The sequence below is a fragment of the Mesorhizobium sp. M6A.T.Cr.TU.014.01.1.1 genome (genome assembly GCF_004022765.1).
Taxonomy (GTDB): Bacteria; Pseudomonadota; Alphaproteobacteria; order Rhizobiales; family Rhizobiaceae; genus Mesorhizobium; species Mesorhizobium mediterraneum.
In genome coordinates, this window is sequence record NZ_RZPG01000018.1 from 1 (window position 1) to 55,792 (window position 55,792).

General features: G+C 61.4%; 55 protein-coding genes and 1 tRNA gene (1 of these 56 cut by a window edge). 23 read left to right on the forward strand and 33 right to left on the reverse strand.

The features are described from left to right. Positions 1 to 80: 80 nt before the first annotated feature. The 5 genes from EN885_RS20280 to yidD all read right to left on the reverse strand — a co-directional run bounded on the left by EN885_RS20280 (position 81) and on the right by yidD (position 4,706). A complete protein-coding gene (locus tag EN885_RS20280; protein WP_128242729.1) occupies positions 81 to 605 on the reverse strand; it encodes an RES domain-containing protein in 525 nt (174 codons plus the stop codon). After that, a complete protein-coding gene (locus EN885_RS20285) occupies positions 602 to 988 on the reverse strand; it encodes a hypothetical protein (protein WP_095485403.1) in 387 nt (128 codons plus the stop codon). Before EN885_RS20285 ends, EN885_RS20280 begins: the two co-directional genes overlap by 4 nt. A 231-nt stretch (positions 989 to 1,219) precedes the next feature. Beyond that, positions 1,220 to 3,196 carry a threonine--tRNA ligase gene (gene thrS / locus EN885_RS20290; protein ID WP_128242728.1) on the reverse strand — a complete coding sequence of 659 codons (1,977 nt, stop codon included), beginning with the start codon at positions 3,194 to 3,196 and terminating at the stop codon, positions 1,220 to 1,222. Between the two features lie 169 nt (positions 3,197 to 3,365). Continuing rightward, positions 3,366 to 4,199: a class D beta-lactamase gene (blaOXA, locus tag EN885_RS20295; protein ID WP_128242727.1), complete on the reverse strand. Its 834-nt coding sequence runs from the start codon at positions 4,197 to 4,199 to the stop codon at positions 3,366 to 3,368. A 135-nt stretch (positions 4,200 to 4,334) separates the two neighbouring features. Continuing rightward, positions 4,335 to 4,706 (reverse strand): membrane protein insertion efficiency factor YidD, encoded by a 372-nt coding sequence (yidD, locus tag EN885_RS20300; protein ID WP_126106361.1) that lies wholly within the window; start codon positions 4,704 to 4,706, stop codon positions 4,335 to 4,337. A 342-nt stretch (positions 4,707 to 5,048) separates the two neighbouring features. Here yidD and EN885_RS20305 point away from each other — a divergent pair, with 342 nt between their 5' ends. Next, a complete protein-coding gene (locus tag EN885_RS20305; RefSeq protein WP_128242726.1) occupies positions 5,049 to 5,963 on the forward strand; it encodes a LysR substrate-binding domain-containing protein in 915 nt (304 codons plus the stop codon). Here the strand turns inward: EN885_RS20305 and EN885_RS20310 are convergent. Continuing rightward, positions 5,960 to 6,406 (reverse strand): iron-sulfur cluster assembly scaffold protein, encoded by a 447-nt coding sequence (locus tag EN885_RS20310; protein ID WP_126106359.1) that lies wholly within the window; start codon positions 6,404 to 6,406, stop codon positions 5,960 to 5,962. The genes EN885_RS20305 and EN885_RS20310 overlap by 4 nt on opposite strands. Positions 6,407 to 6,647: 241 nt before the next feature. Between EN885_RS20310 and folE the strand changes: the two genes are divergently transcribed. The 3 genes from folE to EN885_RS20325 all read left to right on the forward strand — a co-directional run bounded on the left by folE (position 6,648) and on the right by EN885_RS20325 (position 8,943). Continuing rightward, on the forward strand, positions 6,648 to 7,283 hold the full coding sequence (gene folE, locus EN885_RS20315) for a GTP cyclohydrolase I FolE (RefSeq protein ID WP_126041635.1): 636 nt from the start codon (positions 6,648 to 6,650) through the stop codon (positions 7,281 to 7,283). Positions 7,284 to 7,419: 136 nt separating this feature from the next. Then, positions 7,420 to 7,890 (forward strand): phosphoribosyl-AMP cyclohydrolase, encoded by a 471-nt coding sequence (gene hisI / locus EN885_RS20320; RefSeq protein WP_127206601.1) that lies wholly within the window; start codon positions 7,420 to 7,422, stop codon positions 7,888 to 7,890. 84 nt (positions 7,891 to 7,974) lie between these two features. After that, the gene (locus tag EN885_RS20325) at positions 7,975 to 8,943 is read left to right on the forward strand and encodes a patatin family protein (protein WP_127294836.1); all 969 of its coding nucleotides are present in this window, start codon (positions 7,975 to 7,977) and stop codon (positions 8,941 to 8,943) included. Positions 8,944 to 9,342: 399 nt separating this feature from the next. Here EN885_RS20325 and recJ read toward each other — a convergent pair whose 3' ends face one another. From recJ to EN885_RS20350, 5 genes are all read right to left on the reverse strand, one after another. Next, positions 9,343 to 11,127, reverse strand: coding sequence for a single-stranded-DNA-specific exonuclease RecJ (recJ, locus tag EN885_RS20330; protein ID WP_128242725.1), 1,785 nt, complete (start codon positions 11,125 to 11,127; stop codon positions 9,343 to 9,345). A gap of 61 nt (positions 11,128 to 11,188) precedes the next feature. Then, the gene (gene glpX, locus EN885_RS20335; RefSeq protein WP_126106357.1) at positions 11,189 to 12,172 is read right to left on the reverse strand and encodes a class II fructose-bisphosphatase; all 984 of its coding nucleotides are present in this window, start codon (positions 12,170 to 12,172) and stop codon (positions 11,189 to 11,191) included. A gap of 141 nt (positions 12,173 to 12,313) precedes the next feature. Next, complete coding sequence (locus EN885_RS20340; RefSeq protein ID WP_126106356.1) at positions 12,314 to 13,627, reverse strand: homoserine dehydrogenase; 1,314 nt, start codon at positions 13,625 to 13,627, stop codon at positions 12,314 to 12,316. A gap of 47 nt (positions 13,628 to 13,674) precedes the next feature. Continuing rightward, positions 13,675 to 14,892 (reverse strand): LL-diaminopimelate aminotransferase, encoded by a 1,218-nt coding sequence (locus EN885_RS20345; protein ID WP_095485414.1) that lies wholly within the window; start codon positions 14,890 to 14,892, stop codon positions 13,675 to 13,677. Positions 14,893 to 14,948: 56 nt separating this feature from the next. Continuing rightward, positions 14,949 to 15,341 (reverse strand): hypothetical protein, encoded by a 393-nt coding sequence (locus tag EN885_RS20350; protein WP_126106355.1) that lies wholly within the window; start codon positions 15,339 to 15,341, stop codon positions 14,949 to 14,951. Positions 15,342 to 15,439: 98 nt separating this feature from the next. On the opposite strand from EN885_RS20350, the gene phaC reads away from it, so the two are divergent. The 5 genes from phaC to EN885_RS33655 all read left to right on the forward strand — a co-directional run bounded on the left by phaC (position 15,440) and on the right by EN885_RS33655 (position 19,954). Continuing rightward, entirely contained in the window at positions 15,440 to 17,275 is a 1,836-nt protein-coding gene (gene phaC / locus EN885_RS20355) for a class I poly(R)-hydroxyalkanoic acid synthase (protein ID WP_128242724.1), read from the forward strand. Positions 17,276 to 17,613: 338 nt separating this feature from the next. Continuing rightward, positions 17,614 to 18,735 (forward strand): YcbK family protein, encoded by a 1,122-nt coding sequence (locus EN885_RS20360; protein ID WP_245493118.1) that lies wholly within the window; start codon positions 17,614 to 17,616, stop codon positions 18,733 to 18,735. Positions 18,736 to 18,922: 187 nt separating this feature from the next. Next, positions 18,923 to 18,997: transfer RNA gene (locus EN885_RS20365), tRNA-Glu, on the forward strand. A gap of 182 nt (positions 18,998 to 19,179) precedes the next feature. After that, positions 19,180 to 19,584 carry a hypothetical protein gene (locus tag EN885_RS20370; RefSeq protein ID WP_127294847.1) on the forward strand — a complete coding sequence of 135 codons (405 nt, stop codon included), beginning with the start codon at positions 19,180 to 19,182 and terminating at the stop codon, positions 19,582 to 19,584. Between the two features lie 37 nt (positions 19,585 to 19,621). After that, complete coding sequence (locus EN885_RS33655; protein WP_158302557.1) at positions 19,622 to 19,954, forward strand: hypothetical protein; 333 nt, start codon at positions 19,622 to 19,624, stop codon at positions 19,952 to 19,954. A gap of 481 nt (positions 19,955 to 20,435) precedes the next feature. On the opposite strand, the gene EN885_RS20375 is transcribed toward EN885_RS33655, so the two are convergent. Then, a complete protein-coding gene (locus EN885_RS20375) occupies positions 20,436 to 20,786 on the reverse strand; it encodes a hypothetical protein (RefSeq protein WP_128242722.1) in 351 nt (116 codons plus the stop codon). Between the two features lie 775 nt (positions 20,787 to 21,561). On the opposite strand from EN885_RS20375, the gene EN885_RS20380 reads away from it, so the two are divergent. Next, positions 21,562 to 22,008 (forward strand): hypothetical protein, encoded by a 447-nt coding sequence (locus EN885_RS20380; protein ID WP_128242721.1) that lies wholly within the window; start codon positions 21,562 to 21,564, stop codon positions 22,006 to 22,008. 28 nt (positions 22,009 to 22,036) lie between these two features. On the opposite strand, the gene EN885_RS20385 is transcribed toward EN885_RS20380, so the two are convergent. From EN885_RS20385 to EN885_RS20410, 5 genes are all read right to left on the reverse strand, one after another. Continuing rightward, a complete protein-coding gene (locus EN885_RS20385; protein WP_128242720.1) occupies positions 22,037 to 22,915 on the reverse strand; it encodes an ATP-dependent DNA ligase in 879 nt (292 codons plus the stop codon). A gap of 689 nt (positions 22,916 to 23,604) precedes the next feature. Next, positions 23,605 to 25,254: a calcium-binding protein gene (locus EN885_RS20395; RefSeq protein WP_128335210.1), complete on the reverse strand. Its 1,650-nt coding sequence runs from the start codon at positions 25,252 to 25,254 to the stop codon at positions 23,605 to 23,607. Between the two features lie 382 nt (positions 25,255 to 25,636). After that, the gene (locus EN885_RS20400; RefSeq protein ID WP_128242718.1) at positions 25,637 to 25,834 is read right to left on the reverse strand and encodes a hypothetical protein; all 198 of its coding nucleotides are present in this window, start codon (positions 25,832 to 25,834) and stop codon (positions 25,637 to 25,639) included. Between the two features lie 120 nt (positions 25,835 to 25,954). Beyond that, the gene (locus EN885_RS20405) at positions 25,955 to 26,614 is read right to left on the reverse strand and encodes a DUF2161 family putative PD-(D/E)XK-type phosphodiesterase (RefSeq protein WP_128242717.1); all 660 of its coding nucleotides are present in this window, start codon (positions 26,612 to 26,614) and stop codon (positions 25,955 to 25,957) included. A gap of 69 nt (positions 26,615 to 26,683) precedes the next feature. Next, positions 26,684 to 27,163 (reverse strand): hypothetical protein, encoded by a 480-nt coding sequence (locus EN885_RS20410; RefSeq protein WP_128242716.1) that lies wholly within the window; start codon positions 27,161 to 27,163, stop codon positions 26,684 to 26,686. 181 nt (positions 27,164 to 27,344) lie between these two features. Here EN885_RS20410 and EN885_RS20415 point away from each other — a divergent pair, with 181 nt between their 5' ends. Continuing rightward, positions 27,345 to 28,292 (forward strand): MurR/RpiR family transcriptional regulator, encoded by a 948-nt coding sequence (locus EN885_RS20415; protein ID WP_128242715.1) that lies wholly within the window; start codon positions 27,345 to 27,347, stop codon positions 28,290 to 28,292. 104 nt (positions 28,293 to 28,396) lie between these two features. Then, positions 28,397 to 29,713, forward strand: a complete 1,317-nt coding sequence (locus EN885_RS20420; RefSeq protein ID WP_128242714.1) for an ArgE/DapE family deacylase — start codon at positions 28,397 to 28,399, stop codon at positions 29,711 to 29,713. A gap of 146 nt (positions 29,714 to 29,859) precedes the next feature. Here EN885_RS20420 and EN885_RS20425 read toward each other — a convergent pair whose 3' ends face one another. From EN885_RS20425 to EN885_RS20445, 5 genes are read right to left on the reverse strand one after another with little or no spacing between them, the layout of a single operon-like run. After that, complete coding sequence (locus EN885_RS20425) at positions 29,860 to 30,864, reverse strand: branched-chain amino acid ABC transporter permease (RefSeq protein WP_128242713.1); 1,005 nt, start codon at positions 30,862 to 30,864, stop codon at positions 29,860 to 29,862. After that, complete coding sequence (locus EN885_RS20430; protein WP_095485428.1) at positions 30,861 to 31,736, reverse strand: branched-chain amino acid ABC transporter permease; 876 nt, start codon at positions 31,734 to 31,736, stop codon at positions 30,861 to 30,863. The genes EN885_RS20425 and EN885_RS20430 overlap by 4 nt, the downstream gene beginning before the upstream one ends. Positions 31,737 to 31,761: 25 nt before the next feature. After that, complete coding sequence (locus tag EN885_RS20435) at positions 31,762 to 32,481, reverse strand: ABC transporter ATP-binding protein (RefSeq protein ID WP_128242712.1); 720 nt, start codon at positions 32,479 to 32,481, stop codon at positions 31,762 to 31,764. Then, positions 32,478 to 33,215, reverse strand: a complete 738-nt coding sequence (locus EN885_RS20440; RefSeq protein ID WP_128242711.1) for an ATP-binding cassette domain-containing protein — start codon at positions 33,213 to 33,215, stop codon at positions 32,478 to 32,480. The genes EN885_RS20435 and EN885_RS20440 overlap by 4 nt, the downstream gene beginning before the upstream one ends. Positions 33,216 to 33,219: 4 nt before the next feature. Next, positions 33,220 to 34,467, reverse strand: a complete 1,248-nt coding sequence (locus EN885_RS20445) for an ABC transporter substrate-binding protein (protein ID WP_128242710.1) — start codon at positions 34,465 to 34,467, stop codon at positions 33,220 to 33,222. A gap of 172 nt (positions 34,468 to 34,639) precedes the next feature. On the opposite strand from EN885_RS20445, the gene EN885_RS20450 reads away from it, so the two are divergent. Continuing rightward, entirely contained in the window at positions 34,640 to 35,464 is an 825-nt protein-coding gene (locus EN885_RS20450) for an alpha/beta hydrolase (RefSeq protein WP_128242709.1), read from the forward strand. A 100-nt stretch (positions 35,465 to 35,564) separates the two neighbouring features. Here the strand turns inward: EN885_RS20450 and EN885_RS20455 are convergent, their stop codons facing one another. Continuing rightward, the gene (locus EN885_RS20455; RefSeq protein ID WP_128242708.1) at positions 35,565 to 35,861 is read right to left on the reverse strand and encodes a DUF982 domain-containing protein; all 297 of its coding nucleotides are present in this window, start codon (positions 35,859 to 35,861) and stop codon (positions 35,565 to 35,567) included. 281 nt (positions 35,862 to 36,142) lie between these two features. Between EN885_RS20455 and map the strand changes: the two genes are divergently transcribed. Next, positions 36,143 to 36,970 (forward strand): type I methionyl aminopeptidase, encoded by an 828-nt coding sequence (map, locus tag EN885_RS20460; RefSeq protein WP_128242707.1) that lies wholly within the window; start codon positions 36,143 to 36,145, stop codon positions 36,968 to 36,970. Positions 36,971 to 37,022: 52 nt separating this feature from the next. After that, the gene (gene radC / locus EN885_RS20465) at positions 37,023 to 37,778 is read left to right on the forward strand and encodes a DNA repair protein RadC (RefSeq protein WP_128242706.1); all 756 of its coding nucleotides are present in this window, start codon (positions 37,023 to 37,025) and stop codon (positions 37,776 to 37,778) included. A 255-nt stretch (positions 37,779 to 38,033) separates the two neighbouring features. Here radC and EN885_RS20470 read toward each other — a convergent pair whose 3' ends face one another. The 6 genes from EN885_RS20470 to EN885_RS20495 form a co-directional block, all read right to left on the reverse strand. After that, a complete protein-coding gene (locus tag EN885_RS20470; RefSeq protein ID WP_128242705.1) occupies positions 38,034 to 38,513 on the reverse strand; it encodes a nuclear transport factor 2 family protein in 480 nt (159 codons plus the stop codon). A 30-nt stretch (positions 38,514 to 38,543) separates the two neighbouring features. Next, entirely contained in the window at positions 38,544 to 39,773 is a 1,230-nt protein-coding gene (locus EN885_RS20475) for a PQQ-dependent sugar dehydrogenase (RefSeq protein WP_128242704.1), read from the reverse strand. Positions 39,774 to 39,820: 47 nt separating this feature from the next. Continuing rightward, on the reverse strand, positions 39,821 to 40,255 hold the full coding sequence (locus EN885_RS20480; protein ID WP_127204883.1) for a DoxX family protein: 435 nt from the start codon (positions 40,253 to 40,255) through the stop codon (positions 39,821 to 39,823). Positions 40,256 to 40,323: 68 nt separating this feature from the next. After that, positions 40,324 to 42,438: a xanthine dehydrogenase family protein molybdopterin-binding subunit gene (locus EN885_RS20485; protein ID WP_128242703.1), complete on the reverse strand. Its 2,115-nt coding sequence runs from the start codon at positions 42,436 to 42,438 to the stop codon at positions 40,324 to 40,326. Next, the gene (locus tag EN885_RS20490) at positions 42,438 to 43,454 is read right to left on the reverse strand and encodes a xanthine dehydrogenase family protein subunit M (RefSeq protein WP_128242702.1); all 1,017 of its coding nucleotides are present in this window, start codon (positions 43,452 to 43,454) and stop codon (positions 42,438 to 42,440) included. The genes EN885_RS20485 and EN885_RS20490 overlap by 1 nt, the downstream gene beginning before the upstream one ends. Positions 43,455 to 43,457: 3 nt before the next feature. Further along, entirely contained in the window at positions 43,458 to 44,078 is a 621-nt protein-coding gene (locus EN885_RS20495; RefSeq protein WP_128242701.1) for a (2Fe-2S)-binding protein, read from the reverse strand. Positions 44,079 to 44,292: 214 nt separating this feature from the next. On the opposite strand from EN885_RS20495, the gene EN885_RS20500 reads away from it, so the two are divergent. After that, on the forward strand, positions 44,293 to 44,865 hold the full coding sequence (locus EN885_RS20500) for a TetR/AcrR family transcriptional regulator (RefSeq protein WP_126106243.1): 573 nt from the start codon (positions 44,293 to 44,295) through the stop codon (positions 44,863 to 44,865). 145 nt (positions 44,866 to 45,010) lie between these two features. Here EN885_RS20500 and EN885_RS20505 read toward each other — a convergent pair whose 3' ends face one another. Next, positions 45,011 to 46,456 carry an MFS transporter gene (locus EN885_RS20505; RefSeq protein WP_128242700.1) on the reverse strand — a complete coding sequence of 482 codons (1,446 nt, stop codon included), beginning with the start codon at positions 46,454 to 46,456 and terminating at the stop codon, positions 45,011 to 45,013. Between the two features lie 141 nt (positions 46,457 to 46,597). On the opposite strand from EN885_RS20505, the gene EN885_RS20510 reads away from it, so the two are divergent. After that, positions 46,598 to 47,506 (forward strand): LysR family transcriptional regulator, encoded by a 909-nt coding sequence (locus tag EN885_RS20510; protein WP_128335211.1) that lies wholly within the window; start codon positions 46,598 to 46,600, stop codon positions 47,504 to 47,506. Between the two features lie 27 nt (positions 47,507 to 47,533). On the opposite strand, the gene EN885_RS20515 is transcribed toward EN885_RS20510, so the two are convergent. Further along, on the reverse strand, positions 47,534 to 48,058 hold the full coding sequence (locus EN885_RS20515; RefSeq protein ID WP_095485589.1) for a hypothetical protein: 525 nt from the start codon (positions 48,056 to 48,058) through the stop codon (positions 47,534 to 47,536). Positions 48,059 to 48,510: 452 nt separating this feature from the next. Between EN885_RS20515 and coxB the strand changes: the two genes are divergently transcribed. From coxB to EN885_RS20545, 6 genes are all read left to right on the forward strand, one after another. Beyond that, positions 48,511 to 49,326, forward strand: coding sequence for a cytochrome c oxidase subunit II (coxB, locus tag EN885_RS20520; protein ID WP_095485445.1), 816 nt, complete (start codon positions 48,511 to 48,513; stop codon positions 49,324 to 49,326). Positions 49,327 to 49,413: 87 nt separating this feature from the next. Then, positions 49,414 to 51,183 (forward strand): cytochrome c oxidase subunit I, encoded by a 1,770-nt coding sequence (ctaD, locus tag EN885_RS20525; RefSeq protein ID WP_127294104.1) that lies wholly within the window; start codon positions 49,414 to 49,416, stop codon positions 51,181 to 51,183. After that, complete coding sequence (locus EN885_RS20530) at positions 51,180 to 51,884, forward strand: cytochrome c oxidase subunit 3 (RefSeq protein WP_128242698.1); 705 nt, start codon at positions 51,180 to 51,182, stop codon at positions 51,882 to 51,884. The genes ctaD and EN885_RS20530 overlap by 4 nt, the downstream gene beginning before the upstream one ends. A 13-nt stretch (positions 51,885 to 51,897) precedes the next feature. Then, a complete protein-coding gene (locus tag EN885_RS20535; RefSeq protein ID WP_126106237.1) occupies positions 51,898 to 52,620 on the forward strand; it encodes a heme-copper oxidase subunit III family protein in 723 nt (240 codons plus the stop codon). Between the two features lie 31 nt (positions 52,621 to 52,651). Further along, the gene (locus EN885_RS20540; RefSeq protein WP_095485449.1) at positions 52,652 to 53,056 is read left to right on the forward strand and encodes a cytochrome C oxidase subunit IV family protein; all 405 of its coding nucleotides are present in this window, start codon (positions 52,652 to 52,654) and stop codon (positions 53,054 to 53,056) included. 191 nt (positions 53,057 to 53,247) lie between these two features. Then, positions 53,248 to 53,721 (forward strand): aminoacyl-tRNA deacylase, encoded by a 474-nt coding sequence (locus EN885_RS20545; protein WP_095485450.1) that lies wholly within the window; start codon positions 53,248 to 53,250, stop codon positions 53,719 to 53,721. A 53-nt stretch (positions 53,722 to 53,774) separates the two neighbouring features. On the opposite strand, the gene EN885_RS20550 is transcribed toward EN885_RS20545, so the two are convergent. Further along, on the reverse strand, positions 53,775 to 54,593 hold the full coding sequence (locus tag EN885_RS20550) for a DUF2189 domain-containing protein (RefSeq protein ID WP_095485451.1): 819 nt from the start codon (positions 54,591 to 54,593) through the stop codon (positions 53,775 to 53,777). Between the two features lie 407 nt (positions 54,594 to 55,000). Next, on the reverse strand, positions 55,001 to 55,792 hold the 3' portion of the coding sequence (locus tag EN885_RS20555) for a heme o synthase (protein WP_128242697.1). 156 nt of this gene lie beyond the right edge of the window; only the last 792 of its 948 coding nucleotides appear in the window; its start codon lies off the right edge, out of view; it ends in the stop codon at positions 55,001 to 55,003.

Consider the following 55,792-nt stretch of genomic DNA (forward strand, 5'->3'; position numbering starts at 1 on the left):
GTTACAAGGCTGGCGTGACAAGCATGTGAAATGGCGGGCATGTGAAAATGGCGGGGGTTCGCCCAACCGCCATGAAGCCATCATTGCCACGACGACTGATCGCGCGGCAACCGACCATCTGGATCATGCACATCTACCTTGTCGTCGGCCGTCAGATTGGCGCTGAATATGACGAGATTGGTGCCTCCCGCATGCTGAAGCGAAGGAAAAAGCAGGCCGCGGCAACCGGCCGTGATCAGTATGTCGGAGAGTTTCCACGATGGCGGCGTCTTCTTGTCGATACGCGCGATAAGACGCCATTTACAATCCCATTCCGCCCATTCGGGACCCCAGATGAGGGGATCATACCCCGTCGACAAATCTACAACCTGATCCAACGTGACCTTGTAGGCCGCTAGTGTCGCTGGCGGAGTAATTGAAGCTCCCTGGCGATATTCATCGAGAGCCGTCTGCGGCGCGCGCGAGAGATAAAGCGCTTCGATCCCGGGTCGATTGAACCGACCTCCGTCAATCGCCGCACCGGCGCCGCTTACCGGAACATATGCCCATCTCGGCGTCAGGTAGCGATGGAAGACCTCGTCCGGCGCAATGCGGACGAGATTCATCCGCGCGCGCCGTTTTCCAAGTCGCGGAGATAGCTCAACACTGCTTCAAAATGCCCTTCGGCCACCAATTCGGCTGCGGTCTTGTGATCGTATTCGGCGATCGGCTCGTTTCGATACCAGTAAATTGCTTTGCTAATATCTCCGGTGAGCGTCGCCGCGGCCGTGATCGCCTTGATCATTTCGCGCATCCGGCTTTGCAGTCGCTCAGAGGCCGGATTGCGAAGCGTGTTTCGGTGAACACCCGTCAGATCGGCCAGGTTCGTCACCTGGACACCAAGCGCTTTTGAAAAGCGTTTTGGTGAAATGTAAGGTGTGCGAGGTTCCTGAAGGCTCTCCACGAAGCCCGACACCATGGCGGCCTGCGTATTCTGAGCGATTGTCATCGGTCTTCTCCGGCGCTTGTGATGACACTTGTCTGCACAATATGTGCACATCTCTTTGCATATCAAGTGCCGATTGCCTCGGTCAGCGCTCAGATCAAAGAAAGTAGCCATCAACGGCGACGGAATTCTCGCCTTCTCGAAATGCCAAATACGAAGCGTCTGCTACGTCAACCCTGTCGGCGTGAGCTTCGCCAGCTCACTACCGACAGGGATGCGCCATTAGAGCCAGGTCTAGGCCGCCCGTTTGCGCTTGCGGTCGGGCGTCACCGCCTCTTCGGCAAGCATTGCCACCGCCTGCCCAAGGCCAAGCGATTCCTGGTCGCGCGAGCCGAGCCGGCGGATGTTGACCGTCTCCTCCTCCGCCTCGCGCTTGCCGCAGACGAGGATAACCGGAACCTTGGCCAGGCTGTGCTCGCGGACCTTGTAGTTGATCTTTTCGTTGCGAAGATCGGCTTCCGCCAACAGTCCGGCCGCCTTCAGCTGCGCGACGACCTTTTGCGCGTAATCGTCGGCATCTGAGGTGATCGTCGCCACCACCACCTGCAGCGGCGCGAACCACAGCGGGAAATGACCCGAATAATTCTCGATCAGGATGCCGAGGAAGCGCTCCATCGAGCCGCAGATGGCGCGATGCACCATCACCGGCTGCTTCTTTTCCGAATCGGACCCGATGTAAAAGGCGCCGAACCGTTCCGGCAGGTTGAAATCAACCTGCGTGGTGCCGCATTGCCAGTCGCGGCCGATGGCGTCCTTCAGCACATATTCGAACTTCGGCCCGTAGAACGTGCCCTCGCCCGGATTGACGCCCGTCTTGATCCGGTTGCCCGACCGCGCCGCGATCTTGTCGAGCACGTCCTGCAGCACGCCCTCGGCATGATCCCACATCGCGTCGGTGCCGACCCGTTTTTCGGGGCGGGTCGCCAGCTTGACGGTGATTTCGTCGAAGCCGAAATCGGCATAGGTCGACAGGATCAGGTCGTTGATCTTGATGCACTCGTCGGCGAGCTGTTCCTCGGTGCAGAAGATGTGGGCATCGTCCTGGGTAAAGCCGCGCACGCGCATCAGCCCGTGCAGCGCCCCGGACGGCTCATAGCGATGCACATTGCCGAATTCCGCAAGCTTTACCGGCAGATCGCGGTAGGACTTCAGCCCGTGCTTGAAGATTTGGACGTGGCCGGGGCAGTTCATCGGCTTCAGCGCAAACACCCGGTCGTCGTCGGTGTCGTCGCCGGCAACCGTCACCTTGAACATATTGTCCCGGTACCAGCCCCAGTGGCCCGACGTCTCCCACAGGCTCTTGTCGAGAACCTGCGGCGCGTTGACCTCCTGATAGCCCTGCTCGTCGAGGCGGCGGCGCATGTAGTTGACCAGGTTCTGGAACATCCTCCAGCCCTTGGCGTGCCAGAAGACGACGCCCGGCCCCTCTTCCTGGAAATGGAACAGGTCCATCTCGCGGCCGAGCTTCCGGTGATCGCGCTTTTCGGCTTCCTCCAGCATGGTCTGATAGGCGTCGAGCTGCGCCTGATCGGCCCAGGCCGTGCCGTAGATGCGCGTCAGCATCGGGTTGTTGCTATCGCCGCGCCAGTACGCGCCGGCCACCTTCATCAGCTTGAAGGCGTTGCCGATCTGGCCGGTCGAGGCCATATGCGGGCCGCGACACAGATCGAACCAGTCGCCCTGCGCATAGATCTTGAGATCCTGATCGTCGGGGATGGCGTCGATCAGCTCGAGCTTGTAGCGCTCGCCCTTGTCGGCAAAGATTTTTTTCGCCTTCTCGCGCGACCACACCTCTTTGGTGAACGGCTTGTTGCGCGCGATGATCTCGCGCATCTTCTTCTCGATCACCGGGAAATCGTCGGGCGTGAACGGCTCGTTGCGGGCAAAGTCGTAGTAGAACCCGTTCTCGATCACCGGACCGATGGTCACCTGCGTGCCCGGCCACAATTCCTGCACGGCCTCGGCCAGCACGTGTGCTGCGTCGTGGCGGATAAGCTCCAGCGCGCGCGGGTCTTCGCGGGTGATGATCTCGATCTTGCCGGACTTGCCGAGCGGATCGGAAAGATCGCGCACGACGCCATCGATCGAGTAGGCCACGGCCTTCTTGGCCAGCGACTTCGAGATCGATTCCGCCAGGCCGGCGCCGGTCATCGCCGCTTCATAGTCGCGGACGGAGCCATCGGGAAATGTCAGGGAAACGGAATTCAGCATAGAGTTCTCCTATCCAGTCCCGCAAACGAGCGCGGGTGGTGAAATGCATGTCGCCCAAAAGTGCGTAGCGGTTTTGGGGCGACCACATGCATAAAGTAAAAGCCGGATGCGTCCGGCGGCAGTCTTTTATGGGCAGATTCCCGTGCCGTAAAGGCGAATGGCCGATCACTTACTCTTGTTTGATGAGATTCGGCAGGTCTTTCAGGAACATCGCCCGCGTCTTGAGGCCCTTGGGCGTGTCCGATCGTTTCGCATCGACCGCCAGGCGGGCAAAGACGATCTTGCGGCCATCCTTTTGCGCCCAGCCGACAAACCAGCCAAGCGAGCGATTGTCCACGATCTTGTCGGCGTCGTTGCGAAGCCTAGTGGTCCCGGTCTTGCCCTGAACCGTCCAGCCACCTGCCTGGAAGGTCGGCAAGATCGCCTTGGTCATCGCGTAGGCCTTGTCCGAAACCGGCAGCTTGCGGTCAAGCAGCCGGCGCAGGAAATTCACCTGTTCGACCGGCGATATCTTGAGGGAAGAATTCACCCAGGACCGGGTGAGGCTATCATTTTTACCGGCATTGCCAGAAACATCCGTGTTGCCGTAGTCGAATTTCGACACGTAGCCGGCAAAGCGCTCGCTGCCGAGCCGGCGGGTGATTTCCCGCGAAAACCACAGCACCGAGTCCTTCTCCCAGATCGTCGGGTCGACGGTTTTCTGGTCCCGCTTCACCGCATTGAACTCCGGCCTGTAGTCCCATGCCGGCGTGTGCTCGTCGATTAGGATTCCCGCATCATAGCCGATCAGCGACAATGGGACCTTGAAAGTCGAGGCGGGACTGAAGCGCTGGTCGCAAACCCCTTGCCGATACAGCGTTTCGCCGCTTGCAGCATCCAGGATCAGCGTGCATTCAACGTCGTTCTGCGGCTCGGATTGAGCGCGGATCGGAAAGCCCAAAAACCAGGCCAGAAGATAGAGAACCAAGGCGAAGACGAATGGACGGCGGTCTATCTGGCGCATTTGGCAATCTCTCCTGAGGCAGGTCAGGAGCGGCTTAGCGAGGCGTCTTGTCTCGATTTTGTCTTAAATGCGCAAGATGCGGTCAAGCTTAGCAAATCGTAAAGATCTGCCCGATTGCCCACGCCCCTACCGCCATCAGTCTTCCGGGTCACGCTTTTTTCCGATCCGCCAATACCGCCAGGGCGTGAACCAGACATAACGGTCTTCCAGCACTTCCGGCACCCGGTCGATACCATGCGTGCCGAACGGTCCGCAGCGCAGCACCCTGAAAAGCCCCATCCAGCCACCCGCCCACAGGCCGTGGCGGGCGATCGCTTCATGCGCGTATTCGGAGCAGGTTGGCAGGTGCCGGCACGAATTGCCGACAAAACCGGACAGCGTCAGTTGGTAAAAGCGCACGAGCGATGTGCCCAGCAGGCGGCCGGGCGTCTTGCGCCACGGGCCGGGCCAGTTGCGCCCGCGCTGGAGCGACCTGGCGACATGCGCATGCCCATGTTGGTCGCGCACCGCATTCTCCGCATCGCGTTTCCTTGCACGATAGATGTGGACTTCGACCAGAGAACGCAATCCCCTTCTGATCACCGCCCTGTTGTCCGCCTCAGGCGCTTGGACGGCGGGCGGGATACCGATCGGCCAAGATATGCAGCGAGCAGCCGCGCTCTCTTCGCAGCGTCCGGCATATGGCGGCCTCGCGCCACGCGCTTGAAATGTCGCGACCCGGATGACATCGCCAAAAATGCTCAGAAACTGGATCATGGCCGCATCTCCTTTGAGTGTCAGTTTGACCCCTGCTGGCCTTCATCCTCAAACGAGTATAGTTTCCACCTCGGATAACTTGAGATTATGCAAATGAAGCGCGGGCGCCTTCCCCTGACAGCATTGAGGAGTTTCGAAGCCGCCGGCAGGCAGCTGAGCTTCAGCCGGGCGGCCGACGAGCTCTTTGTCTCCCAAGCGGCGATCAGCCGTCAGATCCGCGAACTCGAGCTGTTCCTGCGCCAGCCCTTGTTCGTGCGCCACCATCGCCGCGTCGAACTTACCGACACCGGCCGGCGCTTGCTCGATCAACTCGTCAGAAGTTTCGACGCAATCGATGGGCTGCTTTCGGAAATGATGGCGACGCCGGCCCAATCCGTGGTCTGCGTCAGCGTCGAGCCTTCGCTTGCCGCATCCTGGCTTGTGCCGCGGCTCAATCGATTTCGCGAGCTGCGGCCGGATATCGACATTTCCCTCGACGTCGACCCGCGCCTGATCGAGTTCCGCAGCGATCAGGCCGAACTCGCTCTGCGCTTCAGCGCCCACAGCACGTCATGGCCGCGCAGCGAGGCGGAATGCCTTGCTTCGGTCATCTATTCGCCTGTGCTGTCGCCGGCTCTTTCCGCGGCCGGTCCGGCACTGGAAAGCCCGGCCGACCTGCGGCGCTACACCTTGCTGCATGAAGAAAATCGGCAGAGCTGGGCTCGCTGGTTCGAGGCAGCAGGCGTAGCCGCGGATGAGATGCCGGAGCGTGGCCCGTTGCTGGCGGACGCGTCGCTGTCGAAGCAGGCCGCCGTGCTGGGGCACGGCGTTGCGCTGGCTGACCTTCTGCTGGCCAAGGAGGAACTGGCGACCGGTGCGTTGATCAAGCCGTTCGGCACCGACATAGTTTGCGGCGCCTATTGGCTGGTTGCCAGGAGCCTACGCAACCTATCCGAACCGGCTGCGGCGTTCGCCGAATGGGTCCGGGTCGAATTTGCCGAAAGCAGGCGTTCTCTGGAGGGTATTTAGGCTGCCTGTTCGGCGCGCTTCTTCTCGATCTGGCCGATCGCGTCGACCACGGCATCGAAGGTAAGCATGGTCGAGGCATGGCGGGCCTTATAGTCGCGCACCGGTTCGAGATATCTCAGGTCGGCGAAGCGGCCTTCCGGCGGCGCGCCGTTTTCCTTCAGCATCTTCAGCATCGTCTCGCGAACGCTGCGCAATTCATCCGCGCTGGCGCCGACGACATGCTGCGCCATGATCGAGGACGACGCCTGGCCAAGCGCGCAGGCTTTAACGTCATGGGCGAAATCGGTGACGACGCCGTCATCCATCTTCAGATCGACGGTCACGGTCGAGCCGCACAGCTTGGAATGCGCGCGCGCGGTTGCGTCGGGATGGTCGAGCCGGCCGATCCGCGCGATATTCCCGGCAAATCCCAGAATTTTCGCATTGTAGACATCGTCGATCATATTTTTCCAATCCGTCGCCGCCGAGCGAACAGCGATTGCCGCTGACGGTCTTCCTTTCGCTCGGCACGATCATATATAATGCTGGTAGTCGGGTATGGACAAGGCAACCAACAACCTCGTCCGTGCTCAAATCAAGTTCACGCCGCTTACGGGCTGGAAACAGGGCACGTTTCTAACACCCGAAAGGTCGTGGTCCGTTCAACTCGTTCCTCCTGAGAGAGGAACTACGGGAGACGCCTTTATGGATGCCGTCATCAAGAAATTCATGCCCCCCTCCGCCTATCTGGAAAAGCCGGTCACCGACCGGCCGAGCGAAGCCGAAGCCGAGGCCGCGGTTCGCACGCTGTTGCGCTGGGCCGGCGACAATCCGGACCGGGAGGGCCTCGTCGACACGCCAAAGCGTGTGGTGAAGGCCTATCGCGAAATGTTCGGCGGCTACGACAAGTGCCCGGCCGAGGAACTCGGCCGCACCTTCGAGGAAGTCGCCGGCTATGACGACCTTGTCCTCGTCAAGGATATAACGTTCCATTCGCATTGCGAGCACCACATGGTGCCGATCATCGGCAAGGCGCATGTCGGCTATTTGCCGGACGGCAAGGTTGTCGGCCTGTCCAAGATCGCGCGCGTCGTCGATATCTTCGCCCAGCGCCTGCAGACCCAGGAAGCCATGACCGCACAGATCGCCGGCGTCATCCAGGATGTGCTCAATCCGCGCGGCGTCGCCGTCATGCTCGAAGCCGAGCATATGTGCATGGCCATGCGCGGCATCCGCAAGGAGGGCTCCACTACGCTGACCTCGACCTTCACCGGTGTCTTCAAGGACACGCCCGAGGAACAGGTCCGTTTCGTCACCATGGTGCGTGGCGGCAGGGGCTGAAGACCCCCGCGGTCGCTAGCCATGATACCGAAAAGTGGGAACCGGTTCTCGGACAGGATCATGGCCAAACAACAAGACAGAGCCTCGCCCATTCCGATCCTATCGGAATGGGCGAGGCTCTGAACAAGGACCGGCGATGTCGGCAGTGGAATTTCCGAAAGCTCCATCAGACAAGAAGGCACTGGAAGAAAGCACGGTCTTTTCGCCGCGCTTCGATGCCAGCGGCCTCGTCACCGTCGTCGTTACGGATGCCGAAGACGGAATGCTGCTGATGGTCGCGCATATGAACACCGAAGCGCTGGCGCTGACGCTGGAAACCGGCATCGCTCATTACTGGTCGCGCGCGCGCAGCGCTCTGTGGAAGAAGGGCGAAACGTCCGGGAACGTCCAGACCGTCGTCGAGATGCTCACGGATTGTGACCAGGATGCCATATGGTTGCGCGTCAAAGTGATGGGCCACGACGCAACCTGCCACACCGGCCGGCGTTCTTGCTTCTATCGGACGGTGGGACTGATCGACGGCAAGGGGACGCTTGCCAGCGACGGCAGCAAGCCGCTGTTCGACGCGGAAGAAATGTATCGAAAGCCCCGTGAACCATCCAAATGAACCATTCGCCGAATTGCAACCACGTATATTCATGATTTCGATACTGCCAGCCTCTATGTTGGCAGTCGGACAAGGGAGATTGTGATGCTCGAATGGGCGTCATCGCGCAACCGACTGGACGTTCGAGAGGCCAATGGCCTGTCATCGTCCGCCGGCGCATCCGAAACGAACCCCGCCAAGAAAACAGGCATTTCGCTGGCATTGGGCGGCGGCTGCGCGCGCGGCTGGGCTCATATCGGCGTGCTGCGCGCGCTTGACGAAGCCGGCATCGAAGTGTCGATGATCGCCGGCACCTCGATCGGCGCGCTGGTCGGCGGCTGCTATCTTGCCGGCAAGCTGGATGAGCTGGAAGAATTCGCCAGAAGCCTGACCAAGCGGCGCATTTTTGGTCTTCTCGATCTCAATCTGCGCGGCAGCGGCCTGTTCGGCGGCATGAAGCTCGACGCACGGCTGCGCGAGCATATGGCCGGCATCCGGTTCGAGGATCTGCCCAAGCCTTTCGTCTGCGTCACCTCGGAGATCCGCACCGGCCATGAAATCTGGCTGTCGGGCGGCTCGCTGATCACCGCCATGCGCGCCTCCTATGCACTGCCCGGTGTGTTCGAACCGGTCACTTGCAACGGCCGCGTGCTGGTCGACGGCGCGCTGGTCAATCCGGTTCCGGTCTCGGTCTGCCGCGCCTACGAGCAGCCGCTCGTGGTCGCGGTGAACCTTCACTACGATCTGTTCGGCCGCGCCGCCGTCATCAAGCATAGCGCCGGCGAACTGGTCGTCGAAAAGGATGCGCCAAGGCCCGGCCTGTTTGACGCAGCGCACCAGTACCAAACACGGCTCGGCATCACCGGCGTCATGGTCGAGGCCTTCAACATCATCCAGGACCGCATTTCGCGTGCACGACTTGCCGGCGACCCGCCCGATATGTCGCTGCAGCCTAAGCTCAGCCATATCGGCCTGACCGAATTCCACCGCGCCGACGAGGCGATCCGCATCGGCTATCAGGTTACGATGGCACAGATCAGCGAGTTGACCCGGCTGCAGACGGTTCTGGCCTAGCTCGTCGGCATAGGTGTTTGGCAGGTTGCAGGCTGTTGGCAGGCAGGATTTTCGCCGTTCGTCTGGGTCGACTATCGCCGACATTGGAGATTGGCCGAAGCCTTCCCAACTTCGTCATCCCAGGGCGAAGCAGGAGCGAAGCTCCGTCGCGGAGACCCTGGGATCCATGCCGTAACGCTAGTCAAAGAGTACAGCGGAGCAGAATTCTGCGCAGTGGCGGCGTTCCAATGTCATGGCATGGATCCTGGGGTCTGCGCCGCGTCGCTTCGCTCCTTGCTCCGCCCCAGGATGACGAAGCGATGGGCGTTTCGGCTAATCTCCAAGGCATGCGATCGCCAATACAAGCACGTCCGGCCTGTCAAAACTTCTGCGCTAAGGACCTAAGTCGGCTCACAACGCTCAGGCGCGTGCGGCATCGACGATGCGGAACTGCACCGTGCGGTTGCCGTTCCAGTGATTGCCCGACAGCGAACCGGCGACATGCACTGGCTTGCCCCTGTTCTTGAACAAGAATTCGCCGAGCGCCGTATCGACGGCGCGAAAGGCGATCGCCTGGATGCGGCCGCCGCTTTCCGACTGCAACTCGGCGCGGATGTGATTGGTGCCGACCGGCCTTGCATCGGCAAGGCGATGGCGCGGCAGCGCGAAGATCGGCGCGACATGCCCGGCGCCGAACGGGCCGGCTTTCTCCAATGCATCGAGCAGGCCGAGCGTTGCACCCTCGGCGGCCAGCGCACCGTCGATCGCCAGGCTTTCCTCACCTTGCAGCCGGAACACGTCGGCCGCCGCTCGTTCCTCGAAGAAGGCCCGGAGCGCGCCAAGTTTCGCCCGCTCCACCGTGATGCCGGCTGCCATGCCATGGCCGCCGCCTTTGACGATCAGCCCGGCAATGGCCGCCTCGCGCACCAACCGGCCAAGGTCGAAACCCGACACCGAACGGCCTGAACCCGTGCCGACGCCGTTGGCGTTGAAGGCGATGGCGAAGGCGGGCCGGCGCGCATGGTCCTTGAGCCGCGAGGCCAGCAGGCCGACGATGCCCGGATGCCAATTGGAGCTGGCGGTGACGACGATGGCCGGCCCATTGCCGCCGGCAAGCTCGGCATCGGCCTCCACGCGTGCCGCGGCCAGCATTTCCAGCTCCATCTGCTGCCGTTCCTGATTGAGCCGGTCCAGCGTCTCCGCAATGGTGCGGGCCTCGACGGGATCGTCGGTGGCGAGCAGGCGGCTGCCGAGCGCTGCATCGCCGATGCGCCCGCCGGCATTGATGCGCGGGCCGATCAGATAGGCCAGATGGAAGGTGCTGACCGGCTCGCCGATGCGCGAGATCCGCGCCAGCGCCGCCAGTCCTTCGTTCCTCTGCTGGCGCGCCATCTGCAGCCCTTTGACCACGAAAGCGCGGTTGACGCCGGTCAGCGGCACCACGTCGCAAACGGTCGCCAGCGCCACGAGGTCGAGCAAGCCAAGCAGATCCGGCGGTGCGGCATCCGGCAGCCGGTCGCGCAGGATCTTCGCCGTCTGCACCAGAGCCAGGAAGACGACGCCGGCGGCACAAAGATGGCCCTGCCCCGAAAGGTCGTCCTCGCGATTGGGATTGACAACCGCTACCGCCGCCGGCAACGGGCCGCCTAGCTGGTGATGGTCGAGCACTACGACATCGGCGCCGGCAGCCTTCGCCGCGTCGATGGAAACGGCGCTATTGGTGCCGCAATCGACGGTGACGATCAGCGTCGCGCCGCGCGAGACGAGCTCGCGCATGGCTTCCGGATTGGGGCCGTACCCCTCGAAGATGCGGTCCGGGATGTAGATCTCCGATGGCACGGAGAAATGCGCGAGAAACCGCTTGAGCAGCGCCGATGAGGCCGCGCCATCGACATCGTAATCGCCGAAGATCGCCACCTTTTCCCCGGCAACGATTGCCGCGGCGATGCGGGCAGCGGCCTTGTCCATGTCGGTCAGCGACGCCGGGTTCGGCAAAAGGTCGCGGATGGTCGGATCAAGGAACCGCTCGGTCTGCTCGGCGGTCACGCCGCGTCCGGCAAGGACGCGCGCGACGATGTCCGGCACGCCATAGCCTTGCGCTATGGCAAGCGCGGTCATGTCCTGCCGCTCGGTCAGCCGGTGTTCCCAGGAAACACCAGTGGCCGACTGCCTTACATCGAGGAAGATACGGTTTTCGCCCGTCATGCGACGCGCCGTCTGCGGATTGTCATTTCTCACAATATGCGACGGCTAGCCGAGTCGGGAATCAAAACTTTTCCAGATCCTGGTGCCTTGCTTTGATCTCGCGCACGGTTCGTGACGACGAGCGCAGCACGATCGTATGCGTGGTGATGGAATTGCGGCCGAACTTGACGCCGGCCAGCATGTTGCCGTCGGTCACGCCGGTTGCGGCGAACAGCACATCGCCGCGCGCCATGTCTTGTGTGCGATAAACCCGCTTCGGGTCGGAAATGCCCATCTTGGCCGCGCGCTCCACCTTTTGCGGCGTGTCGAGGATCAGCCTTCCCAGAATCTGGCCGCCGGTGCAGCGCAACGCTGCCGCTGCCAGAACGCCCTCCGGCGCGCCGCCGGTGCCGAGATAGATGTCGATGCCGGTTTCATCCGGATCGGTGGTATGGATGACGCCGGCGACGTCACCATCGCCGATCAGCCGGATCGCAGCGCCCGTGGCGCGCACCGCTTCGATCAGCGCGCCATGGCGCGGCCGGTCGAGGATGCAGGCGGTGATCTCCGACACCGCCACGGCCTTGGCCCTGGCCAGGCTCGCGATGTTTTCGGCCGGCGAGGCATCGATGTCGATGACACCGTCCGCATATCCCGGGCCAACGGCGATCTTGTCCATATAGACGTCGGGCGCGAACAGGAGGCTGCCCTTTTCCGCAATGGCAATGACGGCCAGCGCATTGGGCAGGTTCTTGGCGCAGATCGTCGTGCCTTCGAGCGGATCCAGCGCGATATCGACCGCCGGGCCTTTGCCGGAGCCGACCTCTTCGCCGATGTAGAGCATCGGGGCCTCGTCGCGCTCGCCCTCGCCGATCACCACCGTGCCGTTGATGGCGAGACGGTTGAGCTCCTCGCGCATCGCGTCGACTGCGGCCTGGTCGGCGGCCTTTTCGTCGCCGCGTCCGCGCAGCCTGGCCGCCGCAACCGCGGCGCGTTCGGTGACACGCACCAGTTCCATGGTGAGTATCCGGTCAAGGCCGGCGACGATGTTCTGGGCAACGTTCATCGGTGGACAATCCTCGTTGGTGCATTGCCTCCCGCCAGAGGCGCGCTGGTTGTGTCAAAGCTCCATGACAACAGCAAGACCTGAGCGGGTCTTTTTTGAAAACACAACGATATCAATCGATTGAAAGGAAAGCGTAAATCTCTACTCTGCCCGCTCGATGCGAATGACTTGAGGCTTGTCGGTCAGATGGTCGTCCTTAGTTATGCCTTCGACGGCCTTGCGCACCGCAGCTTCTGTCGTCTCGTGGGTGACGAGGATGACCGTCTTCTGCAAAGCGGTATCCGGCCCGGCGGCGTGCTGCACGATCGATTCCAGCGAAATGTCGTTGTCGGCCATGCGCTTGGCGATGGCGGCAAAGACGCCGATGCGGTCATGCACGGTCAGCCGGATGAAATAGCCGCCGGCATGGCTGCGCATCTGCGCCTTCTTGTAAGGTCGCAATTCCTTCGCCGGCAGGCCGAAGACCGGACCGTGCTGGAAACCGGGCCGGCTCTTGGCGATGTCGGCAATGTCGCCGACCACTGCCGATGCGGTGGCATTGCCGCCGGCACCGGGACCGGAGAGCAAAAGCTCGCCAAGGATGTCGGTTTCGATGGCCACCGCATTGGTGACGCCGTGCACCTGCGCGATGACCGAGGCTGTCGGCACCATGGTCGGGTGCACGCGCTGTTCGATACCGCTTTCCGTGCGCTGGGCGACGCCGAGCAGTTTTATCCGGTAGCCGAGATCGCCGGCCGCTCGGATGTCGGCCTGGCTGATGTTGGAAATGCCTTCCATGTAGATGTCGTTGGCGGCAATCCTCGTGCCGAAGGCAAGGCTGGTCAGGATCGACAGCTTGTGCGCGGTGTCGTGGCCCTCGATGTCGAAGGTCGGGTCGGCCTCGGCATAGCCCAGCCGTTGCGCGTCCTTCAGGCAGGCGTCGAACGACAGGCCCTCGGCTTCCATGCGGGTCAGGATATAGTTGCAGGTGCCGTTGAGGATGCCGAAGACACGGGTTACCGAATTGCCGGCCATCGCCTCGCGCATCGTCTTGATGACCGGAATGCCGCCCGCCACCGCCGCCTCGTAATTGAGCAGCACGCCCTTCTTCTCAGCGATCTCGGCCAGCGCCACGCCATGCTTGGCGAGCAGCGCCTTATTGGCGGTGACGACGTGGCGGCCGGCTTCAAGCGCCGCTTTCACGGAAGAGCGCGACGGCCCCTCGTCGCCGCCGATCAGCTCGACGAGGACATCGATGTCGGCGGTCTGCGCCATTCCTACCGGATCGTCGAACCACTTGGCCGCGCCAAGATCGACGCCGCGGTCGCGTTTGCGATCACGGGCCGAAACGGCTGCCACAACGACCTCGCGGCCGCATTGCCGCGTCAGTTCCGCCGCCTTGTCGCGCAGCACACGCGCCACCGACGCGCCGACGGTGCCGAGACCGGCAATTCCAACACGCAACGCTTCAGCCATGTCCGGCGACGCCCCTCAAGGATTTGGTCGATGTGATATCGGGCAACTCAACGATGCGCGGCGAGCGGCACCACATTGTTGGGCTGCTTGGCGCTGGACGCCAGGAAACGCTTGATGTTGCGCGCCGCCTGCCGGATCCGGTGCTCGTTCTCGACCAGCGCGATGCGCACATGGTCGTCGCCGTGCTCGCCGAAGCCGACGCCCGGCGCCACCGCCACGTCGGCGTGCTCGATCAGAAGCTTGGAGAACTCGAGCGAGCCAAGATGCTTGAACGGCTCCGGTATCGGCGCCCAGGCAAACATCGACGCCGCCGGCGCGGGAACAGTCCAGCCGGCGCGGCTGAAGGCGTCGACCATCACGTCGCGGCGCTTATGGTAGATGTCGCGCACTTCGGCGATGTCGGCGCCATCGCCGTTGAGCGCGTGCGCGGCCGCCACCTGGATCGGCGTGAAGGCGCCATAGTCGAGGTAGGACTTGACCCTGGTCAGCGCCGAGATCAGCCGCTCGTTGCCCACGGCAAAACCCATGCGCCAGCCCGGCATGGAAAAGGTCTTCGACATCGAGGTGAACTCGACCGCCACGTCGATCGCACCCGGCACCTGCAGCACCGAGGGCGGCGGATTGCCGTCGAAATAGATTTCCGAATAGGCAAGGTCCGACAGGATGATGATGTCGTTCTTCTTGGCGAAGGCCACCACGTCCTTGTAGAAATCGAGCGAGGCGACCTGCGCCGTCGGGTTCGACGGGTAATTGAGGATCAACGCCAGCGGCTTCGGGATCGAATGGCGGATGCCGCGCTCCAGCGCCGGAATGAAGCCATCGTCCGGCTCCACTTGCAACGAGCGGATGACGCCGCCCGACATGATGAAACCGAAAGCGTGGATCGGATAGGTCGGGTTGGGGCACAGGATCACGTCGCCGGGCGCGGTTATCGCCTGCGCCATGTTGGCAAAACCTTCCTTCGAGCCCAGCGTCGCCACCACTTGCGTGTCCGGATCGAGCTTCACACCGAAACGGCGGGCATAGTAACTGGCCTGGGCGCGGCGCAGGCCCGGAATGCCGCGCGACGACGAATAGCGATGCGTGCGCGGATCGCGCACGACCTCGCACAATTTGTCGACGATGGCCTTGGGCGTCGGCAGGTCCGGATTGCCCATGCCAAGGTCGATGATGTCGGCGCCGCGCGAGCGGGCACTGGCCTTCAGCCGGTTGACCTGCTCGAAGACATAGGGCGGAAGCCGGCGGACCTTGTGAAATTCTTCCATATCAATTCCAGAGGTGGGTCAATTCCAGAGGTGGTTTTCGGTCGCGCGATATAACCCTATTTGCAGGTAGGGTCGAGGGCGGGATCGCATTTGGCTTCGATCTGCTTCAGTGCATCGGCGCCGTGCTGCTTTGCCAGCGCGTTTAGCGTCGCCGGGTTCGTCACCCTGACAGCGCCGCCTTTCGAGCCTTGGGTCTGCTCGTCGGCCTTCAACTGGGCGAGCTTGGCGTTCTTTTCCGCGTCGGTGAACTGCTCCGCCGCCACCTTCGGCGGAATATTCAGGTTCGGATAGGTGCCGGTATCCTTCGGCCCGTCGGTAGCCGAGACCGGCGTGGCGCCTTCGATGTTGGTGCTCGAACAGCCGGCGATCGCCAGCAAAACGACCGCCGCGCCCATGCGGCAAAAACGACCAGTGCCAGAAAAACCGGTTTCGCCAATATTAATCGTCATATTGTTTCCTTAGGCAGCCGAGGTAGAGCGCATTGGACCCTGTCGGATGTCCCATGATAATATGTCAAGAAAACGCTTCGGGAGGAACCCCGCGAACCATGTCCAAAACACCCGATTCGGGCAAAGCGGAAGATGACCAGCCTTCGACCGTCGAGCAATATCTGGTGAAGGACCCGGAACGCTTCGCCTTGAACATGGCGCGCATGATCGAGCAGGCCGGCAAGGCGGCTTCCGCATGGGCCGAGCCGCGGGAAAAAGGCGACGTGCGCGATCATGTCGCCGAGCCGTTCGTCGACATGGTGAAAACCTTCTCCAAGCTCAGCGAATACTGGCTTTCCGACCCGCAGCGCGCGCTGGAGGCGCAGACGCGGCTGTTCTCCGGCTATATGACCGTCTGGGCCAACTCCATCCAGCGCATCAGCGCCGGCAGCGAAGATGCCGACGACGCGGTCAAGCCCGAGCGCGGCGACAAGCGTTTCCAAGACCCCGAATGGGGCCGCAACGCTTTCTTCGATTTTCTCAAGCAGGCTTATCTCGTCACCTCGCGCTGGGCGTCCGAGCTGGTCGAGCACGCCGATGGCCTGGACGAGCACACCCGCCACAAGGCCAGCTTCTACGTCAAGCAGGTGTCCAACGCCATCTCGCCGTCGAATTTCATCTTGACCAACCCGGAACTGTTTCGCGAGACCATCGCCTCGAATGGCGAAAACCTGGTCCGCGGCATGAAGATGCTGGCCGAGGACATTGCAGCCGGCAAGGGCGACCTGAAACTGAGGCAGGCCGATTATTCGCCCTTCGAGATCGGCAAGAACCTGGCCACGACACCCGGCAAGGTGGTGGGCCGCAGCGACGTCGCCGAGATCCTGCAATACGATCCGGCGACCGAGACCGTGCTCAAGCGGCCGCTGCTGATCTGCCCGCCATGGATCAACAAATTCTACATTCTCGATCTCAACCCGCAAAAATCCTTCATCCGCTGGGCGGTCGAGCAAGGCCACACCGTTTTCGTCATATCCTGGATCAATCCGGACGAGCGGCACGGCACCAAGAGCTGGGAGGCCTATATCCGAGAGGGCCTGCAATACGGTCTGGACACGATCGAGAAGGCCACCGGTGAAAAGGACGTCAACGCCGTCGGCTACTGCGTCGGCGGCACGCTTATGGCGGCGGCCCTGGCGCTGATGGCGCAGGAAGGCGACCACCGCATCAAATCGGCCACCTTCTTCACCACCCAGGTCGATTTCACCTATGCCGGCGACCTGAAAGTGTTCGTCGACGAGGAGCAGGTCGCGGCCGTCGAAAAGGCGATGAACGAGAAGGGCTATCTCGACGGCACCAAGATGGCGACGGCTTTCAACATGCTGCGCTCGGGCGACCTGATCTGGCCCTATGTCGTCAACAACTACATGCGCGGCAAGGATCCGCTGCCCTTCGACCTGCTCTACTGGAACGCCGATTCGACCCGCATGGGCGCGGCCAACCATTCCTTCTACCTGCGCAATTGCTATCTCGAGAACAGACTTTCGCAAGGCATGATGGAGCTGGCGGGCCGCGTTGTATCGCTGAAGGACGTCACCATCCCGGTCTATAACCTCGCCTCGAAGGAAGATCACATCGCGCCGGCGCTTTCGGTTTTCCTCGGCTCGAAATATTTCGGCGGAGAGGTCGACTACGTCATGGCCGGCTCCGGCCACATCGCCGGCGTCGTCAATCCGCCGGCGGCGCAGAAGTACCACTACTGGACCGGCGGCAAGCCGGCGGGCGACTTCGACCAGTGGATCGCCAACGCCACCGACCATCCCGGCTCCTGGTGGCCGCACTGGCAACGCTGGATCGAGGCCAGGGACAATACCCGCGTGCCGGCCCGCAAACCCGGCAAGCGCATGAAAACTCTGGGCGATGCGCCAGGCACCTATGTCAAGGTGCGTGTGTAACCTTCTGTAATGTGTGGTGAGTTGACGCGCCGGTAAAAGAGGACGAAATGGTGTCGTCAACCCTTAACTAGCCCCGATTCCTCTCTAGCCGTCGAAATACTCTGGGGCTTGCGGATTTGACACAGGTCTCGTTTCCGTTCGGGGACAAGGAATTATTTCGGCGAGACGTTGCGACGCCGCGCCAATGCCGTACCGGCCGGACATCGAGGGGGAATTTTGTTTTGAAATCAGCAGGATCGCGCCTCGCGAAGGGAGAACGCCGCGCCATTGCCGCCGCGCTTTTCTCCGTGCTCCTGGCGTCCTGCACCTCAGCCGGCGACCCGTCTCTGTCGGTCGGCATGCCGGGGTACAACGCCTCCGCTACGGACATCAGCACCGCCCCCGGCACCCAACAGGTCGCCGCCGATTCGTCGTCGCAGATCACGACTTCACAGATGACGATGACCGCCGAGGGCGATGCAAGCCTTCCCGAGCAGGTCGCTTATGTGCCGATGGCGAAGCCGGGCACCCAGGAGGGCGCCAAGTCCGATGCCGGCTTCCCGGTCACGGCTCCTGCGGGTGCCGAAGCGACTGCGGGCCAGACGCCGCAGCCACAGGAACAGTCCGCGAAGACGGTTGAGCAGGCCGATGCTGCTGCGCAGAAGACACAAACAGCCGATGCCGGCACGAAGTCCAAGGCCGAGGCCGCCGCGCCGGCGGTGAGCAATCCGGTCTATGTGACCGCCGGAGAGCCGCAACCGCAGGCCTATGCGCCGAAGAAGAAGGGGTTCCTCGCCTCTTTGTTCAGCGCCACACCCGCCTCGGCGGCACCTGCTCCGCAGGCCAACAACAGGTCGGGCGAGCAACCGGCGGCCACTCAGGCCAAGACGGAGGCGGCAAAGCCGACCATCACTTTGGCCTCGGCCAAATCGGCTGAAAAGCCGGTGCAACTGGCCTCGATCGGCGATACCAGCCATTTCACCGACGACGCGCTGCCCGGCGTGCGCAAGACCGCGCTCTTCGAGATCAAGCGCAAATCCGGCCTCGACGACGAGAGCGACGTCGATCTCAACGAGGATGAAGGCGGCGCCTATCAAGTGGCATCTGCTGCCGGCCTTGCCCGGCTGGCACCCAACGGCCTTTTGAAGCAAACCGAGAATGTCGACGTTGCCTGCCTGAAGCCTTCGCTGGTCCGCGTGCTGAAGACGATCGAGGGGCACTACGGCAAGAAGATGATCGTCACCTCCGGCTACCGCGACCCGGCCCGCAACCGCCGCGCCAACGGCGCCAAGAATTCGCTGCACATGTATTGCGCCGCCGCCGACATCCAGGTTCCAGGCGTCTCGAAAGCGCAACTGGCTAGCTATGTCCGCAACATGCCCGGGCGCGGCGGCGTCGGCACCTACTGCCATACCGAATCCGTTCACATCGACGTCGGCCCCGAGCGCGACTGGAACTGGCGCTGCCGCCGCCGGCGGTAAGCTGGTTCTTCCTCTCGTTTATGCAACATCCGCAGTGTCCGTCCGAGGACGGCATGCGATGGTGCGTGGAACCGGGCTAAATCGCCGAAAATGCGTGGTTTTGCGGCCACTGAAAAAAGTTGTCGCAGGCGGCGGCAGACGGGTTGCCGGTTTGGTGCAACGCAACTATAAGCGCTCACATCTGAGCGCGCCCATCGTCTAGCGGTCAGGACACCGCCCTTTCACGGCGGTAACAGGGGTTCGATTCCCCTTGGGCGTACCAGACAAATCAAGCACTTTAAGCCTCTTCGGCCCGATTTCATCGAATATCCACCGAATAAACCCCCGCGAATTTCAGCGAACAGATTCGGCGTGAGCCGGAATCCGCCTTGTTGCTTTCCAAGGGTTCCCTGCCACTATCGGCAGGTCCGCGCGACATGGCCGCGACATGGGAGGGGCACTCGAATGGCCGACTACCGGGAGATTTCGCAGGAGTATGCGAAGAGCGCTATCGGCGCAGCGATGTTGATCAATGCCGGCGCGTCGGTCGCCGTTCTAAGCCAAGTGGCCGAGCTCTATAAGCTTGACCTGCTGAGTTCCGTTGTCTGGTCAGTCATGGCTTGGACCGTCGGCGTGGTCCTGGCAGCCCTCGCCTGGCCGACCGCCTTTCTGTCTTCGAGATTTGTGGACAAAAGCGAGAGAGACCAAGGCATGGAGCGAGCTTACCTAGAGGTATCAAATCGGTGGATGGCCGTTGGCCTAATCTTGGTCTTTGCCTCTATTCTTTGCTTCGCAGGAGGTGCGGCCTACATGGTGGCCCAATCTTCGTTTATATCGGAACATCCGCCGATTCCGGCCGCCTCGCCGTGAAAAAAGCCCGCGACCGTGAGGAAGCGCAAGCGCGCCGATGACAACCCGACCCGCCAACAGAAGATGGCCACAGGATATCGGTTTTTTCTTTTCGATAGCCTGCTTTTCGGCCGGCGTGGTGTGTACCTTTGTCCTCCGGAATCATGACGAGCCTTCTGACTCAAGCGTGGTTTGCACGATATTCCTGCTCATCATGGTCTTTTTTACCCGCTACGGTCGGGCCAAATTCGAGGACCATTTCAGGGGTTTCAAAGAGGCCGGCTGGACGGAGGAGATGATCATCCAGGTTGGGCGCGCTCAAGCAGCGATCGCTGGAATTGTTTCACTGGTCTGCTTGATGACCATAGTCAAAAATTACCTCGTTCAGTAAGGCTTCTTCGGCCCGGCCTCTCGGAACTCGAATGCTGCTGGACCCATGGCAATGGGTTTTCCGTAGAGATTGGAAAGAATTTCCTGCCTGGCACATATTTGAAAAGCCCGCCACCTGAGGCAGCGGGCATTCCGATCAGACTTCGCGGAATAATGGTGGACCTGAGACGTTGTCGATAGAGAACACCCTACCAAAGGAGGTTATCGATATGCGCCTTTTCGTCCTGTTTTCGGTATTACTTTTGACTGCCTGCATGACAGCACCACGCGGCGCGGCTCCACCCGCACCGCCAACCGCGTCTACATCGAGCGGGAGCAATAGTGGCAGTGCCGGCGGTACTGGCGGTGGCGGCTACTAAAGACGCGAGCGACACTCAGTTTTGGAAATCGCAGAGAACGTTAATCGCGACGAACTGACCGCCCCAGCAAAAAAAGCCCGCCACCACCGGAGGCAGCGGGCTGTGGCCCTCATTTGAGCGTGATTAGATCCAGCGGTCCCGGCGCTGGCCGCCAGCCAGAAGAATAAGGCCCAACAGCAAGCCTACAGCCGCGCCCAGCATGAAGGCTGACGATACCGTGCCAGGATTTTCTTGAACGACACCGGAAGCAGTAGACGCCCTATTGCGAAGTGCTTGCGTTGTCCGAGACACGCTATCGGCCGCGCCCTCATACCAACCAGTGGCTTCCTCGACCACCTCTTCAGCGCGCTCCGCGAGCGTCCGATTGATCTTGTTGATCTCGCGCTTCAGCTGCGCAACTTGCTTCTCCAAGGCTTCCTGAGCTTCGCGCTGCGTCTCCGTCGGTGTTGCGGCTTCGTTTGGGTCGTCGGCCATTGTGATCTCCCCTTTTGGTGGGGCTCAACGGACGCCGCGGCGTAAGGTTCCCCATCGAAAAAAACCCGCCACCGTGAGACAGCGGGCTAAATCTTCTGCAAATTTGCGATAGATCAAATTATCTGGGGATCGTCCCATGTCGCATGCCGCGGATGGCGCCGCGGTTCATCGAACACACGGCCAAGGATGCGGAAGCAGGATTTATCTCTGTTCATTATTCTGTGTGAAGTCGCCATCCCGCCTATAAGCAACTTCTCGTCTTCGCTCCCTTTGGTCACAAAACGAATCTCGGCCGGCGTTGGGGGTATATCAGCTCATTGCATGAGGATTGCCGCTCGCCCACATCGCGACGACAATGCAGCCGAGGAAAGCGAAACAGACGGCAGCGCGTAGGTCTTCCGCGATCACGGAAGTTACATGAGTCGCCAAGGTCGGTACTTTCCAATGGCGGACCCCAATCCGCCCGGCCGGCGCCCTACAGGCAATCTACCCCAACGCCCCCCACAGTGGCGCCGGCCACTTTCAGCCCCTCGTTCGAGAGTTGGCTTCCAATCGCGATTGCGCGCCCGCTGCTGGCCTTCGTAAATTCATGTGAAGAACACCTGCCGGCGGTCACGGCCGGCAGCCTTGCAGTTTGAGCAGACAAAGAGCCCGGCTAGGTCGTCATGCATCGAGCCCTGGTCACGGCCGAGCCTGTCAATCAGCGCCTGGATGTCGAAGCGCTATGATTAGCTCTCACTAATATGCTATACGCAAATGGTGAGGGGCTAGTTCCATGAGACAGCTAGGACACATTGCATTGGCGTGGCTTGTGTTGCCCGGCGATGCAGATGCCCATGATTGGTATACGGGCAAGATTGATCCCGTTCTTTACTATGACTGCTGCGGAAACAAGGATTGCCACCCGATCGATTCCAACGACGTCAGGATGACTAAAGACGGCTATTTCGTCAGGCTGCCGCGCCCCGCTTACTTGAATGAAACCCAGGAAGCGGAGTTGTTTATCCCCAGAGAGCGTGTCCAGACCTCGCCTGATGATCGATACCATATATGCGAACGACTAATGACGTTCTATCGAACGATCATTCCCCGTATGGAGTTCGAGGCCTATCGCAGATTCAGATGGACGTGCTTCTTCGCGCCCAGGGGCACAAGTTCAATCCCGCCGGATGAGATCTACTCCCGGCTTTTGGATTTCAAACTTACCCACGACCCATATTAGAGATGGCTTGAATTTTGTGCTAGCAGGATCATGAATTCCGGCATTTGTCATCGTCCCAGAAATCCTGCAGCGAAGCGTGCCTTAGGTCTTCCTCGCCGCGCAAGTGCTTCACCCGGGCTTTGATCCCCGGCTTAACCCACTGTGTTGCCGGCCGCTTTGGCATATCTTTGGGCGGTGGCCCGGCATGTTCCTGGACGCGCTGCCACAGCCGCTCCCGCATCTCGCGATTGACGCTGACAGAGGCGCTGCCGACATATTTCCGGGTGCCTGGCTCGGCCATCAGGGCGAATGCCGGCTTTCCAGCCTCACGCTCGACGCCGAGCAGCTCGAATTCCCCGACGGTGTAGCATTTTGTCTTCAGCCAGTTGGTCGAAGGGCCGCTGCGATACTTGCTGTCTCGACGCTTGGACACCATTCCCTCAAGGCCGGCCTGGTCGATCAGGTGATAGATCGCATTGGCGTCGCCCGGAAGCGCCTGGCTGAACTGGATGTGGATGTTTGGCGGGATGATGCCGGCAAGGATGTCGCGGCGCTCTTGCAACGCCATGTCGCGCAGGTCGTGCCCGTTGAGGTGCAGCAGATCAAAGGCAACAAAATAAAGATTGTGCTGGCGCCGCGTGATGGCCTTGCGCAAAGCTGCGAAGTCCGACAGGCCGGCATCATTGAGCACGATGATCTCACCGTCGATGATGGCGCTGTCCGCATCGAGCGACTTCGATGCGGCGGCCAGGTCGTGGTATTTCGCCGTCCAGTCCAAGCCACGGCGAGTGAAAATGCGCGTTCCGCTTTCGTCAATGATCATTTGCGACCGGTAGCCGTCGAACTTGAGCTCATGTAGCCACACGCCGCTTTCGGGAGGCTTCTCCACCAAAGTCGGCATTAGTGGCGGGACAAACATCAAACGCATGCATTGACTCGCAAAGCTGCGATTCAATTAGCATGCGCTTAATTAGTTCCCATTTTAACGAATCGTTGACCGCGCCGTCCCAGAATAGGACGGCGCGGTCAAACCCAACCGGATTGCGCAGGCGGCTCCGGCAATTCAGCACCCCGCCTCACTGTCGGAGCCGCTTCCACACTCCTCTAAATACCAGCAACGGTTGAATCAACTGTTACCGCACGTGCTTTCCAGTGCGCTTTCCCAGTCGTTAGACTTTGATGGAACAGGGCCTCGCCTTCACGGTTGACGCTGAGACAGTCCATCTCTGCGAAGGAAGCATGAACGGCCAAGATAACATCTGCAACGCCCGGGCCGCCCTCAAACTGGTCCGTATGGCGATTGAACAGACCTGCCCCGCTGGCGTGTTGCCTAGCGAGGAAGCTGTTATGGTCCCGAGCCGATCCACGAGGGCGAAGCGCTTGCCAAAGCCTCATTGAGACGGTCGAGAGACCAACCCGATGAATGCGCACATGATCGAGAAGACACCATGTCTCATGAGTTGCAGAGTACTTGCCCGCTACGCCAGCATACCCTGTATTTCGCCGCTGGATGTCCGGGAGTTGCTCGATGGCCGGCACGAGAGCGGCCCGGCCAATGTTCTTCGAGGTGAACAAAGGCCGGGCCTGGTCTAATTTACGGTGCGTAGCTCCGTCAGATCACAGCGAATGATGCTGCCATGGGAAATGGCTGGCGAGCTGCGTTTGAGCTGCGTCTCCCGTCCCGTCGCTGTCCAAGGAGAGCGACCCGGTTGAACTGTCGTAGCTGACATGGTCGGAACGCTCATGCGCAGCCGTGCCGGCAGACAGAGCGTCGGATGAAACCCCTCCCGACTTGAGCCCGTCAAAGAAGGCCTGGTCGAAGTGAGGCTTGTCCTGCAGCTTCTCCTGGAGCTTTTCCTGAAGCCAGCTGAAGTCGAAGGCGTCGTGGCCTCCGCGGCCGGACATGATCTCGGCGGCGCCACCCTTGCTGGCGTTGGCGCCGACATTTTCATCGCCCTGGACAGTGTGGGCGAACCCGTTGCCGGCCGTTTTGTCGTGTGAACCGGCGAGAGACTCCGAACCGCCAGAAAGGGCGGCCAACACCCGATCGACACTGCTGCCTGCCTTGTCGCCGGCGACATGGGAGGTGTCGTTGCCGTCATCGCCGGTGGTGACGTCGGAAGGGACAGCCGCAGTGGAGCTGCTGTCGCTCGTGGTGGTGTCGGAAGCGGCGGTCACAGTAGAGCTGTCGTCGCTGATGGTGGCGTCGGAAGCGGCGGCCGCAGTGGAGCTGTCGTCGCTGATGGTGGCGTCGGAAGCGGCGGCCGCAGTGGAGCTGTCGTCGCTGATGGTGGCGTCGGAAGTAGAGCTGCTGTCGCTGGTATGGGAGTCAGAAGGGACAGCCGCAGTGGAGCTGCCGTCGCTCGTGGTGGTGTCGGAAGCGGCGGCCGCAGTAGAGCCGTCGCTCGTGGTGGCGTCGGAAGCGGCGGCCGCAATAGTGCTGTCGTCGCTGATGGTGGCGTCGGCAGGGACAGTCACGGTAGAGCTGTCGCCGCTCGTGGTGGCGTCGGAAGCGGCGGTACCAGTGGTGCTGAGATTGTGTTCCCGGAAAACAGCCTGCAGCTCCGGTGAGCTCTCGAGCGCGGTATCGCCTTCCTGTGAACCCCAGGCGTAGGCAAAGTCAAAGGCGGGATTGGGAACCAGCTTGCCCCAGTGGTCCATCATCGTCTCCAGCTGATCCGCCGTGGGCATGACGTATTTGCCGTCGGTATCGGTCATGTAGTTGCCGCCGCCAAACGTCTGGTAGACCGGAACGATCTGGCTGGTCGGGATGCCCGACTCCACTGCTGCAGCCACGGTTCTGTCGATCATGTCGTAGTCGACCGTGTCTGTGCCCGTGCGCACCGGATAAGGATCTATTCCGAACAGATCGATATGCGTGTTGTCATAGTTGTAGGTGTTGGAAAAATCCGGCTCGGCAGACGATCCCATGTTCATCGCGGTGATGAAGGTCTTGGCTTCTGGCATACGAGAGTGGATCCAGTCGGATTCGGCTTTCAGATCCTCAGCGTCTACCTGTGTGTGGTATTGGCCGGTGGGATCCGGCTCGTCGACGAGAAAAAACCCGAAAACCTTCGGATTGCCAAGGAAGGGGGTGACTTTGTCGATAAAGGACTGGGTCACGCCCTCGCCCTCGTTGAGCCAGACCATAGCCTTCGTGCCATCCGGCAGCTCGTTGACCTGGTCAAGGTATTGAACGTCGACCAGATTGAAACCGGCGCTTGCGACTTCTGTGGCGGACCCACCTGCTGCGAAATGAAGTGCCATTTATAATCCTTTTTTTCTTAGCGCCCCGCGGTGCCTGCCTACTAGACGGCATATATTAGCGCCAAATCAAATACCCGCACCCCTCTGATAGAATTTTTGAGATTTTTGATATTGCATCGAGTGTCGCAGGCCGGATTTCACCGCGCAAAGTGCGCGCTCCTGCCAAAAGTCGATTTCCTGGAAACAATCCGTAGACAGTCTTGATAAACTACAAAAATATTCCTTTTTTGTTCCTAGGCGGTACCGATCCGTTCGACGCGCTTGGTAACGCAAATATCAACATTTGTTGTTTCTGACTGCTGCAATCACTGTCTCCTGCTGCCGCATCTGCTCGATTTTTGCGCTCTGGCAGGCAGTCACAATGAGGCGACGCTGGCCGCCCTCATAGCCAGGTTGGACTATTTGTTTGAACAATCTTGCCCGGGGCGATCGCAGTTTGCGATATCTCGCTGGCGACGGTGCCCATTGCCGCGTTTGAGTTCGACGCACTCATCTTGTCGTATTTCGCGGCATCAACGGGTGTGGTGTGCACAAGGGCGATGCGCAACCCGGAGGAGGCTGTCACGTTACGCAGGTGCAACAATGCCTTCCACGGCCAGCGACAAACCGTTCCAGCCCACGCCGAATCTGATCGTTGCCAAGTCGGGACAGGTTTCCCCCTGCCCGCGGCAAGCCGCTCAAACGACTCGGCGCCGCCTCGTCATGGAGCTGGTTGGGGCCAGCGCTGCAACGCAGCACGGCCAACGTCCGTAAGCGCATACACCCCGCGCTCGGCCCTGGCGAACCAGCCATAGACATTGTGAAGCAGGATATTGGCGGCGCGCGGTGAAATGGGTTTCAGGTCGCGCGGGCGCTTCGGGCCGTCGACCATGGCAGCGGCGCAGGCCAGCGCATCCTGCCGATAAGCGGTCATTATCGGCGTTCGAGAGCCGCCGCCGACCACAGGGTCGCCGCGTCGGCGGCGATGCTCGTCCACCAGGCGCGATCTTCGCCTCGGATCTCGCCTGGGCGGCAAGGCGGCCGGGCTGAGCAGCAATTCAACGTTGCCGGCGGAACCAACCCCCAGAAGGCCGAAACCGAGCCGCCGGCAGAGTGCGCGGAACCGGCGATCGTGCTCGCGGCCTTTGCCTCGACTTGACATGCGCGCCGCGAGCCAAACCTCGTCGCATGACGCGGCACGGTCGACACCTTGAAGTATGAGCTCGAGGTTGAATTGCAGTTTCAATTCACAGATGACGACCACGGGCGGCTCGCCGTCACGCAGTCCCACGACATCGCAGCCGCCAACTTCGCCTTTGACGGTGAATTCCAGACTCTCAAGAAACCGCTTCACCGGGATATAAAGAGACGTCTCCTGCATGCCGGAGCCATAGCCGATTCGGGCGGGGCTGGCACAGGGCGCCCTAACGCCAGCACCGCCCCGGCCTATTTATGATTTCGATGGCCGTAGCACACGGGGGCTGATTGCGTCGAATACCTGCTGGGCGTCGAAGGCGCTGATGTTGTTCGGACCAGTCAAATTGCCGACCTTGATCATCACGTCCTGACCAGGCTTGATGACCTGATATGTGGCGCCGGGTGTGGAGGTCGAATAAGCAGTGTTGCCGATGACGTTCGTTTGCATCATCCCCGGAGTCTGACCGAACTCCTGCCGACTGGCGTCTTGGCCGCCTAGGATGACAAAATGCGTGTGGCCGCTCTGCAGTGTGGTCTCAGCGGCCTTCAGAAGGACGTAGTCCTGCACAGCGGTAGAATCGGTATAACCGTTCCCGCGCGCGGAAATTCGATACACATCTCCGCCGATCGGAGCGGCACTGACGCCGCCTGTAAATCCCATTTCCTGATAAGGCGTCTGGCAACCCGCCAGCGCCAGCGCGAGCGCGCCAGCGATCAAAAATCGGTACTTCATCCCCCGAGCCCCTCCCCAAGGCCTTACCCCAATAGCGATCTAACGATCATTCTCGGCAATTCACAAGCCTACCCGTTTTGGAGGCTCTCAACCTTTGTAGAAACCATTCCAAAAATTGACATCGAAACCAGAATTTGTAATTTCTCTATCATCGGCTGAACACGGGAAAGGGAGAGGTCCGGTGTCGATCCGCGAAGAGTTGGCGCATACCACCCTGGCCCTCACATCCGCCGAAGCCAAGATCGTGCAGGTCCTCCTTGCCGACTATCCGATGTCCGGCCTCGGGACTGCCTCGCGCCTGGCAAAGGCAGCAGGTGTCAGCGACCCGACGGTCATGCGCCTCATGGTCAAGCTGGGCTATGGCGGCTTTGCCGCCTTCCAGGCCAAGCTTCTGGCGGAAATCGAATCCCGCCTGCACTCTCCTCTGCTGATGATGGAGGCGAAGCGGCCCGCCAATTCGAGCGAAGGCACTGTCAACGACTACTTCCATTCGGTTTCCGACAGCCTGGAGCGAACGCGCACGGCGGTTCCTTCGCAGAGCTACGGCCGCGCCGCCAGGATGCTGCTCGACTGCAAGGGCCAGGTCGTGCTGCTCGGCGGACGCTTCAGCCGCCACATCGCCTCGATGCTCGCCGGCTATCTCGTGCAGTTCCGCCCCGGCGTGCACGATATCGGCGCGCTGGCGCCAACGGATTTCGACCTGCTGATCGATCTCGGCAAGCGCGACCTGCTCGTCGTTTTCGACTATCGCCGCTACCAGTCGGACGTGGTGAGCTTCGCCCGCCAGGCGCGCGAGCGGGGCATGGGCATCCTGCTCTTCACCGATCCATGGCTGTCGCCGGTCTCCGAACACGCCGACCTGACGCTGATCGCGGCGATAGAGGCCAACTCGCCGTTCGACACGCTGGCGACCGCCGTCGTCCAGATGGAGACCGTGTTTGCCCATGCGCTGGAGAGCGAAGGCCAGACGGTGCGCAAGCGCATAGAGGACATCGAAGGGATCCGCCGCGCCAACGGCGTGACGCTCGACGCCTCGGATTTCACCGGCCCAGGTGACCGCAGGACAGCCGCCGGGGACCCGGCAAAGTGGGCAGCGCCGTTCGTCAGGGGCAAACCCAAATCGACATGACCAGGGCCGGCATTATCGGCGCAGCATTGGGCGGCTGATTGGTCCGCTACCCGCAACGCCAAGAGACAATCACGAACGCCGCAGAGGCACGAAAGGACATCGATATGCTGGACAGGGATGCGGCCGTCGCCGCCGCGCAAGCCGAGATCGACAAGGATCGCGACTGGGTGATCGGACTGGCCAGCGACATGGTGCGGATTCCTTCGGTGAATCCCAAATTCGAGGCCAAACAAGGCCTGAACCGCGAGGCCGACGTGCAGGCGCTGCTGGAGCCAATCCTCAAGGCGGACGGTTTTGCGACCGAACAATGGGACGCGTTGCCGGGGCGGCCCAATCTGGTCGGCGAATGGGCCGGCGACGAGGAACGCAGCCTGATCCTGTGCGGCCATATCGATGTCGTACCGGTCGGTGAAATGAAGAACTGGTCTGTCGATCCATTTGGCGGCGATATCACCGACGGGCGTCTCTATGGCCGCGGCGCTGTCGACATGAAGGGCGGCGTGGCGGCTTGCATTGCGGCCGCGCACGCCATCCGCAAGGCCGGCATCAGGCTGCAGGGCCGGCTGGCGATCCACACTGTGGTCGACGAGGAGGCCGGCGGCTTCGGCGCCATGGACGCGGTCGCTAGGGGCAAGCTCGCCAAGGCGGTGCTGGTCGCCGAACCGACCTGGGGCGATGTCCTGCCGGTCGAGGGCGGGCTCGAATGGGCGCGGGTGACGATCCGCGGCCGCAACGCGCATTCGGCGCTCCGCTACAATGAAATCTATCCGCAGCGCCACAACAAGGATCGGCTGGAGCCCGGCGTCAACGCCATCGAGATCGCGGCGCGTTTCATCGCCGCCGTGCGCCAATACGAGCTCGACCGCACGCGGGCCAGATCGCATCCGCTGCTGCCGCTCGGCATGAACACGATCAACATCGGGGTGATGCAGGGCGGCACCGGACTTGGCGAGAACGGCCTGCCGACGGTGATGACCAACCCGGCGATCATTCCGGACGTCGCGGTTCTCGATCTCGATATGAAATTCCTGCCTGATGAGAATTCAGCCGATTATCGCCGCGATTTCGAGACTTTCGTGCATCATTTCGCCGCCACCGACGCCTGGCTGCGTGAAAACCCGCCGACCATCCAGTGGGAGCTAGGCGGCCTGTACTTCCCGCCGATGAACACCTCGCCGGATCATCCGCTGGTCCGGTCGCTCGTCGCCAACAAGGCGCGCATCGGCAAAAAGCCTGAGGTGAAGGGCTTCGTCGCCGTATGCGACGCCGCGCACTATGCCGGCGCCGGCGTCGACGGCGTCATCTTCGGTCCGTCCGGCGACGGTTTTCATGGCGCCGACGAATATGTCGAGATCGACTCGGTGGTGGAGACCGCCAAGGTCATCGCCGCCTCCGTCATCGACTGGTGCGGCGTCCGCTAGACTCGAGCTGGTTAAGGTGTGTTGAGATTCAGGTCAGGCCGAGTCGAAAATGGTGGGTTCCGAGAACCGGAGCGCAGCGTACTTTTGGGTACGTGAGCACCGGAAGCGCAGGAAGCCGCCATTTGCAGGCCGGCCTCACCTGAATATCAGCGCATCTTGATGCGGTCGGCCACCACCGTCCATGCGGCGCGGATCATGCCGACCAGGCCGCTTGGGTAGACCAGCATGATGACGATGATGAGCAGCGCCGAGATCATCAGCCGCCATGCGCCGAAATCGGCCATCGCCTCGGAAAAGACGGTGAGCACGAAGGACGCGATGATCGCTCCGTAGATCGTGCTCGTTCCGCCGAGCAGCACCATCGACAGGATGATGGTCGCCAGGCTCATGCCGAACACGTCGATCGACGCATTGCGCTGGTAGGCGGCATAGAAGGCCCCGGCAATTCCGGTGAAGAAGGCGCTTGCCGCCAGCGTCACCATGCGCTGCCGGACCAGCGAGACGCCGCGGCTGATGGCGTATTCCTCATTGTCGCGCAGCGCCACGATGCTGGCGCCGGCGCGAGAGCGCACGAACAGCCGCAAAAACAGCGTGCTGAGCACCAGAAGTGTCAGCGCAATGTAGAAATAGCCGATCTTGCCGTCGCGGATCATGTTGTGGTCGAAAAGATAGAGGCCGGGCACCCGCACCAGACCTTGCGTGCCGCCCGTCAGGTCCGACTGACTGATGATGACCTGCATGACGAGCTGTGCGAAGCCGAAGGTGACCAGGATGATATAGATGCCCTTGAGCCGCAGGATCGGAATGGTCACCAGCACGGCCGCCACGGTGGCGATCACGCCGCTCGCCACAAGCGCGATCCACGGATCGATGCCGGCCTGCTTGGCGAGCAGGCTGTAGGCATAGACGCCGATGCCAAACAATGCCAGGTGGCCGAAATTGAAGACGCCGCCATAGCCGAGGCTGAGGTCCCAGTTCGAGGCGACGATGGCGTAGATGAAGATCATGATCAGCACATGCCGGCTGTAGCTGTCGCCGAAGACGAGCGGCAACAGGGCAAGCAGCAGGAACCCCGCCACGAAGCCGATCGCCTCGCGGTTCCAGGTCACACGGCCGGGAGCAGACGGGATGGCGATGTCGAGGAGCGTCATGCGAGCCCCCTGGAACGGCTGGCGAAAATACCCTCCGGGCGCACCATGAGCGTCGCGATGAGCACGAGGAAAAGCAGTGCCGGCGTCCAGTAGAGGCCGAAATAGTAGTTGCTCGCCGCCTCGAAGAATCCGATCAGGTAGGCAGCGAAGATCGGTCCTGAAATGCTTGAAATACCGCCGAAAACCACCACGATCAGCGCCTTGAGCAGCGGGTCGGCACCCATCGACGGGTTCATGAAGCGGTAGCCGCCCATGAAGATCCCGGCCAGCCCGGCCAGCGAAGCGGCGATGGCGAAGGCAAGGCCGTAAAGCGCCGTGACGTTGAGGCCGACGAGCTGGCTCGCATCCTCGTTCTGCGCGACCGCCCTGAGCGCTAGGCCGAGCCGGGTGCGGTTGAGGAACGACCACAGCGCCGCAAGGATCAGCGGCGTGATGACAATGATCGCGATCTGGTGCAGCGACACACCGACACCGGCGATGGTGGTGTTGCCCTCGATCAGGCTCGGAAGCTGCTTGGAGCGCGGACCCCAGACCGTCAGTGCGCCGTTCTCCATCAGCGAGCCGGCGGCCAGTGTGGTGATGACGACGACCAGCACGATGTTGGGACGGCCGATCAGCGGCCGCACCACCGAGGCCTGCAGGATCCAGCCGGCGCCAGCCATGACGATGACGGCGAGCGGGAAGGCGATCACCACCGGCAGGCCGAAGGCGACGAGCTGCCAGGCAAAATAGGCGCCCAGCATCATGAACACGCCATGGCTGAAGTTGAACACACCGATCGTCGTCCAGACGAGGGCCAGCCCGACCGCCATCATCGCGTAGAGCGAGCCCTGGAACAGGCCGCCAAAGAAGATATCCGAAAACATGCTCATGCCCGAACCCTGTCCGATCCTGCCTTCAATGCCCGAAATACATCGCCATGATTTCGCTGTGCTCGATGCTCTCGCCCGGCCGGATCTCGGTCTTGACCGCTCCGTGATCGACGAGGAAGAGCTGCCGGCTGAGTTCGAGCAGGAACTCGATGTCCTGCTCCACGACGACGAGCGGCACGCCGCCCTTCGAGATATCCATGACGGCGGTGCAGAGCTCGTCCTTGATCTTCGGCGCCAGTCCAAGCGTCGGCTCGTCGAGGATCAGCAGACGCGGATGGCTCATCAGCGCCGTGCCGATCGACACCATCTGGCGCTCGCCGCCGGAAAGCGTGCGCACCCTTTGCCGCCACCGTTCGGCGAGCTTCGGGAACAGCTTCACCACCTTTTCGCGGTTCTCGGCCTCGTGCGGCCGTGCGCGCGGCGAATAGGCGCCAAGCGCCATGCAGTCGCCGATCGTCAGATCCGGGAACAGCTTGTTGCCCTGCGGCACGTGGATGAGACCGGTGCCGACGATGGCGCGCGCGCTCAAGCCAGTGATGTCCTTGCCATCGAAGACGACGCGGCCGCGTTTCGGCGCGACCAGGCCGGAAATGGTCCTGAGCAGCGTCGTCTTGCCGTGACCGTTCGGCCCGAACAGACCGACATTACCGAACCGGCCAGCCTCGAGCGTGATCTCATGCAGAACGGTCACACGGCCATAGCCGGCGGTCACCGCCTCGACACTCAAGATCGGACTTTCGCTCACGCCGCCGATCTCCTTGTGCCGAGATAGGCCTCTACCACGCGATGGTCGGCGATCACGCTCTTGGGGTCGCCCGCGGCAAGCACACGGCCCTGGTTCAGCACGAGCAGATGTTGCGACAGGCTCATCAGGAAGGTCAGCACATGCTCGATCAGCACCACGGTGATGCCGCGCGCGGCGGTGCGCCTGATCAAACCGATCGACGTCTCGATCTCCGGCTTGGTCAGGCTCGATGCCGGCTCGTCGAGCAAAAGCATGCGTGGTTCCGTGGCGATTGCCGTTGCGAGCATCAGGCACTTGCGGTCGAACACCGACAATTCGCCGGCGAGCCGTCCGAACGTGGCCGACGAAAGGCCGACGAACTCCAGCGCCTCGGCGGCGCGGGTTCGCGCCTCGGCCGCCCCTCGCCCGGGCTTGCCATAGCTCGCGCCGATCAGCGCATTCTCGAAGACGGTCAGCCCGTCGAAGCTGGTCTCGCGCTGGAAGGTCCTGAGAAGGCCGAGCTGTGCAATGGCATTGCCTGTCTTGCCCTGGATCTCCATGCCGTCGAACCGTATCCGGCCCTTGTCGGGACCGAACGGGATCCCAGTGATGACGTTGAACAGCGTGCTCTTGCCACTGCCGTTCGGCCCGGCGACGCCGAAGATTTCTCCGGCCTGGACGGCGAATGAAACATCATCGACCGCCTTGAGCGAGCCGAACGCCTTCGATACGCCCTCGACTTCAAGCAGCGGCATGCCGCTATTTCATCCAGGGCTGCGGCTGGAACTCGCCGGTCGCGTATTTGGCGGGCGAGATCAGGGCGCGCTTGCCGTCCCAGATCTGGAAGAAGGTAATCGGGATGTAGTCGTCGCCCTGCATGGCAAGATGCGTCGCCGGATCGAATTTCAGGCGGCCCTCGGCGACCTGCTTGTCGGTCTCGGACAGCGCCTTCATGATCGCGGCATGGTCGCTCGGGTCGCCGGCCTTTTTCAGCGCGTCGAAATAGACATTGACCATCTCGTAGAGACCGACGCCGTATGTGCCGCTCTCGACGCCGTATTTGGCCTTGAACTTGCCGGCCACTTCGTCGGCACGCGGGTTCTTAGGCGTGGTCAGCGCACCGCCAAGAAGGTTATAGATCACGCCGTTCGACTTTTCCTTCGTCAGCTCGACGAATTCCGGAACGCTCGGCGCATATTGCAGGAACACCAGACTCTTGGTCGGCTGCTCCAGGAACTGGTTGAGGAACGAGGCCGAATTGCCGGGCAGATAGTCGGTGTTGATGACCACGTCCGGCACGTCCTCGCGCACCTTGGCCAGGATCGAACGCCAATCGGTCACCTCGCCGAAGGGCACGAGCTCATCGACGGTGATGGTCCAGCCCTTCTCCTTGAAGGTCTTCTTCATGCCTTCGGAGATGGTCTTCGAATAGGCATTGTCGGACGAGATGATGGCGACCTTCTTGGTCGGCAGCGTGATCTTGCCTTCGGCCGCCAGCTTCTCGACAAAAACCGTGACGTCGGTGTTGTAGGCGTCGAAGGACGGGGTCAGCGACCAGCAGCAGGCATATTTCTCCGGATCGGGCGCGATGATGTCCTTGGTCTGCTGCGATGTGGCCGCAAGCATGTAAGGCATCTCCGCCTCGGCCATGTTGTCGATCTCGAAATTGGTCAGGCTGGCATAGCCGGTCAGCATGAAATGCACATCCTGGTCGCCGAGCAGGCGCTCGACCGCGCTGGTGACGTTCGCCGCCGACTGGTCCTTCACATCACCCACGACCAGTTCGAACGTATGGCCGCCGACGCCACCCGCGCTGTTTGCCTCGTCGATCGCCATCTGCGCGCCACGCTGGAATTCCTGGCCGTCGGCCGCCGCCGGGCCGGTCAGCGGCGCCAGCAGGCCGATCTTGACGACATCGGCGAATGCCGGTGCTGTGGCGAGCATCACGCCGAGCGACGTTCCGATCAGCATATGCCTGAAATGGCGTTTCATCGACTTGGTCATCATTGATCCTGTTCCCCTGTTATTATCGTGACGATGGTTGGATGATTGACAAATTATGCACAGGCGGGTCAATTTGAAAAGATATTTTCATGCGTAGGCGGACAAATTTGCCTGCTAAGCAGTTCGCGGAACTGCAGCGGCCAAGCGAATCGAGACAGGGCGAATGGAGACAGGGATGGCGACCACGATAAAGACGATCGAAACCAGTCACGGCATGCTAGCCGTGCGCGAAAGCGCCGGCACCGGCATGCCGGTGCTGATGATCCACGGCAATTCGTCGTCGGGCGCCGTCTTCCGCAATCAGTTCGACGGCAGGATCGGCGCAACCTACCATCTGATCGCGGTCGATCTTCCCGGTCATGGCGAGTCCTGCGACGCGGTCGATCCGGATCGCAGCTACTCAATGCCGGGTTACGCCGACGCCATGACCGAGGTGATGAACGGGCTTGGCGTCGAAAAAGCAGCGGTCTTCGGCTGGTCGCTGGGCGGTCATATCGGGTTGGAGATGATCGACCGCTATCCCGGCATGCTCGGTCTGATGATCACCGGCACGCCGCCGGTCGCCGGCGCCGATCTCGACAATGGCTTCAAGCCCAGCCCGCATATGGGCCTGGCCGGCAAGGAGACCCTCACCGAAGAAGATATCGACGCTTATGCGCATTCAACCTGCGGCGAGCCCTATGACCAGCTGCTCCGCAATGCCGTCGCGCGCACCGATGGCCGCGCGCGCAGACTGATGCTCGGCAAATTCGCGGCTGGCGAAGGCAAGGACCAGAGCGCGATCGTCGCCGGCAAGACACCGCCGATCGCGGTCCTCAATGGCGCCGACGAACCGTTCGTCAACACCGACTTCGTCGATACGATTGCCTTCTCCAACCTCTGGGAAGGCAAGAAACACCTGATCAGCAATTCCGGCCACGCGCCGTTCTGGGATTCGCCGGACCGGTTCGACCCGATCTTCGAACGGTTCCTCAAGAACCTGGAGCCCAGCTGGCGCTAATGCATGTCGCGCAAAAATGCGCAGCGGTTTTGCGATAACGACATGCATAAAAACAAGAGCTTAAAGCGCGTCGCATGAGCCCGTTCGAACGCGACGCGCTTTAAGCCCTCAGCCCCCTCGCCTCGCCAGAACGCTTGCCCGGAACCATCATATCCCTGGCCAGGAGGCGGCTCACCCGGCAGAACGTCATGAACGCCCGGCAAGCCTCCTCGGTGTCGACGAGGTCGACCGTGGCGCCGAAGCAGGCATTGAACGCAGCCTGATAGACCGGGCCCTGCCGGCGAACCGGCCAGCCTTGCAGGAAATCCAGCGCCTGTTCGACGCTGTATATTTCCTCGACCGGCAGGCCAGGCGCGGTCGTGATGCGCACCGGCACCTCGAATTGCAATCTGTCCATTCGTGTCTCTCCCGAGCAGCGTTCCCGCAGCAACGCCGCTCGTTGCAAAAAGGTTGCCTTGACCGGCTTCTTGCTCGGGCCACGCTTCTTGCTCAGAAATATGTCGTCAGTGCGGACGAACACCCTGGACAGGCACAAGGTGAAGCCGCAACGCATGAATTTCGCCGGCTTGTGCCCGTCGTCGGCAGTTCGTCCTTGAACCTGGCGCCGTCCGGTGCCAAATCTGAGAGACTTTTCTCACAGGCTCATTAGAAGCCCTTTCTTCCGGCAAGACGGACACAATGGTCACCTATCTCGACGCCGCCACGGCACCGCTCAGAAACACCGGCCAGATCCGCCTCTATGGCGAAGAAGGCTTTGCCGGCATGCGCAAGGCCTGCGACCTCACCGCGCGCTGCCTCGACGAGCTGGTGTCGATCGTCGCGCCGGGCATCACCACCGAAACCATCGACCGCTTCGTCTTCGAGTTCGGCATGGATCACGGCGCATTGCCGGCGACGCTCAACTATCGCGGCTACACGAAGTCGTCCTGCACCTCGATCAACCACGTCGTCTGCCATGGCATTCCCGACAACAAGCCGTTGAAGGACGGCGACATCGTCAACATCGATGTCACCTACATCCTCGACGGCTGGCATGGCGATTCCTCGCGCATGTATCCGGTGGGCACGATCAAGCGCGCCGCCGAGCGCCTGCTCGAGGTCACGCATGAATGCCTGATGCGCGGCATCACCGCGATCAAGCCCGGCGCCCGCACCGGCGCCATCGGCGCCGCCATCCAAACCTATGCCGAAGGCGAGCGCTGCTCGGTGGTGCGCGATTTCTGCGGCCACGGCGTCGGCCAGCTCTTTCACGATGCCCCGAACATCCTGCACTATGGCAACGCCAGCGAGGGCGTCGAGATGCGGCCGGGCATGATCTTCACCGTCGAACCAATGATCAATCTCGGCCGGCCGCACGTAAAAGTGCTGTCGGACGGCTGGACGGCGGTGACGCGCGACCGCTCGCTGTCGGCGCAGTACGAGCACACGATCGGCGTCACCGAGACCGGATGCGAGATCTTCACGCTGTCGCCAAAAAACCTCGACCGCCCGGGCTTGCCAGCATAGTGTCAAGTCGGGCGGGGCATCTGCCCGGCAAAAATGCTGGATACGGGCGGCTATGGGGAAAACCAGCGACGACGACGAGCGGGGTTTCTTTCCCGAGAGACCGACAAAATCGCTCGCGAAAGCCAGGTCGGTCGAAAAGCCGCATTATCTCGGTCATCGCGACCGCTTGCGCCAACGGTTCGCGGCCGCGGGTTCCGACGCCCTCCCCGACTACGAATTGCTGGAACTCCTGCTCTTTCGCCTGATCCCCCGCGCCGACACCAAGCCCGTCGCCAAGGCGCTGCTGGCGCGCTTCGGCACGCTGGCCGAGGTGCTTGGCGCGCCTGTCGCGCGACTTGAGGAGGTCGGGGGCATCGGCCCGGCGGTGGCACTCGACCTAAAGGTCGTTGCCGCGACCGCCCAACGCGCGGCACGTAGCGAGATCAAAGGCCGCGAGGTCTTGTCGTCCTGGACGCAGGTTCTCGGATACTGCCGGTCAGTCATGGCCTTCGAGGAGCGCGAGCAGTTCCGAATCCTGTTTCTCGACAAGAAGAACGCGCTGATCGCCGACGAGGTGCAGCAGGTCGGCACCGTCGACCACACGCCGGTCTATCCGCGTGAAGTGGTCAAACGCGCGCTCGAACTCTCCGCCACGGCAATCATTCTGGCGCATAATCATCCGTCAGGCGACCCGACGCCGTCGCGCGCCGACATCGAGATGACCAAGCTGGTCATCGAGACGGCCAAACCGCTCGGCATCGCCGTTCATGATCACATCATCATCGGCAAGAAGGGTCATGCCAGCATGAAGGGCCTGCTGCTGATCTGACACCCGATTTGAAATATGCATCGGCTTCTCGTCGGAAGCGTCCGGCGCTGGCTTCACCATGTTCGCGCCTGCCATGATGGCGAACCAGCGGAAGAGCTCGCCAGCCCGCGACTCGACAGCTCGACAGCTCGACCTAGGCGGCGCCCGATAACCTCGGCAATCCGCTTGAAGAGAACGCTTCCATCAGAAACCGACCGCCGACGCGCCATAGCTGCACGCTTCCCGCCAGCCATCTTGAATCGGAAGACATTTCGATCAATCGGCCCTGCCGATTTCGGTCGCTTGATGCGCCACATTCCTCCATTGCCCATTTTCATGAACGTATACGCGAAGGTGCCGGGCTCTCTTCACTACGGAAGATCCCCCGCTTGTTCTGTACGCATTGTGATAACGTCCAACGACAACGGCGACATTGCAGTAGATCATCGCTTTGTTTTCGTCGATGACGAAGGTGGAAAACAGCGCGCGTTCACCCCTACGGCCTGCGATGAATTGCGATTTGTTGCGAGCGCCACCAGAGCTTTCGACATGAGAATAGTCGTCGGCAGTGATCTCTTCCAGAAACTCCACGTCGTTGCGAAGCAATGCGTCGATGCGCATGGAATCTAGCTCGAGGACTTCCCTCTCGGCTACCTCGCTGTTCACGCATTGCTGACTCACCGGCTGGGCGAGTGCGAGCGATATTGGCAGGGATAGCGAAGCGATGGCCGCTAAGGAAAGAAGGTTCCGAGCCAATTGACATCTCCCTCTTATGTTTGCCGAGGTTCATGGGACTGTTGCGGGAACTCCACCCCGGCCACCGGCAGCCGAAACGCGTGAGCATTCGGACGCGGCCACGCGCCCGAGCGAGACCGAAAGAACCTGCCCACCGGGGTCGCCACGTCGCCCGTTCGTCAGGAACCACAGGTTGCCGTCGCTTCCCTCGAATACATGACGAACACGCCCAAACTCGCCGGCGTAGTGGGCCGTTGCTTCGGGATTGCCCGCGGCGTCGATTGTCACCGACCACAGCCGCTGCCCTGTCAGACCTGCAACGAAGAAGGTGCCGTCAACGTAGGCGAGCCCGCTTGGACCCATTTCCTGCGTATGCCACTGCATGACAGGGTCTATGTAAGCAGGGTTGCCTCCCCTGCCTTCGATGACCGGCCACCCGTAATTTCCTCCCGGCTCAACGCGGTTGAGTTCGTCCCATCCATCATCCCCAAAATCGGTCGCCCACAGCTGTCCCCTGTGATCCCACGCCAGTCCTTGAGAATTGCGGTGTCCAAGGGAGTAGACGAGAGAGCCTCTCACAGGGTTATCCGTTGGGACGCCGCCGGTAGGCGTCATGCGGAGGATCTTGCCAGCAAGTGAGTTTGGATCCTGCGAGAGATTGGGATTTCTCGTCTCGCCCACCGTGGCATAGAGCATCCCGTCAGGACCAAACTCGATGCGCCCGCCGTTGTGACCGCGCCCTCCTGGCAATCCGTCAAGGACGGGTTGCACTTCACCGAGCGCGCCTTCGCTGTACGCCATCCGCACGATGCGATTGCCCGAGGTCGTGCTGTGGTAAGCGTAGAGCCAGACGTTCGTGCCCTCTGTGAGCACCGCAAGTCCAAGCATCCCGCCATCGCCTCGGGCTACGACGTCAGGCACGGTGCCGACCGACCGTAGCGTTTCGCCAAGCCGAAACGCCACGATCTCCCCAGTACCACGCTGACTGACGAGCACCTCGCTGCCGACGCGCACGGCGGACCAGGGTATATTGAGCCCCGAAGCAATCTCGACGGGGGTGGCCGCGGGCATTACGCACGATGTCGGCGAGCCCACTGAGCGAGACGACTGGGCGTGAACACCGGAGGAGATCAGCAGCGATATGGAGCCGAGCATGGTGAATGCGAGAGCGATCATCGAGGCCCGAACCACTGCGATTTCTACACCGCGCCCGTCCGTTCCCGGCACCTCATCGAGGATGTGGCCAGCACTGGCTCTTCGATCGAAATCTCGACTCTCCATAGACGCTCTCCATTGAATGGCTGTAGGCCGACCGCGCGCCAATCACATCACGTCGCCGTCTCCAGGCGGGACGAAGTTGTTCCAGCCTTGCGCTCCCGGAGCGCATCCAAGCTCCAGACACCCGGCCCGGCGGCGGAAATGTAGAGAAACAGGAAGCAATACAGCATCGCTGCTTCGCCGTGATTGAGTACCGGGAAGAAACCATTCGAGCTGTGCGCGATGAAGTATGCGAAGGCCATGGATCCCGAAAGCAGGAAGGCAACCGGGCGGGCGAAGAGGCCAAATACCAATAGAAGGCCGCCAACCACTTCGAGAACTCCGGCCGCGGACAGCAACGGGTTGAGAGGATATTCAAAGGGTGCAGGCCAGCTGAAAAGCTTCATGGTGCCATGGGTGAAGAATGATCCTGCTGCAAAAATGCGCAAGACACTCAGAATATGAGGTGCAAAGTTTCGGATGTAGGGTATCTGCAAAGCGGGCATATTTGCCTCCAAGGTAACTAGACGGATTGCAAGTTGGGTTAAAACAAGTGCTCGACGGCTCTCCTTCGTCAGAGCACGTCGTTTATGCGTATCGGCAGTTTTCGTAAGCGTTTGCCTGTTGCGTGATAGATGGCATTAGCGATCGCAGGCGCTGTTCCGAGCATCACCAACTCGCCCATTCCTTTCACACCGACCGAGTTGATCCTGGGATCAGGCTTATCTATCAGCCCGACATCCACCTCACCGATATCGGCGTTCACCGCCATCACGTAGTCGGCGAGATCGTCATTGAGGTAACCGGCAAAGCGCGGATCGACTTCCGACTCTTCCCGAAGCGCTGTGCTGAACCCCCAGACGACACCGCCGTACATCTGGCCCTTCGCGGTCCTCGGGCTTACGACCCGCCCCACGTCCGCGATGCTGACCGCGCGCGGCATGCGGATCCGCCGGGTCGTCGCGTCGATGTGAATCTCCACGAACTGCGCGATATAGCTCATGGACGTGAAGCCGGGGTAATCGGGCCCTGCGCCTGCACGGCCGCCGGTGCGGTAGGCCTCGATGGCCGACGCGTCTTGACCTGGCGCCAGCTCTGAAACCTTGACCTCGATATAGGGGCGCTTCAGGCGCGCGAGCTGTTGGTGCAAATTGCCGGCTGGCGGATTGGCCCCGGCGAGTTCGGCAAACCTGGCGCGTAGAGCCTCCACCGCCTTTGCGGCCGTTGGGACACAGCTGGCCGTCCCGCGCTCGCCGACCGTGGCGAGCTGTGGGCCCAACGTAGTGTCGCCGAGCAGGACTTCCAGACGATCGGGGTTGATGTCGAGACCCTGGATGATGACATTAGCGATCGCAGTCAGTATTCCTTGGCCCATCTCATGTCCGGAGCTGATCATGCGTGTTGTGCCATCGGCCCTGACCCTGAGGGTTGCCTCGCTCGCAGACATCGACGCACCGAAGATGCCGCACGCCACTCCAAGGCCGACCAACGTCCCGTCGGCCAGTCGCATAGATCCCGGTTCAGGAAGACGCCTGCTCCAGCCGAAGCGGCTGGCCCCCTCTCTCAGGCAGTCGTTCAGAAAGTGCGGCGATAGAGGTTGGCCAGCGATGATGTCGTTCTTAGCCTCGTGTTCAAGACGAAGCTCAACGGGGTCCTTGCCAAGCTTGTAGGCCATCTCATCGATCACGCTTTCCAATGCAAAGCCGGCAGGAAAGGGATGCGTGCCCCTTGTGTGGCGCGGCATCTGACGGTCGATGTGGATGTCACCTGCAGTCGCCCGAAAGTTCTCGATCGCATACAAGCGGGCGATATCTTCATGGTAGCCGGTCGAGCGAAAGCCGCCGTCCGGAATGTTTTCTTGCACCACGTCGTAAATGATGGCCTGCAGACGCCCTTCCGCGCTGGCAGCAAGACGGATGGTGTGGACACTGCGCGGCCGATAGTTGGCTATATGGAAGAGTTGCCCGCGAGGCGTCACCAGCTTTACCGGGCGCCGTATCAACCGTGCCGCGTGTGCGACCAGGAACGTCTGCATTTTTGGAGGAGATTTTTGCCCGAACCCACCGCCGACTTGTTCTGATTTCACGGCGATCTGATCGGGTGAAAGCTCGAATGCTTTCATTAGCGCCGCCTTGACGGCGTCAAGATTTTGACATCCCTCGTATACCGTCAGTCGTCCATCAGTCCATTCCGCAACGGTGCCAAACAACTCCATGGCATTGTGATGCTGGGTTGGCGTCTCGAAGATGCCCTCGACGATTGTCGCTGCGTTTTGGAATGCCCGATCGACGTCGCCTGCGTTGAATCCCTCGGCATCTACGCGTTGCGCACCAGGGCTTGTCATCAACGGAATATAGGGCGCCGTCTCGTAAACCGCCGTCACCGCTTCGGCGCCTTCGATCGCCGCTTCGACGGTCTCGGCAACTACCAGCGCAATGGGCTGGCCCCGATACGATATCTCTGCACGAAGTGCCGGGAAATCTCCTATGCCCAGCACTTGGACAACACCGGGCGTTTCCATGGCAGGCGCTACATCGAGGGCACTTACCTTGCCTTTCGCAATAGTCGCAGGCACCAGCATGGCATATAGCATTCCGGGCTTCTTAACGTCGGCACCGTACTGCGCCCGGCCGAGAACTTTGTCTCTCGCATCGACACGTGCAATTTCCGGGAAGGCTTGCGTAGGCATTACGCCCTCCTTTCAGCGGCGATGATCAGCGCATCGGCGATAACTCTCGCGCCGAGTTCGATCTTGAATGCATTGTGCTGACCGCCTCGGGCGTCGGCGAAAGCCGCCCTTCCGGCCCGAAGAGCAAGTTCAGGTGTGAGTGGTGAACCAGCAACAATCGCTTCGGCGGCGCGGGATCGCCAAGGTGTGGTCGCGACACCGCCGAGCGCAATGCGGGCGGTGCGGACGGTGGCGCCATCCATCTCGAGTGCCACCGCAGCGGAGGCCAATGCGAAGGCATAACTCTCGCGGTCGCGGATTTTATGATAGGTCGATGCACGGCCGGCAGGCGTTTTCCGGACGGTGATCGCCGTCACCAGTTCGCCCGGATGAAGATTGAACTCGCGGTGGGGCGTATCACCTGGGAGACGGTAGAATTCAGCAATCGGAAGGTTACGCGGACCCTCAGGCCCGAGCATCTCGATCGTCGCGTCCATCGCCATCAGTGCGACCGGCCAGTCGCCAGGCGCCACCGCGGTGCAAGCCTCACTTGTGCCAAGAACGGCATGAGTGCGATCGAGCCCGCCGATGGCCGAGCAACCGGAGCCAGGCTCGCGCTTGTTGCAAGGATAAACGCCAACCATCGAGGTCGATCCCGCACCGTTGCGAAAGTACACGCAGCGGGTGCGTTGCAGAAGGTTGCCGCCCACCGTGGCCATGTTCCGCAACTGCTGTGACGCAGCCTTGAGCAGACTTTCAGAAAGCACGGGATACTGGTCGCGCACGACCGGCGTGTAGGCTACATCGGTCATCAGAGCGCGGCCACCGAAGCGCAGAATGTCGCCGTCTGTTTCGATCGCGTCCATGCCGTCGATTCGGCTGACGTCGATCAGATGAGCCGGGTGCTCAATCCCGAGCTTCATCAGGTCGTACAGGTTGGTGCCACCGGCGATATATCGCGCCGATCCTTGGGCCGCCGCAAAACGTGCCACGGCGGCTTCGGCAGAGGGGGCAACGGTGTAGCTCAATGCCCTCATCTTTCAGTCCTCCATGACCTTGGCTGCTTGCTGGATGGCCGCGAGAATCCCGACATAGGCGCCGCATCGACAGATGTTCCCACTCATGAACTCGCGGATTGCATCTGGACTGGTCGCATGCCCTCCAGTCACGCAGGCGACCGCGGACATGATCTGTCCCGGCGTGCAATACCCACATTGAAGCGCATCATTGTCTATGAAGGCCTGCTGCATTGGGTGAAGGTCCGCGCCTTCGGCGAGGCCCTCGATCGTGGTGACCTGCCGTCCATCGATCTTGGCCGCCAGCGTGAGACAGGACGAGACAGGCCGGCCATCCAGATGAACCGTGCAAGCCCCACACTGTCCGTGATCGCAGCCCTTCTTGGTCCCGGTCAGCTCTCGCCGCTCACGCAGCAAATCGAGGAGAGAAGCGCGGGCATCGATCTCAAGGACCACCGGCCGGCCGTTCACGTTCGCCGAGACTTGAACCGTTTGGCCGGTTTCGGCACGCGCGAACTGCTGTTGTGCTTGGGTTCGTTGCTCGAGTGGCAAGATGCTCGCAGCGGCAGCCCCAGCTCCGCTAGCGAGCACAACGCGACGCGTGACGCCGCAGGTTTGTGTAGTCTCGGACCGTTCGTCTTCCATTATCGGGCATCCCTCTTCGCGCTTCCAAGTTGGAGCCGTGATTGTGCTTGCGAACTTTGCGCCGAAGGTCGGACCATTGTGCGTGTTCGCCGCCGCATTGACCAAGCGTACGAGCCCTAGCACTCGTGCCACATTGGCAGGCTCTGACAATCTTTAGCATCATTGTCAGATCCTGACAATTGTCGTATGTTCACAAAACTGAGAAGGGTTTGGAATGGTCAAGAGGGCAGAAAATGCGCGCGAGCGGTTCGAGGCCGCCGCATATAGTCTTTTCAGGCAACAGGGCTACGCTGCAACGACTGTTCCAGAGATTGCTGCGGAAGCCGGGCTAACGGAGCGGACGTTCTACCGCTACTTCACCGACAAGCGAGAAGTCATGTTCTGGCGAGCCGGTGATCACCAGGTCACGATAGCAAACGAAATAGCGAGAGCCCGCGCCGGCGTGCATCCACTGACAATGGTGGCTCGCGCCTTTGAATCGGTCGCTCCCTTCATCGACGGCCACCGCGCTATCGTAAAGCTGCGCCAGCGTCTGATATTCACGCATGGCGACCTGCAGGAGCGGGAACTGATGAAGCTGCATAAGCTCGCTTCCGCAATCGATCTGGCTCTACAGCAGCGGGGTATCCGGCCCTCGTTTTCGCGCGCCGTAGCAGAGATAGGCGCGGCCATCTGGAAAGTTGCGCTGGAGAACTGGCACGCCGACGAAACAGAGAAGCCCTTTTCAAGTCACGTGCAGGCGGCTCTTACCGAGTTTCAGGCAGGCCTGCACCAAGTCGCAGGCTAGGACGCAGATTTGCCGGACGATCCAAGCGGCTTTGACGAGTAAGAACAATTGTAATGACGGGAAGGGCCTGCTGCTGATCTGACGCCCGATCTGAACATGCACCGGCATCTCGTCGAAGCATCCGGTTTGCGTTCGGACTACGGTGTCATGACACGCCAGACATCGAAGCGCGTGCCGCTAGAGCACGGCTTCCAACCGCGATGGCGAGCGCGACGACGATCAGTATCGTCGCGACCGCGAACGTGATCCGCATACCGGCGGCAACGGCCTCCGGGCGCGCCGTCGTGATGTCGGACGTCACTGAGGCAAATGCGAACACGGCGCCCATGACTGATGCGCCGGTAATGAGCCCGAGGTTGCGCGACAAATTGAGCAATCCGGAAATGACGCCCCGCTGGTCCGGGCGGATATCCGACATGACGGCGGTGTTGTTGGCCGTTTGGAACAGCGCATAGCCTGATGTGATGATTGCAATCGGGGCGATGTAGCCAGGGAGCGTTGCCGGCATCATGGACAGAATGAAGCAACCGGCCGCTATCGCGATGAGCCCAATGATGGTCATGCGCGCAGCGCCAAAACGGTCCGCTATACGGCCAGCTGGCACACCGGTCAGCGCGGCGACAAGCGGACCGACCGACATGATGATCCCAACAAGAGCCGCGTCGAGCCCGAGCGCACGAGACAGATAGAACGGCCCGACCACCAGCGTCGCCATCATCACCGTCGCAACGAGCGCGCTCATGGCGAGGCTCGCACTCAGCATCGCATCGCCGAATGCGGCCAATCGGATCAAAGGCGACGCCACTCTTGCCTCCACAAGCACAAAGAAGCCGGCTCCGAAAACGGCTGCCACCAATAGGGCCATGTTGAGCGGACCAAAACTGCCACGCCCGACCGTCATCGCGAGCGCATAGGCGCCAAGCGCTAGGGCAAGCAGCAGCGTGCCCACAACGTCGAAGCCGGTCCGATCAGTCTTCGGCCCCCGGCGATCAGCCGGCAGATAGCGATAGGCGAGAACAAAAGCCAGCAAACCCAGCGGCACGTTGACCAGGAAGATCGCCCGCCAACCGGCTCCGGCAATCAGAAGGCCGCCGAGCGATGGACCGAGAGCGGTGCCGATCGCCGACATCGTTCCGAGCAGCCCCATGGCGCTGCCGGTCTTGGCCTTCGGAACCGTCTCACCGACAAAAGCCATGGTCAGGGTCATCATGATGGCCGCCCCTACTCCCTGCGACGCCCGGGCGGCAATCAGCAGCCAGAGCGTCGGCGCGACGCCACACAGGACCGAGGCCACTGTGAACAGGAAGAGCCCGGCCAGCAGCAGCCGCCGGCCGCCGATGAGGTCGCCGAGCCGTCCGACGCTGACGATCGTGGTGGTGATGGCGAGGAGATACGCCAGCACGATCCACTGGACTTCCTGGAACGAAGCGTTGAACGCCTGCGCCAAGGTCGGCAAGGCAACGTTGGCGATGCTGATGCCGAGTGAGGACAGCAACATGGACAGCGAGAGGCTGGCGAGCGCCCACCGAACCGAAGGTCCCCGTTCCGTATCTCCGGCGACTGCCCGTCCTGCATCGATTGGCTTCAACATGAGCTCCGTTTTCTGGCTACTCCCGAAACGGAGCTGGCAGACACGTAGTCCTTTGCTAGACATGGCGGAAGATGCATCATTCGCACTTAATCATTGCGTTTCACGCTATGTTATATCGTGCCGGGCTGCTACGATCCGTTGATGTCGCATCCCGATCTCAATCTGCTTGTCACCCTTGATGTGCTGCTGACGGAAGGCAGCGTTGCGCGCGCCGCCAAGAGGTTGCGGCTGAGTCCGTCGGCGATGAGCCGGGCGCTGGCGCGATTGCGTGAGACGACCGGCGATCCGCTGTTGGTCAGGGCTGGACGCGGCCTCGTTCCCACGCCCCGGGCCATCGAGCTCCGCGAGCGCGTCGGTCAAATTGTGCAGGACGCCGAAGCCGTTCTGCGTCCTGTTGCGACGCTCGACCTGAAACGGCTCGTGCGAACCTTCACCCTTAGAAACAGGGATGGCTTTGTCGAGAATTTCGGACCGGATCTCATTGCGCGCGTAGGCGAACAAGCACCGGGCGTGCGGCTGCGTTTTGTGCTGAAGCCTGACAAGGACAGCACGCCCCTGCGCGACGGCAGCGTAGACCTCGAAACCGGCGTCGTCGGAAAGGCCACGGGACCGGAGGTGCGCGCGCAAGCGCTGTTCCGTGATCGTTTCGTCGGTGTCGTGCGGGTGGGGCATCCATTGTGCGAGATCACGATCACCCCTGCCCGCTATGCAGCCGGCCGGCACATCCTCGTCTCCCGCCGCGGGCTCGACAGGGGACCGATCGACGATGCCCTTGAGCCGTTAGGGTTGAAACGGGAGATCGTGACGGTCGTCGGCGGCTTTTCGGAAGCTCTGGCCCTGGCGCGTGCCTCGGACCTGATCGCCAGCGTTCCCGAACGCTATTCGGGAAACCTGCGCGACGGAATGTTCTGTTTCCCTCTGCCGGTTCCCTTGCCGGAAATCGCGGTTTCACTTTTGTGGCACCCGCGGCTCGATGCCGATCCGGCGCACCGCTGGCTGCGCGGGTGCGTTCGAGACGTTTGCGCTGGAATAACTCACTGGATCTCTTAGCGGTCAAGGCGAGCGCTGCTGATCCGATCACGGCAACTCGGTGTTGCAGGTGCCGGCGATCTGGCCGACGGCCTCGCTGAACCCGGCAAGGTCGAAATCGGCCTCGCCTCGCCCCGACAGCAGCCCGAACCGCCAGGACAGCAGGAGTCGGTCTGCGGAAACCAAACGCCTGATACCGTCGGCACCATCCCGAACCAGCGTGCGGCCCCGCGGGCCGACCGACCAGCTTTCGTTGACCTTGCTGGCCTTGTCGACGGTAACCGACACGGTGATGGTCCGGCTGGCGGAAACGGCGTCGTTCAACTGCAGCCATTCGCTCCAGCGCGGTTCGCCATTCGCCCGGCAGGCAATGGTCAGGACCGGGCTGTAGCTCAAGGCACCGCCGCCGGTGATGAGCTTGTTGGTGGCATGCAGCGAGGCCGTGACCAGACCACCGCTGCCGGTGTCGAACCGCCAGTTGTCAAGAACGCTGTCGGCCTGGGCGATGCCGCAGACCGAGACGAGGAGGAACGCTGTGGCGACCGCGCCTCCAATACCGACGAATAGCTTCAACGATGCCTCCAACCCTGCACTTTGCAACACAGCGCAGATAATGATCAAAACCTCGTATCGCCAGCCGCCACCACTGGTTGGGCGCGAATCTGTCGCTACCGCATCCGCCCGAAAATCGGAATCGATTCTCGGACAACAGGATGCGTAGAAATAAGAGTTCAGAGTGTACTTTGTGCGTCCAAGTGGCCGCACGTCGCTCTAAGATCACAACGAAAAAGGCCGCATTGAGGGCGTCCTTTCACAATTCGGCGGAATGCCGTGTTGTTCGGCGCTCTCAGCAGGTTTTTTCTTCGCCGCAGCCCTCTTCTTCTTAGGTTTATCCACATCATCGCCATTGCCTTTTCGGCTGACCGGAAGACCGCACTAGAATTTCGACCGGAAATCGAGCTATGATGCACTCGGCATTTCCTGGGACGGCTTCGCGCCCTTGGAGTGCCGGGAGGAAACGGGATATGGCCATCGCGCTTGTACTCGTTTTGGTAGTTGTGGGCTCAGTGTTGTTCCACTTCCTGAGCCCATGGTGGTGGACGCCGATTGCCTCGAACTGGGACTATATCGACAACACCATCATCATCACCTTTTGGATCACCGGCGTCGTCTTCGCCGCCGTCGTCCTATTCATGGCCTATTGCGTCTTCCGCTTCCGTCATCGGGAAGGCAATCAGGCGGCATACAAACCCGAGGACAAGCGGCTCGAATGGTGGCTGACGATCGTCACCGCAATCGGGGTCACGGCCATGCTGGTTCCGGGCCTGTTCGTCTGGAACCAGTTCGTCAACGTCCCAAGCGACGCAACCGAGGTCGAAGTCGTCGGCCAACAATGGCAATGGAGTTTTCGCCTGCCCGGCAAGGACGGCAAGCTCGGCACATCCGACACCCGCAACGTCAGCGCTGAAAATCCGCTGGGCGTCATCGCCAGCGACCCCAATGGCCAAGACGATGTCGTGGTCGAAGCTGCCGATCTGCATCTGCCGGTTGGCAAGCCGGTCAAGATGCTGCTTCGCTCGATCGACGTGCTCCACGATTTCTATGTCCCTGAATTCCGCGCCAAGATGGACATGATCCCGGGCTCGGTCACCTATTTCTGGTTCACCCCGACCAAGACCGGAACCTTCCAGGTCCTGTGCGCCGAACTTTGCGGCCAGGGGCATCCTTTGATGCATGGTGTGGTCATGGTCGACACGCAGGAAGATTATACGGCGTGGCTCGGCGAACAGCAGACTTTTGCGCAATTGTCGGCCCCCCAGCAGGTGGGCTCGGCAGAGTAGACGCCGTGAGAGACGGCGACGTGGGTTGAAATTGCGGCAGGGCTCGAAACTATCGAGCCTGGCCGAAAAGGGCACGGAGGTGTTCCTATGGTCGATATCACACCTGCAGATGCGGTACCGCCGGCCGAAGTCGCGGAAATGGAACTCTACCATCCGCACAGCTGGTGGACGAAATACGTCTTCTCGCAGGACGCCAAGGTCATTGCCATCCAGTATTCGGCGACGGCGACGGCAATCGGCCTGGTGGCGCTGGTGCTGTCCTGGCTGATGCGGCTGCAGCTCGGCTTCCCCGGCACGTTCGACTTCATCACCCCGGAAGCCTACTACCAGTTCATCACCATGCACGGCATGATCATGGTGATCTACCTGCTCACGGCACTCTTCCTGGGCGGCTTCGGCAACTACCTGATCCCACTGATGGTCGGCGCGCGCGACATGGTCTTTCCCTATGTCAACATGCTGAGCTACTGGATCTACCTGCTCGCCGTGCTGGTTTTGGTGTCGAGCTTCTTTGCGCCCGGCGGACCGACGGGTGCCGGCTGGACGCTCTACCCGCCGCAGGCGATCATGACCGGCACACCAGGCGGCCAGGACTGGGGCATCATGCTGATGCTCATCTCGCTGATCCTGTTCATCATCGGCTTCACGATGGGCGGCTTGAACTATGTCGTGACGGTGCTGCAGGGCCGCACGCGCGGCATGACGCTGATGCGCCTGCCGCTGACTGTCTGGGGCATCTTCACCGCGACCGTCATGGCGCTGCTCGCCTTCCCGGCGCTGTTTGTCGCCTGCGTGATGATGTTGTTCGACCGCGCGCTCGGCACCAGCTTCTTCATGCCGGCGATCGTCGAGATGGGCGAGCAATTGCAGCACGGCGGCGGCAGCCCGATCCTGTTCCAGCATCTGTTCTGGTTCTTCGGCCACCCCGAGGTCTACATCGTGGCGCTGCCGGCCTTCGGCATTGTATCCGACCTGATCAGCACTCATGCGCGTAAGAACATCTTCGGCTACCGGATGATGGTCTGGGCGATCGTCGGCATCGGCGCGCTGAGCTTCGTGGTCTGGGCGCACCACATGTATGTCAGCGGCATGCATCCCTATTTCGGCTTCTTCTTCGCCACCACGACGTTGATCATTGCCGTCCCGACCGCGATCAAGGTCTACAATTGGGTGCTGACGCTGTGGCGCGGCGACATCCACCTCACCATACCGATGCTTTTTGCCCTGGCCTTCATCGTCACCTTCGTCAATGGTGGGCTGACCGGATTGTTTCTCGGCAATGTCGTCGTCGACGTTCCGCTATCGGACACGATGTTCGTCGTTGCCCACTTCCATATGGTCATGGGCGTCGCCCCGATTCTCGTGATCTTCGGGGCGATCTATCACTGGTACCCGAAGGTCACTGGCCGGATGCTGAACGAGGCAATGGGCCAGTTCCATTTCTGGGTCACCTTCCTCGGCGCCTACCTGATTTTCTTTCCCATGCACTACATCGGCCTGATGGGCGTGCCGCGGCGCTACAACGAGCTGACCGACATGACGGTGATGACGGAATCGGCCCACCACCTGAACTCGTTCATCAGCATCATGGCTTTCATGGTCGGCTTTGCCCAGATGGTGTTCCTGTTCAATCTGATCTGGAGCATCCGCCATGGCCGGGAGGCCGGCGGCAATCCATGGCGCGCCACGACGCTCGAATGGCAGACGCCGCAAACACCGCCCGCCCATGGCAATTTCGGCAAGGAGCTGCCGATCGTCTATCGCTGGGCCTATGACTACAGCGTGCCGGGCGCCAAGGAGGATTTTATACCGCAAAACATGCCGGGCTCCTTCGGATCCTCGAGAGAGCCGGCATGAGCGTCATTCTGGTCTTCCTCCTCGTGATCGTCGGCTTTGCCGGATGGTGGCTTTCCCACCAGCGGCTGATGGCCAAGCCATGGCTCGAGCAAGGCGTGATCGGGGATATTATCGGCCCGGAAGGATCGGCGCTGCCGACCGCCAAGATCGGCCTCGGCGTCTTCCTCGCCGTCGTCGGCTGCCTGTTTGCGCTTTTCACCAGCGCCTATTTCATGCGCATGGCGCTGTCGGACTGGCAGGCGCTGCCGCTACCGCGCGTGCTCTGGTTCAACACCGGCGTGCTGGTCCTGAGCAGCATCGCGCTGCAATGCGCCTCGGTCGCCGCGCGCCGGGGCCAAATCGACACGGTCAGGCTCGGCCTCGTCACGGCTGGGCTCACCACGCTTGCCTTCCTGATCGGACAGCTTGTGGCATGGCGGGAACTGACCGCCGACGGCTACTTGCTGACCGCCAATCCGGCCAACAGTTTTTTCTACCTGATAACCGGGATGCATGGCCTGCACATACTGGGAGGGCTGGTCGCCTTGAGCAGAACAACTGCCGGCGCCTGGAACGGAGCCCGGCCGGAGCGGCTTCGCCTCAGCGTCGAACTATGCGCCATGTACTGGCATTTCCTGCTTTTCGTCTGGCTCGCCATCTTCGCGCTTCTGGCCGGCTGGGCCGCGACCTTTATCGCGATTTGCCGACAGTTGCTGACCTAGGAGGGCCGGGCGGATGGCAGAGACGACAGTGACGCATATCGGCCAAACACAGCCGCGGCCGGCGGGCTTGCAAGGCGTCGCCGCCGACTGGTCGTCGGATCAGCGCGCGTTCAAGAACGTGTCCTGGGGCAAGGCCATGATGTGGATCTTCCTACTCAGCGACACCTTCGTCTTCGGCTGCTTCCTGCTCTCCTACATGACCGCGCGCATGTCTACCCGGGTGCCGTGGCCCAATCCGAGCGAGGTTTTTGCCCTTCATATTGGCGGCTCGAATGTTCCGCTGATCCTTATCGCCATCATGACCTTCGTGCTGATCTCGAGCAGCGGAACGATGGCGATGGCGGTGAATTTCGGCTATCGCCGCGACCGCCGCAAAACCGCGATCCTCATGCTTCTGACAGCAGCACTCGGCGCGACCTTCGTCGGCATGCAGGCTTTCGAATGGACCAAGCTGATCAGCGAAGGGGTACGGCCCTGGGGCAACCCGTGGGGGGCGGCACAGTTCGGATCATCCTTCTTCATGATCACCGGCTTCCACGGCACCCATGTGACGTTCGGGGTGATCTTCCTGATCATCGTGGCGCGAAAGGTCTGGCGCGGAGATTACGACACGGGACGGCCCGGGTTCTTCACCAGCCGCAGGGGCAGCTATGAGAACGTCGAGATCATGGGGCTCTACTGGCATTTCGTCGACCTGGTCTGGGTGTTCATTTTCGCATTCTTCTATCTTTGGTGAGAGGCAGACATGGCTTTGGTGAGAGGCAGATATGGCTGAAGCAACCGCAAACGGCCTGGGGCAACACACGCTGCACGGAGCTCAAGCGCATGATCCGGCAGCGACTGGCATCGCCCCGGCGGAGGTTCACCAGGAGCACCCGATCAAGCTCTATCTGGTGGTCTGGGCATGGCTGTTCATCCTCAGCGCCTGCTCCTATCTGGTCGATTATGTCGGCCTCCAGGGCTATCTCAGATGGTCGCTGATCCTGATCTTCATGATGCTCAAGGCCGGGCTGATCGTCGCCGTCTTTATGCACATGGCCTGGGAACGGCTGGCGCTGACATATGCGATCATATTGCCGCCGATACTGGTGCTGGTGTTCGTGGCAATGATGGTCTTCGAATCGGATTACACGCTTCTCACCCGGATGGTGTTTTTTGGGGCCGAGCCCTGACGCGCAATCCGGGCACAAGGTTTGTCGACAGCGTCTCCCCTAAAGAGTTGGGAGCGCTATTTGCGGTCCGCTCCCCTTTGCCTTGAAACAATCGACAGCTGGCCCATTTTCGTTGGTACGGGAAACGACAGAAGCAGAATGATTGCCCTCGTTTCCACATGCGTCGCGAACTCCAGCAAGGGAGGCTCAGGATGACGATCGCAAACAGACTGAAGGACTTTATCGACGGGAAAGGAATTTCCTATGAAACCGTCGAGCACCACCGCACGTCGACAAGCAGGCAGTCGGCGATAGCGGCGCATGTGCCCGGCAGCATAATGGCCAAATCGGTGGTCGTTCACCACGACGGCGGCTATGCGCTGGCCGTGGTCCCCAGCACCCACAGGATCGAGCTCGGCACGTTGCAGGACGTCATGGACCAGCGTATCGGCCTGGCCTCCGAAGACGAGGTGGTTTCGCTCTTCGAGGATTGCGACACCGGCGCCGTCCCGCCGATCGGCGGGGCCTACGATGTGCCGGTGATTCTCGATGAAAGCCTCGGCAAGGCCGACGACATCTATTTCGAGGGCGGCGACCACAGGACGCTGGTGCATGTCAGCGGCAAGGATTTCCGCAACCTGACCAGCGACGCTCGCCAGGCCCGCTTTAGCTACCCGGCTTACTAAAAAGCTCTGGCCCGCCGTGCCGGCGCGCTCGCCGGTACGGCAGGCCAGGATTTTCAGCTCGCCGGCTTGGTGGAAGCCGGCGATTCCACAACTTTGCGATAGACGTGCCAGGTGGCGTGACCGAGGATCGGCAGCACGACCGCCAGCCCGGCGAACACCGGCAGCGAGCCTATGATCAGGGCGACGGCGACAATCAGTCCCCAGACAGCCATCACGATCGGGTTCGCCAGGACCACGCGCACCGAGGTGTGGATGGCTTCGTAGGCGCCGACGTCGCGGTCGAGCAACAACGGGAACGCGACGACTGTGGTGCACAACACGACCGCGGCGAAGACGAAACCGATAGCGTGCCCAAGGATAACCAGCGTCCAGCCACGTCCGGTGGCGAATATTTCACTGATGAAGCCGGACAGCGATTCCGGCGGGGCCGGGCCGAAGAGGGTCTGGTAAAATGCCTGGGCGGTCAAAAGCCAGGCGATGAAGATCGCAAGCAGCATGATGCCGACCGCTGCGATGGCCGGCAACGCCGGAGAATTCCTGACCTCGAAAGCGTGGCTCCAGGAGGCGTCCAGCCCGGCCTCCCGTCGCCGGCTGATCTCATAGAGGCCGAGCGCCGCGAATGGACCGATCAGCGCAAAACCTGACACCAGCGGAAACAACAGCGGCAGCGCATTGTTGCCCGATGTCCAGACAGCGAGCACGACGCCGACCAGCGGATAGATCAGGCAGAGGAAAACGATATGCGACGGTTTGACCATGAAATCGTCGACGCCACGCCTGAGCGCGTCGAAAAGGTCGGAAACGCCAATCTTTCGAATTCTGGTGTGTTCCAGCGTCTCGCTGGCGCCTGCAATCACGTGAAAACTTGCCATGACCATTCCTCCAGACCAGGTCCGGTAAGGTCGCGGTTCACGGTGCCGTCGTTCAGCGTGACTGGCCACGCAAAACCGCGACCTGCACCATGATCAACATACTCTCTTGCATGGCGTTTGTCGCCCTTTGTCAGAACAGCGCGGCTCCAGTGATCAGGCTAGCTCTAACGGCCTTTCTCCGATATTCTCCAAAGTGGGTTGCAGGGTGAAGGTCATGGATGGAAAGACCGTTCTCATACTCGGCCTTGGCATAGTTATTCTGCTGTTGCTGGGATTCTGTGTAGTTCCAACGTGAGGTTCGAGCAGGTTCGGGCACACCTCGTTCGGCAATCGCCGACTGACTGTCTCAATCTGGCAAGCAATCCGAGAACATCAGGATTCACTTGAGCCACGAGACAGGCATACCGTCAATTTCCGGCTGACATGACGGCACGCAATACGATGGTGTCGGCAAGCAGCACGGCAAAGATCGCGAAAAGATAGAAAATCGAATAGGCAAACAGCGCCTTTGCGCGTTTCATCTCCCACCCTTCAACCCGCCTTTTGTCGACCAGCAGCTTCCAGGCATGCCAGATGAAGCCTGCGCCCAATGCGGCCGAAACAATCCCGTAGAATCCGCTCGCGAACCCGAAAGCCCAAGGCAGCACGCCGATTGGTGCCAGGATCAGCGAATAGACGAAGACCTGTTTTCTGGTCGAAGCCTGGCCGGCCACGTTCGGCATCATGGGAATGCCGGCCGCGGCATAGTCGCCGATCTTGAACAGCGCGAGTGCCCAGAAATGCGGCGGCGTCCAGAGGAAGATAATGAGAAACAGAATGAGGCTTTCAATCCCGACGGCGCCAGTGGCCGCCGCCCACCCGATGACAGGAGGAAGAGCACCCGCGGCACCGCCTATGACGATGTTCTGCGGCGTCGAGCGTTTCAGCCACATCGTATAGACGACGACGTAGAAGAAGATGGTGAAGGCCAGCAGCGCTGCGGCAAGCCATCCCACCAGCACGCCGAGCGTCATGACCGAAAGTACGGAAAGCACCAGACCGAAGCCGAGAGCTTCGCCTGGCGTGACCCGGCCTGATGGGATCGGCCGTTTTGACGTGCGCGACATCAACGCATCAATATCGGCATCGTACCACATGTTGAGAGCCCCGGCCGCTCCTGCCCCAACCGCAATTGCACCGATTGCAATGACGGCAATGAC

Excerpts from the sequence above, each read along its gene's own strand:
- EN885_RS20280 (WP_128242729.1), bottom strand. The coding sequence starts at position 605 with ATGAATCTCGTCCGCATTGCGCCGGACGAGGTCTTCCATCGCTACCTG.
- EN885_RS20285 (WP_095485403.1), bottom strand. The coding sequence starts at position 988 with ATGACAATCGCTCAGAATACGCAGGCCGCCATGGTGTCGGGCTTCGTG.
- thrS (WP_128242728.1), bottom strand. The coding sequence starts at position 3,196 with ATGCTGAATTCCGTTTCCCTGACATTTCCCGATGGCTCCGTCCGCGAC.
- blaOXA (WP_128242727.1), bottom strand. The coding sequence starts at position 4,199 with ATGCGCCAGATAGACCGCCGTCCATTCGTCTTCGCCTTGGTTCTCTAT.
- EN885_RS20305 (WP_128242726.1), top strand. The coding sequence starts at position 5,049 with ATGAAGCGCGGGCGCCTTCCCCTGACAGCATTGAGGAGTTTCGAAGCC.
- EN885_RS20310 (WP_126106359.1), bottom strand. The coding sequence starts at position 6,406 with ATGATCGACGATGTCTACAATGCGAAAATTCTGGGATTTGCCGGGAAT.
- folE (WP_126041635.1), top strand. The coding sequence starts at position 6,648 with ATGGATGCCGTCATCAAGAAATTCATGCCCCCCTCCGCCTATCTGGAA.
- hisI (WP_127206601.1), top strand. The coding sequence starts at position 7,420 with ATGTCGGCAGTGGAATTTCCGAAAGCTCCATCAGACAAGAAGGCACTG.
- EN885_RS20325 (WP_127294836.1), top strand. The coding sequence starts at position 7,975 with ATGCTCGAATGGGCGTCATCGCGCAACCGACTGGACGTTCGAGAGGCC.
- recJ (WP_128242725.1), bottom strand. The coding sequence starts at position 11,127 with ATGACGGGCGAAAACCGTATCTTCCTCGATGTAAGGCAGTCGGCCACT.
- glpX (WP_126106357.1), bottom strand. The coding sequence starts at position 12,172 with ATGAACGTTGCCCAGAACATCGTCGCCGGCCTTGACCGGATACTCACC.
- EN885_RS20340 (WP_126106356.1), bottom strand. The coding sequence starts at position 13,627 with ATGGCTGAAGCGTTGCGTGTTGGAATTGCCGGTCTCGGCACCGTCGGC.
- EN885_RS20345 (WP_095485414.1), bottom strand. The coding sequence starts at position 14,892 with ATGGAAGAATTTCACAAGGTCCGCCGGCTTCCGCCCTATGTCTTCGAG.
- EN885_RS20350 (WP_126106355.1), bottom strand. The coding sequence starts at position 15,341 with ATGACGATTAATATTGGCGAAACCGGTTTTTCTGGCACTGGTCGTTTT.
- phaC (WP_128242724.1), top strand. The coding sequence starts at position 15,440 with ATGTCCAAAACACCCGATTCGGGCAAAGCGGAAGATGACCAGCCTTCG.
- EN885_RS20360 (WP_245493118.1), top strand. The coding sequence starts at position 17,614 with ATGCCGGGGTACAACGCCTCCGCTACGGACATCAGCACCGCCCCCGGC.
- EN885_RS20370 (WP_127294847.1), top strand. The coding sequence starts at position 19,180 with ATGGCCGACTACCGGGAGATTTCGCAGGAGTATGCGAAGAGCGCTATC.
- EN885_RS33655 (WP_158302557.1), top strand. The coding sequence starts at position 19,622 with ATGACAACCCGACCCGCCAACAGAAGATGGCCACAGGATATCGGTTTT.
- EN885_RS20375 (WP_128242722.1), bottom strand. The coding sequence starts at position 20,786 with ATGGCCGACGACCCAAACGAAGCCGCAACACCGACGGAGACGCAGCGC.
- EN885_RS20380 (WP_128242721.1), top strand. The coding sequence starts at position 21,562 with ATGAGACAGCTAGGACACATTGCATTGGCGTGGCTTGTGTTGCCCGGC.
- EN885_RS20385 (WP_128242720.1), bottom strand. The coding sequence starts at position 22,915 with ATGCGTTTGATGTTTGTCCCGCCACTAATGCCGACTTTGGTGGAGAAG.
- EN885_RS20395 (WP_128335210.1), bottom strand. The coding sequence starts at position 25,254 with ATGGCACTTCATTTCGCAGCAGGTGGGTCCGCCACAGAAGTCGCAAGC.
- EN885_RS20405 (WP_128242717.1), bottom strand. The coding sequence starts at position 26,614 with ATGCAGGAGACGTCTCTTTATATCCCGGTGAAGCGGTTTCTTGAGAGT.
- EN885_RS20410 (WP_128242716.1), bottom strand. The coding sequence starts at position 27,163 with ATGAAGTACCGATTTTTGATCGCTGGCGCGCTCGCGCTGGCGCTGGCG.
- EN885_RS20420 (WP_128242714.1), top strand. The coding sequence starts at position 28,397 with ATGCTGGACAGGGATGCGGCCGTCGCCGCCGCGCAAGCCGAGATCGAC.
- EN885_RS20425 (WP_128242713.1), bottom strand. The coding sequence starts at position 30,864 with ATGACGCTCCTCGACATCGCCATCCCGTCTGCTCCCGGCCGTGTGACC.
- EN885_RS20430 (WP_095485428.1), bottom strand. The coding sequence starts at position 31,736 with ATGAGCATGTTTTCGGATATCTTCTTTGGCGGCCTGTTCCAGGGCTCG.
- EN885_RS20440 (WP_128242711.1), bottom strand. The coding sequence starts at position 33,215 with ATGCCGCTGCTTGAAGTCGAGGGCGTATCGAAGGCGTTCGGCTCGCTC.
- EN885_RS20445 (WP_128242710.1), bottom strand. The coding sequence starts at position 34,467 with ATGATGACCAAGTCGATGAAACGCCATTTCAGGCATATGCTGATCGGA.
- EN885_RS20450 (WP_128242709.1), top strand. The coding sequence starts at position 34,640 with ATGGCGACCACGATAAAGACGATCGAAACCAGTCACGGCATGCTAGCC.
- EN885_RS20455 (WP_128242708.1), bottom strand. The coding sequence starts at position 35,861 with ATGGACAGATTGCAATTCGAGGTGCCGGTGCGCATCACGACCGCGCCT.
- map (WP_128242707.1), top strand. The coding sequence starts at position 36,143 with ATGGTCACCTATCTCGACGCCGCCACGGCACCGCTCAGAAACACCGGC.
- radC (WP_128242706.1), top strand. The coding sequence starts at position 37,023 with ATGGGGAAAACCAGCGACGACGACGAGCGGGGTTTCTTTCCCGAGAGA.
- EN885_RS20475 (WP_128242704.1), bottom strand. The coding sequence starts at position 39,773 with ATGGAGAGTCGAGATTTCGATCGAAGAGCCAGTGCTGGCCACATCCTC.
- EN885_RS20480 (WP_127204883.1), bottom strand. The coding sequence starts at position 40,255 with ATGCCCGCTTTGCAGATACCCTACATCCGAAACTTTGCACCTCATATT.
- EN885_RS20485 (WP_128242703.1), bottom strand. The coding sequence starts at position 42,438 with ATGCCTACGCAAGCCTTCCCGGAAATTGCACGTGTCGATGCGAGAGAC.
- EN885_RS20490 (WP_128242702.1), bottom strand. The coding sequence starts at position 43,454 with ATGAGGGCATTGAGCTACACCGTTGCCCCCTCTGCCGAAGCCGCCGTG.
- EN885_RS20495 (WP_128242701.1), bottom strand. The coding sequence starts at position 44,078 with ATGGAAGACGAACGGTCCGAGACTACACAAACCTGCGGCGTCACGCGT.
- EN885_RS20500 (WP_126106243.1), top strand. The coding sequence starts at position 44,293 with ATGGTCAAGAGGGCAGAAAATGCGCGCGAGCGGTTCGAGGCCGCCGCA.
- EN885_RS20505 (WP_128242700.1), bottom strand. The coding sequence starts at position 46,456 with ATGTTGAAGCCAATCGATGCAGGACGGGCAGTCGCCGGAGATACGGAA.
- EN885_RS20510 (WP_128335211.1), top strand. The coding sequence starts at position 46,598 with ATGTCGCATCCCGATCTCAATCTGCTTGTCACCCTTGATGTGCTGCTG.
- coxB (WP_095485445.1), top strand. The coding sequence starts at position 48,511 with ATGGCCATCGCGCTTGTACTCGTTTTGGTAGTTGTGGGCTCAGTGTTG.
- ctaD (WP_127294104.1), top strand. The coding sequence starts at position 49,414 with ATGGTCGATATCACACCTGCAGATGCGGTACCGCCGGCCGAAGTCGCG.
- EN885_RS20530 (WP_128242698.1), top strand. The coding sequence starts at position 51,180 with ATGAGCGTCATTCTGGTCTTCCTCCTCGTGATCGTCGGCTTTGCCGGA.
- EN885_RS20535 (WP_126106237.1), top strand. The coding sequence starts at position 51,898 with ATGGCAGAGACGACAGTGACGCATATCGGCCAAACACAGCCGCGGCCG.
- EN885_RS20540 (WP_095485449.1), top strand. The coding sequence starts at position 52,652 with ATGGCTGAAGCAACCGCAAACGGCCTGGGGCAACACACGCTGCACGGA.
- EN885_RS20545 (WP_095485450.1), top strand. The coding sequence starts at position 53,248 with ATGACGATCGCAAACAGACTGAAGGACTTTATCGACGGGAAAGGAATT.
- EN885_RS20550 (WP_095485451.1), bottom strand. The coding sequence starts at position 54,593 with ATGGCAAGTTTTCACGTGATTGCAGGCGCCAGCGAGACGCTGGAACAC.